This is a genomic window from Frankia sp. R43 (genome assembly GCF_001306465.1).
Lineage (GTDB): Bacteria > Actinomycetota > Actinomycetes > Frankiales > Frankiaceae > Parafrankia > Parafrankia irregularis.
Map to the genome: position 1 here is coordinate 1 of NZ_LFCW01000010.1, position 56876 is coordinate 56876.

Annotated in this window: 50 protein-coding genes and 1 tRNA gene; 41 read left to right on the forward strand and 10 right to left on the reverse strand. The window is 71.0% G+C overall.

Annotated elements, in window-relative coordinates:
* Positions 1-382: 382 nt before the first annotated feature.
* The gene (locus ACG83_RS33940; RefSeq protein ID WP_054570383.1) at positions 383-802 is read right to left on the reverse strand and encodes a PLD nuclease N-terminal domain-containing protein; all 420 of its coding nucleotides are present in this window, start codon (positions 800-802) and stop codon (positions 383-385) included.
* Positions 803-1195: 393 nt separating this feature from the next.
* Here ACG83_RS33940 and ACG83_RS33945 point away from each other — a divergent pair, with 393 nt between their 5' ends.
* From ACG83_RS33945 to ACG83_RS33980, 8 genes are all read left to right on the forward strand, one after another.
* Positions 1196-2647 (forward strand): menaquinone biosynthesis decarboxylase, encoded by a 1452-nt coding sequence (locus ACG83_RS33945; RefSeq protein WP_054570648.1) that lies wholly within the window; start codon positions 1196-1198, stop codon positions 2645-2647.
* Positions 2644-3609: a menaquinone biosynthesis prenyltransferase MqnP gene (mqnP, locus tag ACG83_RS33950; protein ID WP_054570384.1), complete on the forward strand. Its 966-nt coding sequence runs from the start codon at positions 2644-2646 to the stop codon at positions 3607-3609. The genes ACG83_RS33945 and mqnP overlap by 4 nt, the downstream gene beginning before the upstream one ends.
* 17 nt (positions 3610-3626) lie before the next feature.
* Positions 3627-4415: a UbiX family flavin prenyltransferase gene (locus ACG83_RS33955; protein ID WP_083473849.1), complete on the forward strand. Its 789-nt coding sequence runs from the start codon at positions 3627-3629 to the stop codon at positions 4413-4415.
* A 179-nt stretch (positions 4416-4594) separates the two neighbouring features.
* Positions 4595-4951 (forward strand): hypothetical protein, encoded by a 357-nt coding sequence (locus ACG83_RS47195; RefSeq protein WP_235498362.1) that lies wholly within the window; start codon positions 4595-4597, stop codon positions 4949-4951.
* Positions 4952-5057: 106 nt separating this feature from the next.
* A complete protein-coding gene (mqnE, locus tag ACG83_RS33965; protein ID WP_054570385.1) occupies positions 5058-6206 on the forward strand; it encodes an aminofutalosine synthase MqnE in 1149 nt (382 codons plus the stop codon).
* A 6-nt stretch (positions 6207-6212) separates the two neighbouring features.
* Positions 6213-6593, forward strand: a complete 381-nt coding sequence (locus ACG83_RS33970; protein ID WP_235498363.1) for a hypothetical protein — start codon at positions 6213-6215, stop codon at positions 6591-6593.
* On the forward strand, positions 6593-6898 hold the full coding sequence (locus ACG83_RS33975; protein ID WP_054570386.1) for a DUF4229 domain-containing protein: 306 nt from the start codon (positions 6593-6595) through the stop codon (positions 6896-6898). The genes ACG83_RS33970 and ACG83_RS33975 overlap by 1 nt, the downstream gene beginning before the upstream one ends.
* The gene (locus ACG83_RS33980; protein ID WP_235498364.1) at positions 6895-7953 is read left to right on the forward strand and encodes a menaquinone biosynthetic enzyme MqnA/MqnD family protein; all 1059 of its coding nucleotides are present in this window, start codon (positions 6895-6897) and stop codon (positions 7951-7953) included. Before ACG83_RS33975 ends, ACG83_RS33980 begins: the two co-directional genes overlap by 4 nt.
* A 71-nt stretch (positions 7954-8024) precedes the next feature.
* Here ACG83_RS33980 and ACG83_RS33985 read toward each other — a convergent pair whose 3' ends face one another.
* Positions 8025-9200 (reverse strand): helix-turn-helix transcriptional regulator, encoded by a 1176-nt coding sequence (locus ACG83_RS33985; protein ID WP_054570387.1) that lies wholly within the window; start codon positions 9198-9200, stop codon positions 8025-8027.
* 798 nt (positions 9201-9998) lie between these two features.
* Between ACG83_RS33985 and ACG83_RS33990 the strand changes: the two genes are divergently transcribed.
* The 6 genes from ACG83_RS33990 to cobA all read left to right on the forward strand — a co-directional run bounded on the left by ACG83_RS33990 (position 9999) and on the right by cobA (position 15699).
* Positions 9999-10544 (forward strand): response regulator transcription factor, encoded by a 546-nt coding sequence (locus ACG83_RS33990; protein ID WP_054570388.1) that lies wholly within the window; start codon positions 9999-10001, stop codon positions 10542-10544.
* Positions 10545-10803: 259 nt separating this feature from the next.
* Entirely contained in the window at positions 10804-10908 is a 105-nt protein-coding gene (locus tag ACG83_RS48165) for a putative leader peptide (RefSeq protein WP_341271968.1), read from the forward strand.
* A gap of 55 nt (positions 10909-10963) precedes the next feature.
* Entirely contained in the window at positions 10964-12691 is a 1728-nt protein-coding gene (locus tag ACG83_RS33995; protein WP_054570389.1) for a nitrite/sulfite reductase, read from the forward strand.
* Complete coding sequence (locus ACG83_RS34000) at positions 12688-12999, forward strand: hypothetical protein (protein ID WP_054570390.1); 312 nt, start codon at positions 12688-12690, stop codon at positions 12997-12999. Before ACG83_RS33995 ends, ACG83_RS34000 begins: the two co-directional genes overlap by 4 nt.
* Positions 12999-13670, forward strand: a complete 672-nt coding sequence (locus ACG83_RS34005; RefSeq protein ID WP_054570391.1) for a phosphoadenylyl-sulfate reductase — start codon at positions 12999-13001, stop codon at positions 13668-13670. Before ACG83_RS34000 ends, ACG83_RS34005 begins: the two co-directional genes overlap by 1 nt.
* Positions 13671-14070: 400 nt before the next feature.
* Positions 14071-15699 (forward strand): uroporphyrinogen-III C-methyltransferase, encoded by a 1629-nt coding sequence (gene cobA / locus ACG83_RS34010; protein WP_235498365.1) that lies wholly within the window; start codon positions 14071-14073, stop codon positions 15697-15699.
* Here the strand turns inward: cobA and ACG83_RS34015 are convergent.
* The gene (locus ACG83_RS34015; protein ID WP_054570653.1) at positions 15639-16223 is read right to left on the reverse strand and encodes a sirohydrochlorin chelatase; all 585 of its coding nucleotides are present in this window, start codon (positions 16221-16223) and stop codon (positions 15639-15641) included. The genes cobA and ACG83_RS34015 overlap by 61 nt on opposite strands.
* Positions 16224-16913: 690 nt before the next feature.
* Between ACG83_RS34015 and ACG83_RS34020 the strand changes: the two genes are divergently transcribed.
* From ACG83_RS34020 to ACG83_RS34040, 5 genes are all read left to right on the forward strand, one after another.
* The gene (locus tag ACG83_RS34020; protein ID WP_054570392.1) at positions 16914-18698 is read left to right on the forward strand and encodes a serine/threonine-protein kinase; all 1785 of its coding nucleotides are present in this window, start codon (positions 16914-16916) and stop codon (positions 18696-18698) included.
* Between the two features lie 74 nt (positions 18699-18772).
* Positions 18773-19057: a hypothetical protein gene (locus ACG83_RS34025; RefSeq protein WP_054570393.1), complete on the forward strand. Its 285-nt coding sequence runs from the start codon at positions 18773-18775 to the stop codon at positions 19055-19057.
* Between the two features lie 341 nt (positions 19058-19398).
* Positions 19399-20604: a cyclic dehypoxanthinyl futalosine synthase gene (mqnC, locus tag ACG83_RS34030; RefSeq protein WP_054570394.1), complete on the forward strand. Its 1206-nt coding sequence runs from the start codon at positions 19399-19401 to the stop codon at positions 20602-20604.
* Positions 20605-20720: 116 nt separating this feature from the next.
* Positions 20721-21893: an adenosine deaminase gene (add, locus tag ACG83_RS34035; protein WP_054570654.1), complete on the forward strand. Its 1173-nt coding sequence runs from the start codon at positions 20721-20723 to the stop codon at positions 21891-21893.
* Between the two features lie 4 nt (positions 21894-21897).
* Complete coding sequence (locus ACG83_RS34040) at positions 21898-22689, forward strand: demethylmenaquinone methyltransferase (RefSeq protein ID WP_054570395.1); 792 nt, start codon at positions 21898-21900, stop codon at positions 22687-22689.
* Positions 22690-23070: 381 nt separating this feature from the next.
* Here ACG83_RS34040 and ACG83_RS34045 read toward each other — a convergent pair whose 3' ends face one another.
* Entirely contained in the window at positions 23071-23787 is a 717-nt protein-coding gene (locus ACG83_RS34045; RefSeq protein WP_054570396.1) for a dienelactone hydrolase family protein, read from the reverse strand.
* Positions 23788-24302: 515 nt separating this feature from the next.
* Between ACG83_RS34045 and ACG83_RS34050 the strand changes: the two genes are divergently transcribed.
* The 16 genes from ACG83_RS34050 (at position 24303) to ACG83_RS34125 (ending at position 43340) form a co-directional block, all read left to right on the forward strand.
* On the forward strand, positions 24303-25601 hold the full coding sequence (locus ACG83_RS34050; RefSeq protein ID WP_054570397.1) for a geranylgeranyl reductase family protein: 1299 nt from the start codon (positions 24303-24305) through the stop codon (positions 25599-25601).
* A 329-nt stretch (positions 25602-25930) separates the two neighbouring features.
* Positions 25931-26293 carry an NADH-quinone oxidoreductase subunit A gene (locus ACG83_RS34055; RefSeq protein WP_006539085.1) on the forward strand — a complete coding sequence of 121 codons (363 nt, stop codon included), beginning with the start codon at positions 25931-25933 and terminating at the stop codon, positions 26291-26293.
* The gene (locus tag ACG83_RS48170; RefSeq protein WP_054570398.1) at positions 26284-27078 is read left to right on the forward strand and encodes an NADH-quinone oxidoreductase subunit B family protein; all 795 of its coding nucleotides are present in this window, start codon (positions 26284-26286) and stop codon (positions 27076-27078) included. The genes ACG83_RS34055 and ACG83_RS48170 overlap by 10 nt, the downstream gene beginning before the upstream one ends.
* Positions 27071-27760 (forward strand): NADH-quinone oxidoreductase subunit C, encoded by a 690-nt coding sequence (locus tag ACG83_RS34065; protein WP_054570399.1) that lies wholly within the window; start codon positions 27071-27073, stop codon positions 27758-27760. Before ACG83_RS48170 ends, ACG83_RS34065 begins: the two co-directional genes overlap by 8 nt.
* Before the next feature lie 124 nt (positions 27761-27884).
* Positions 27885-29291, forward strand: coding sequence for an NADH-quinone oxidoreductase subunit D (locus ACG83_RS34070; protein WP_054570400.1), 1407 nt, complete (start codon positions 27885-27887; stop codon positions 29289-29291).
* Positions 29291-30019 (forward strand): NADH-quinone oxidoreductase subunit NuoE, encoded by a 729-nt coding sequence (gene nuoE / locus ACG83_RS34075; protein WP_054570401.1) that lies wholly within the window; start codon positions 29291-29293, stop codon positions 30017-30019. The genes ACG83_RS34070 and nuoE overlap by 1 nt, the downstream gene beginning before the upstream one ends.
* Positions 30020-30021: 2 nt before the next feature.
* Positions 30022-31359 carry an NADH-quinone oxidoreductase subunit NuoF gene (nuoF, locus tag ACG83_RS34080; protein WP_054570402.1) on the forward strand — a complete coding sequence of 446 codons (1338 nt, stop codon included), beginning with the start codon at positions 30022-30024 and terminating at the stop codon, positions 31357-31359.
* A gap of 4 nt (positions 31360-31363) precedes the next feature.
* Positions 31364-33796: an NADH-quinone oxidoreductase subunit G gene (locus ACG83_RS34085; RefSeq protein WP_054570403.1), complete on the forward strand. Its 2433-nt coding sequence runs from the start codon at positions 31364-31366 to the stop codon at positions 33794-33796.
* On the forward strand, positions 33793-35127 hold the full coding sequence (nuoH, locus tag ACG83_RS34090; RefSeq protein WP_054570404.1) for an NADH-quinone oxidoreductase subunit NuoH: 1335 nt from the start codon (positions 33793-33795) through the stop codon (positions 35125-35127). Before ACG83_RS34085 ends, nuoH begins: the two co-directional genes overlap by 4 nt.
* Before the next feature lie 3 nt (positions 35128-35130).
* Entirely contained in the window at positions 35131-35730 is a 600-nt protein-coding gene (gene nuoI / locus ACG83_RS34095) for an NADH-quinone oxidoreductase subunit NuoI (protein WP_054570405.1), read from the forward strand.
* Positions 35727-36686, forward strand: coding sequence for an NADH-quinone oxidoreductase subunit J (locus ACG83_RS34100; RefSeq protein ID WP_054570406.1), 960 nt, complete (start codon positions 35727-35729; stop codon positions 36684-36686). The genes nuoI and ACG83_RS34100 overlap by 4 nt, the downstream gene beginning before the upstream one ends.
* Complete coding sequence (gene nuoK / locus ACG83_RS34105; RefSeq protein WP_006539095.1) at positions 36683-36982, forward strand: NADH-quinone oxidoreductase subunit NuoK; 300 nt, start codon at positions 36683-36685, stop codon at positions 36980-36982. The genes ACG83_RS34100 and nuoK overlap by 4 nt, the downstream gene beginning before the upstream one ends.
* Positions 36983-37189: 207 nt before the next feature.
* On the forward strand, positions 37190-39175 hold the full coding sequence (nuoL, locus tag ACG83_RS34110; protein WP_054570407.1) for an NADH-quinone oxidoreductase subunit L: 1986 nt from the start codon (positions 37190-37192) through the stop codon (positions 39173-39175).
* 1 nt (position 39176) lies between these two features.
* Positions 39177-40742 (forward strand): NADH-quinone oxidoreductase subunit M, encoded by a 1566-nt coding sequence (locus ACG83_RS34115; protein WP_006539097.1) that lies wholly within the window; start codon positions 39177-39179, stop codon positions 40740-40742.
* Positions 40739-42316 carry an NADH-quinone oxidoreductase subunit NuoN gene (gene nuoN / locus ACG83_RS34120; protein WP_054570408.1) on the forward strand — a complete coding sequence of 526 codons (1578 nt, stop codon included), beginning with the start codon at positions 40739-40741 and terminating at the stop codon, positions 42314-42316. Before ACG83_RS34115 ends, nuoN begins: the two co-directional genes overlap by 4 nt.
* A 7-nt stretch (positions 42317-42323) precedes the next feature.
* The gene (locus tag ACG83_RS34125) at positions 42324-43340 is read left to right on the forward strand and encodes a polyprenyl synthetase family protein (RefSeq protein WP_054570409.1); all 1017 of its coding nucleotides are present in this window, start codon (positions 42324-42326) and stop codon (positions 43338-43340) included.
* A 380-nt stretch (positions 43341-43720) separates the two neighbouring features.
* On the opposite strand, the gene ACG83_RS34130 is transcribed toward ACG83_RS34125, so the two are convergent.
* Positions 43721-44602: a hypothetical protein gene (locus ACG83_RS34130; RefSeq protein WP_152991603.1), complete on the reverse strand. Its 882-nt coding sequence runs from the start codon at positions 44600-44602 to the stop codon at positions 43721-43723.
* A 148-nt stretch (positions 44603-44750) separates the two neighbouring features.
* Between ACG83_RS34130 and ACG83_RS34135 the strand changes: the two genes are divergently transcribed.
* Positions 44751-45152 (forward strand): hypothetical protein, encoded by a 402-nt coding sequence (locus ACG83_RS34135; RefSeq protein WP_054570411.1) that lies wholly within the window; start codon positions 44751-44753, stop codon positions 45150-45152.
* Between the two features lie 328 nt (positions 45153-45480).
* On the opposite strand, the gene ACG83_RS34140 is transcribed toward ACG83_RS34135, so the two are convergent.
* Both ACG83_RS34140 and ACG83_RS34145 read right to left on the reverse strand, forming a co-directional pair.
* Positions 45481-46542: a 2-oxoacid:ferredoxin oxidoreductase subunit beta gene (locus ACG83_RS34140; protein WP_054570412.1), complete on the reverse strand. Its 1062-nt coding sequence runs from the start codon at positions 46540-46542 to the stop codon at positions 45481-45483.
* Positions 46539-48425, reverse strand: coding sequence for a 2-oxoacid:acceptor oxidoreductase subunit alpha (locus tag ACG83_RS34145; RefSeq protein WP_054570413.1), 1887 nt, complete (start codon positions 48423-48425; stop codon positions 46539-46541). Before ACG83_RS34145 ends, ACG83_RS34140 begins: the two co-directional genes overlap by 4 nt.
* Positions 48426-49652: 1227 nt before the next feature.
* Between ACG83_RS34145 and ACG83_RS34150 the strand changes: the two genes are divergently transcribed.
* Both ACG83_RS34150 and htpX read left to right on the forward strand, forming a co-directional pair.
* Complete coding sequence (locus ACG83_RS34150) at positions 49653-50609, forward strand: Rossmann-like and DUF2520 domain-containing protein (RefSeq protein WP_083473831.1); 957 nt, start codon at positions 49653-49655, stop codon at positions 50607-50609.
* A gap of 126 nt (positions 50610-50735) precedes the next feature.
* Positions 50736-51608 (forward strand): zinc metalloprotease HtpX, encoded by an 873-nt coding sequence (htpX, locus tag ACG83_RS34155; RefSeq protein ID WP_006539105.1) that lies wholly within the window; start codon positions 50736-50738, stop codon positions 51606-51608.
* A 529-nt stretch (positions 51609-52137) separates the two neighbouring features.
* Here the strand turns inward: htpX and ACG83_RS34160 are convergent.
* Complete coding sequence (locus ACG83_RS34160) at positions 52138-52626, reverse strand: YajQ family cyclic di-GMP-binding protein (protein WP_054570414.1); 489 nt, start codon at positions 52624-52626, stop codon at positions 52138-52140.
* Between the two features lie 144 nt (positions 52627-52770).
* On the opposite strand from ACG83_RS34160, the gene ACG83_RS34165 reads away from it, so the two are divergent.
* The 3 genes from ACG83_RS34165 (at position 52771) to ACG83_RS34175 (ending at position 54019) form a co-directional block, all read left to right on the forward strand.
* Positions 52771-52855: transfer RNA gene (locus tag ACG83_RS34165), tRNA-Tyr, on the forward strand.
* A gap of 148 nt (positions 52856-53003) precedes the next feature.
* Positions 53004-53540: an orotate phosphoribosyltransferase gene (gene pyrE, locus ACG83_RS34170; RefSeq protein ID WP_054570415.1), complete on the forward strand. Its 537-nt coding sequence runs from the start codon at positions 53004-53006 to the stop codon at positions 53538-53540.
* On the forward strand, positions 53537-54019 hold the full coding sequence (locus ACG83_RS34175; protein WP_054570416.1) for a gamma-glutamylcyclotransferase family protein: 483 nt from the start codon (positions 53537-53539) through the stop codon (positions 54017-54019). Before pyrE ends, ACG83_RS34175 begins: the two co-directional genes overlap by 4 nt.
* Positions 54020-54107: 88 nt before the next feature.
* On the opposite strand, the gene ACG83_RS34180 is transcribed toward ACG83_RS34175, so the two are convergent.
* Both ACG83_RS34180 and ACG83_RS41730 read right to left on the reverse strand, forming a co-directional pair.
* Entirely contained in the window at positions 54108-54884 is a 777-nt protein-coding gene (locus ACG83_RS34180) for a hypothetical protein (RefSeq protein ID WP_054570417.1), read from the reverse strand.
* 162 nt (positions 54885-55046) lie between these two features.
* Positions 55047-56804: a GH25 family lysozyme gene (locus ACG83_RS41730; protein WP_369812939.1), complete on the reverse strand. Its 1758-nt coding sequence runs from the start codon at positions 56802-56804 to the stop codon at positions 55047-55049.
* Positions 56805-56876: the final 72 nt, after the last annotated feature.

Here is a 56876-nt window from a genome sequence, read left to right on the forward strand (position 1 = left end):
GTCATGTCCGGCGGGAGCAGGAACAACTGATCCCGCCGGACCGGCCGGTACCCACGCGCCATAAACCCGATCATCCCGGACAAAACATGATCACCCGGGTAGTGACACCTCAATTTGCGACAGGCTCCGGAACAACCAAAATCCTTCACTCCTGCGACTCGTCAAACCGGGATGTCGGGCTACCGAAGGTCCGGTCACGTTCATGGAGTGCGAACCTTCCCGCACACCGACCAGCGATCTTGACCGGCGCCAGTCTGTGCCGGGCTCCAGAACGACCGCGATCCTCAATTCCTGCCCGGCAGCAGGGCGTCAGGGCAGCAGCAGAACATCAGGGCAGCGGGGCGGCGGCCAAGGGGGGTCGCCGCCCGCCTGCCGAGCGGGTTCAGCCCCGTGCGTTGGGGGGCTCGGCGTCCCCGCCACGAATGCGGTCGGAGAGCTCGCGCAGGAACTCGGGGTCGTCGTCTGGCCCGACGGGGCGGATCGACTGGCGACGCATCTGGGCCCGGGAGAGCCCGGAGCGGCTGTAGCCGGCGGTTCGCCGCTCGGTTCCCCACGGCCCGCGGCCCCCGAACGCCGGGTGGTCCGACGCGCGGTGGCGTTCGTAGCCGGGAACGCCATAGGCGGCCCTCGGCCGCCCGAACAGGAACCAGCAGACCGAGCCGAAGAAGAAGAAGACGATCAGCGCGATCAACCAGATCGGCTTGGGCACGACCCGCACGGCCTGGGCGGGTGTGCCGATCACGTCGATGACCGAGAACGCCCAGACACCGATGACCAGGAATGTCAGCGCGAGACCAAGCACAGGTCGACCGCTCCTCTCCCTCACGCCGTGACCGCGTACGCGGTTCGGCTCCCGTGGCATCGCCGCGCGGCGTGCCCATGGTCGAAGATCTGCCGGTTTCACCCGGCCGCCGCAGGCAGCGCGTGGCCCCGGCCCGGTGACGGCTCCGAGCCCCGGTCACTGACTGTGGCTCCCCAACCGCGCACCGAGGTTCGGCCGGTTCTGTCCCGGATCCATGCCGCCTGAGATGGACGCCTGGTGTGCCCCTAGTGTGCCTCCCGGCCGGATGCCGTGTCCCAGCGGTCGGCGAAGGCGATGTTCACTCGCCGCGAAGGGGGGCGCGTCAGGCGCTTGAAGCGTCCCCAGACAGGGTACGTCCGGCGGCTGCCGGTCGACGCTGCAAAGATGGACGTCATGGCCTGGGCGGATCTCCGCGCGTTTCTCACGCATCTCGACCGCGGCGGCGATCTGCGCCGAGTGCGGGTTCCCGTCGACCCCCGCCTGGAGGTGACGGAGATCGTCACCAGGGTCGTCCGCGCCGGCGGTCCCGCGCTGCTGTTCGAGAAGCCCAAGGGCGCCGACATGCCGCTGGCCATCAACCTCTTCGGCACCGAGGCACGGATGGCGGCGGCGCTCGGCGTCGAGCGCCTGGACGACATCGGCACCCGCATCGGCGAGCTGCTGCGGCCCGAGCTGCCGGTGGGGCTCGGTGGCCTGCGCTCGGCGCTGGGCAAGGCGGCCCAGCTCACCTCGCTGCCGCCCCGCAAGGTCCGGACGGCTCCCTGCCAGGAGGTCGTCCTCAAGGGGTCGGACGTCGATCTGGACCTGCTGCCGGGCGTGCACGCCTGGCCGCGTGACGGCGGGCCGTTCCTGAACCTGGGGCTGACCCACACGAAGCATCCGGAGACCGGCGCGCGCAACCTCGGGATGTACCGGTTGCAGCAGCATGACTCCCGCACGGTGGGGATGCACTGGCAGATCCACAAGGACTCCAACGCGCACCACGCGGTCGCCGAGCGGCGCGGCGAGCGGCTGCCGGTCGCCATCGCGTTCGGCTGTGATCCGGCTGTGACCTACGCTTCCTCGGCGCCGCTGCCGGCCGACATCGACGAGTACCTTTTCGCCGGGTTCCTGCGCCGCGAGCGGGTCGAGATGGTCGACTGCCTGACCGTTCCGCTCCAGGTCCCGGCGAACGCCCAGGTCGTGCTCGAGGGCTGGCTGGAGCCGGGGGAGCGGATCCCCGAGGGCCCGTTCGGCGACCACACCGGCTTCTACACCCCGATCGAGCCGTTCCCCGCGCTGCACATCGACGTGATGACGATGCAGCGCGACCCCGTCTTCCAGAGCATCGTGGTCGGGCGTCCCCCGCAGGAGGACGGGCCGATGGGCAAGGCCACCGAACGGATCTTCCTGCCGCTGATCCGGATGATGATCCCCGAGATCGTCGACTACGACCTGCCCGAGGCCGGCGTCTTCCACAACTGCGCGATCGTGTCGATCGAGAAGCGCTTCCCCAAGCACGCGCAGAAGGTCATGAACGCGGTCTGGGGGGCCGGCCTGCTGTCGCTGTCGAAGCTGATCGTCGTCGTCGACGACGACTGTGACGTGCACGACTACCACGAGGTGGCCTGGCGGGCCTTCGGCAATGTGGACTACGCGCATGACCTGGTCACCACGGTGGGGCCGGTGGACCACCTCGATCACGCCTCCTACGAGCAGTTCTACGGCGGCAAGATCGGGGTCGACGCCACCCGCAAGCTGCCGACCGAGGGATACCGGCGTGACGGCGGCTGGCCCGAGGAGATCGTGATGGATGACGCCGTCCGGGAGACCGTGACCCGACGGTGGAAGGAGTACGGCCTGTGAGCGACGCCGCGTTCGCGCCCAGCGCCTCCGGAACGTCCGGCGCGTCCGGTACGTCCGGTCTGCCGGGACGTGCCTCCGGTGGCCCGGCCCACAGCCGGGTGCGGGCCTTCCTGCGGCTGGTCGTCATCGAGCACTCGGTCTTCGCGTTGCCGTTCGCCTACGTGGCCGCGTTCGCGGCGTGCTTCGACATGTCCCGGTCCGTCCACTGGCGTGATCTCGCGCTGGTGACGGTCGCGATGGTGGCGGCTCGCACGTTCGCGATGGCGACCAACCGCATCATCGACCGGGCGATCGACGCCCGGAACCCGCGGACGGCGGGCCGGGAGCTCGTCACCGGTGTGGTGTCGGTGCGCACCGCGGTGGTCGGCTCGATCGTCGCGCTGGCGGTGTTCCTCGGCTCGGCCGCGATGCTGTCGTGGCTGTGCCTCGCGCTCGCTCCGGTCGCGGTCGCACCGCTGATCGTCTACTCGTACGCGAAGCGCTTCACGGACTTCCCGCACGCGGTGCTGGCGATCGCGCAGGCGGTGGCCCCGGTCGGCGCGTGGATCGCGATCACCGACACCTGGTCCTGGCCGGCGGTGCTGCTCGGGCTGGCCGTGGGCACCTGGATCGGCGGCTTCGACCTGATCTACTCCTGCCAGGACGCCGAGGTCGACCGGCGGATCGGCGTTCGCTCCGTGCCCGCCCGCTTCGGGATCCGGGCCGCGTTGGCAGGCTCGGTCGTGACCCATGTCGTGACTTTCGCCCTGTTCGTCTGGTTCGGTCTGGTCGAGGACTTCGGTGTCTGGTGGTGGGCGGGCCTGGCACTGACCGCCGCCGCGTTCTGTTACGAACACGCCATCGTGTCGCCGACCGACCTCTCCCGGGTGAACCGTGCCTTCCTCACCGCCAACGGGTTCGTCGGGATCACCCTGTTCGCCTTCGCCCTGGTGGACCTGATCGACCGCGGCCTCGGCGCCTGAGCTTGACGGGCGGCAAAGTGCCAACCGGCGGGACGAACGCCACGGCCCCGGTCGCGGTCGCCACGGTCGCGCCGGCGGCTGGCACGGTCACGGCGGCGGCCGGCGAGGCGGTCAGGGTGCCGTGGATCGTCGGGGTCAGCGGCGCCAGCGGAACCCCGTACGCGGCCTCCGTGCTGCGGGGTCTGCTCGCCGCCCAGCTGCCGGTCGATCTCGTGCTCTCCCGTGCCGCCCGACTCACACTGCTGGACGAGACGGGCATCGGCTGGCGCGACGCGGCCTGGCTCGACCCGCTGTCGACCTGGCTGGGCAGGCGCGCCGACGGGACACGCCGCCCGGACGCCGACGAGGTAAGCGCCCGGGTCGACCGTCTGGTCGAGGTGCATCCGCCGGCCGATCTCGGTGCGCGCCCCAGCAGCGGGTCGTACCCGACCCGGGGCATGATCGTCGTTCCGGCCAGCACGGCGTCGCTCGCCGGGGTCGCGCTCGGCCTGTCCAAGGACCTGCTGCAACGCGCGGCCGACGTCACCCTCAAGGAGGGGCGGCGCCTCGTCGTGGTGCCCCGGGAGATGCCCTACACCCGGGCGACGCTGCGCCACATGCTCGATCTCGATGCCGCCGGCGCGGTCGTGGCGGCGGCGAGCCCCGGTTTCTACGCGGGCGCCCGCGATGTCGACGACCTCGCCGACTTCGTCGCGGGCCGGGTCCTCGACGCCGCCGGGGTTCCCAACGAGCTGTTCCGCCGCTGGACGGGCACCCTGGGCGAGGCCCGCTCCGCCGCGGCCGGGCCCGGGCCCGATCCGACCTGACCCGGGTGGGCCCGATCCGGGTACAACAGACCGCATGAACAGACCGCATGAACAGGCCGCTCACCGCGGCCACCCGAGGCGATGAGGAGCGGACAGGGGCCATGGCAGGGAGGCGGACGGAGCGGCCGGGGAGCACCGGGAAGTCGGCAGCCCGGAAGGGGCCGGCCGCGGGACGTTCCATGAAGGGGCAGCTGGAGCCGGGGCGCGGGCCGGCGGCACAGTCCGGTAAGGCGGCGCAGTCCGGGGAGGTGGCGCAGGCCGGTAAGGAAGTTCAGGCCGGCAAGACGGCGCAGTCCGGGAAGCCGGCCGAGGTCGCCCCCGACCTGCGTGTTCAGCTGCCGTACTTTCTGGGCCGGCTGGCCGTTCTGGTGGTCCTTGCCGTGGTCCTCATCGTCGCGGGCGTCAACCTGGTGCTGGCGCTGCTCATCGCCTTCGCGGTCGCGGGACTGCTCACCTGGCCGTTGGGGCGCATGCAGCGCCGGGCCGCCGCGCGTTCCCGCGACGAGGGCCCCCAGGGACCCCCGTCGGGCGGTTGACGTCCACTTTCGGGGGCAGGCGGGAACGAACTGCGTCCTGCGTCACGGCTCCGATGGCGGATGCGGCCGCCATGGCCCGACGGTCCGCGGCGCTAGTCTGGGATCCATGGATGCCGGGCTCAAGCGAGAGATCGAAGCCAAGGTCCACGATGGAGCCCGGCTCAGCCGGGCCGACGGCGAGGCGCTGTATGCCAGCGACGACCTCGCCTGGCTCGGTGGGCTTGCTCACGAGGTGCGGACCCGGAAGAACGGTGACCGGACCTTCTTCAACGTCAACCGGCATCTCAACCTGACGAACGTCTGCTCCGCGTCCTGCGCCTACTGCTCGTTCCAGCGCAAGCCCGGCGAGTCGGACGCCTACACGATGCGGATCGAGGAGGCGGTGCGGCTCGCGAAGGAGATGGAGCCGGCCGGTATCACCGAGCTGCACATCGTCAACGGCCTGCACCCGACCCTGCCGTGGCGCTACTACCCGCGCTCGCTGCGCGAGCTGGGGAAGGCACTGCCCGGCGTCGCGCTCAAGGCCTTCACCGCGACCGAGATCCACTGGTTCGAGAAGATCAGCGGCCTGCCGGCCGACGAGATCCTCGACGAGCTCATCGACGCCGGCCTCGAGTCCCTGACGGGTGGCGGCGCGGAGATCTTCGACTGGGAGGTCCGGCAGCACATCGTCGGGCACGAGACCCACTGGGAGGACTGGTCGCGGATCCACCGGCTCGCTCACGCCAAGGGCCTGCGGACACCGTGCACCATGCTCTACGGGCACGTCGAGGAGCCGCGGCACCGGGTCGACCACGTGCTTCGCCTGCGTGAGCTGCAGGACGAGACCGGTGGCTTCGCGGTGTTCATCCCGCTGCGGTTCCAGCACGACTCGGTGGGGGATCCGCGTAACCGGCTGATGGGGCAGCCGATGGCGACGGGCGCCGAGGCGCTGAAGACCTTCGCCGTCTCCAGGCTGTTGTTCGACAACGTCGACCACATCAAGTGCTTCTGGGTGATGCACGGGCTGACCACGGCCCAGCTCGCGCTCAACTTCGGCGCGGACGACCTCGACGGGTCGGTGGTCGAATACAAGATCACACATGATGCGGACGGGTTCGGCACGCCCACCACGATGACCCGCGACGACCTGCTCGGCGTGATCCGCGACGCCGGGTTCCGCCCGGTCGAGCGGGACACCCGCTACCGGGTCGTTCGCACCTATGACGGTCCGGACTCCACCAGGCGGGACAAGCCCGTCGCGATCGACGCCTGACCGGTCATGACCAGCGACGAGAGATCCCCGGCCGGGCCTGCCGGGGGCGAGGCCGGGCCCGTGCGGGCCGAGGCGGTGGCTGTGTCCGGGTCTGATGGCCCCTCGGGCGGCGCGGCGGGCCCCGTGCGGGCCGGTCAGGCTCGTCCGGCCCGGCCGGCGGGTGCGCCCGGCATGGGCTCGATCTTCGTGCTGGCGTTCCTGGTGATCCTCGTCCCGGGGCTGGTCGCCTACAGCCTGCTGCGCTGGGCCGGCCTCGCGATCGGCCCGGCCGGTCTGCTCGGGCTGCTGATCATCTTTCTCGGGTTGGGCTTCTATCCGGCGTTGCTGCAGCGCCTTGGCTGGGTACGCCGCCGAGCACGCCGTACCTCCAGAAACCGGAGCGCATGATGTCCGCTGACGACGTACCGCCGGCCGGTCCGGTGTCCCGCCTGCCGCGTCGCGGTGGATCGCGAGGGAGCCAGCGGCCGGCTGGCGAGGTCGGCATGTGGGGCCTCAACCTGCGGTATTTCGCGATCCGCGCCGCGCTCTTCGCGGCGGTTCTCGCGGTGCTGTTGCTCGTCGGTGTGGGTGGCCTGCTCGGTTTCGCCCTTGCGCTGGTTGTCAGCGGGCTGCTTAGCTATCCACTCGCGCTGCGGCAGCGCCGGGCAGTGCTGGACAGCGTTGCCGCGCGGCGCGGCGGCGAGTCCGGATGACGGCGGCGGACCCGGCGCCGTGGGCACGGTCGCCGGAGACAGCGGGCCGGGCCGGGGCGCGTGAGCACGTCGGGGTGCCCGAGCAGATCGGGGTGCCGGAGCAGGTAGGGGTGCCCGAGCAGGTCGGGGCCCAGACACGGCCGGCGGCGCCGACCCGCGCGGGGGTGCCCGAGCAGGTCGCGGGAGTGCCGACGGAGGCCGGGCTCCTGGCGCGGGCCGCGCGGCCCAGGGTCGGCCACATCCAGTTCCTCAACTGTCTTCCGCTGTACTGGGGTCTGGTCCATTCCGACGCGCTGCTCGACCTGGATCTGACCAAGGACTCCCCGGACCGGCTCAACGAAGCCCTGGTCGCCGGCGATCTCGATATCGGCCCGATCAGCCTGGTCGAGTATCTGAGGCATGCGGACGAGCTCGTCCTCCTGCCTGACCTGGCGGTGGGTTCGGACGGCCCGGTGCTGTCCGTCGTCGTCAGCAGCGCTGTCCCGTTCGAGCAGATCCGCACCGTCGCGCTGGGGTCGACGTCCCGGACGAGCGTGCTGCTGGCCCGGATGCTGTTCGAGCAGCGATGGGGGCTGCGGCCGGAGTACGTCACGATGCCGCCGGAGATTCCGCTGATGCTGCGTGAGGCCGATGCGGCCGTGACCATCGGTGACGTGGCGCTGCGGGCGACCTACGACGCGGAGCGGGCCGGTGAGGGCCACCCCCTCCAGGTCGTCGACCTCGGAAACGAATGGCGCGAATGGACTGGCCTGCCGATGGTCTTCGCGGTCTGGGCCGCGCGGCGTTCCTTCGCCACCGACCATCCCGGAGTGGTCAAGGAGGTGCACGCCGCGTTCCGGTCGAGCCTCGATGTGGCGCTGCGTGAGGTGGACGAGGTGGCCCGGCGGGCGGCGAGGTTCGAGGTTTTCGACCCCGCGACCCTCGCGCGCTACTTCACGACCCTGGATTTTCGCCTGGGAGCCAGGCAGCAGGCGGGGATTCTCGAATTCGCCCGCCGGGCGGCGGCGCGCGGTGACGCACCCCCACTCGACGAGATCATCTTCGCCGCGGTGTGACGCACCGTCGCCGATAGTCGGCGCGGCGGGATCTCGTTTCCTCGATTGCTTCGATCAATCGGTCTATAGATTCAGACCGGCGGGCGGAAAGCCTGGGAGATGCCCACCGGTGGAGTAGCTCGCTGGGCCGACGCCGTGGCGAAGCGAGCGATCCGCCTTTTGACGAGAGCGATCAGCCGGGGCGGAGTCGCGCGCCCGCCCGGAGCAATCAACATCTCGTCGACGCTCGGCGGCGGGCCGAACGGCGAATCGCCGAAACTGGATGCGGACAGTGACGAGAGGTCCTCCGCCCGCCGGTGGGGGAGCACCGGACGGGCGTCGGACGGGCCACCCGCTTGCGGAGTCTCCCCACGGTTCTGCTGCTCGTCGGTGTACCCGGAGTTACGGGGAGGACTTTCCAGTGCCAGGTCGGCGCCGTCGGGGTCGCGGCTGACCGGCGGCCGAGAAGCGCGACCCCCCGAGCCGATGTCGGGATTCCTGACGGTTCGCGCCGTTACCAGCCTCGGCTCCGAGCGTTCGGCCGTTGCCTCCGCGCCCGCCACCGCCGAGGCTCCGGGCTCGTCCGCATGCCGGGCCGCGGCGTCGATGAGACTGTTGATCGCCAGCGTCCACGCTCGTAGCCCTTCGTGCCCGGTCAGCTCGGTGAAGACCGCGGCCTCCAGGCAGCAGGTGCTCGCCTTCGCCAGCTCGTCCATGTCGAGCAGGGAGATCGCCAGCAGGCCTGCGAGGTGACCGGCGATCATGAAGAGCCGGAACTGCTGATGCGGCAGCATCGGGGTCGCCAGGAGCTGGTCGACGAAGGTCTGCTGGTCGAGCACCCGGGCGGTGACGTCGGCCGGTTCCAGTGCGTCCGCGGCGGCGATGAGATCAGCGGCAAGCCGGTCGAGGTAGTCCAGCTCGCGATCGGAGCGGCGGTGGTCGAGCAGGTCACCGATCCGACGGCGGGATTCGACCTCGGCGTCCGGCTGCTGCCCGCGCCGTTCGGCGCGTTCGGCGACGGCGGCCTCGCGCAGGTCGACGAGTGCGCCGCCGGCTTCCAGTGCCGCGTCCACCGCGGCCAGGACCGGCCGGGCGGGGATGCCGCGGCTGGGCTGCTCCAACTGGCTGATGTACTGGCGGCTGTAACCAGTCCGGCCGGCAAGCTCCTCCCGGGTCAGGCCACGTTCGCAACGGCGCCGTCGAATCTCCGTCGGGAGCATGTCCTCCGCGGTACTCAAACCCTGCCGGCCCCGGCTTCGTTGCCGCATGTGCGCCGATCCTTCCGCTGCCCGGGGCTCCGAGACGCGACCACTCCGGCGTGCCTCATCCAGTGGGCGGGGCGGATGAAACGCCGGTCGTGCGCCGCTGTCGGCTGCCCGCTCACTGTCGTGGGGGCGTGGCGACACCGTTGACGACGGGGTGGATGCTCCCTGGCTGAGGTCGCGCCCACGCTCCGGACAATCCGATGCCTGCCACCGTGTGCGTACGGGTTATCTGTGTCTGCTTGGGCTGTCTCTGACGCTGCTGCGCCTGCGGCTAGCTGTACCTGTGCGTAGAGGTGACCGGGTGGAGCATCACCTGGAGTGATGACAATACTCCTCCCGGCACAAGGAGTGCCTTGGGTCAAAGGTCCTGGACACGGACAGTTACCTCTCTCGTGTGGGCCTGTGGTAGCGGTGTTGCCTTCGTGATGGCTACTCTTCGTAGTCGGACGGCCGTTCACGGCTTAGGGTGTGAGGTGCTCCCGCGGTCCATGTAGTTGTGCCGCGAGCTGGATCGGCGTCCCGCCCTGCGTCTCGCGTCCGTACCGGTGGGCGCCGTTCTATTGTGAATTGGTTGTGTGCTGGGCGTTTTTATTGACGCGCCGGAAATGGGACTGAAAAAGCGTTGGTCGCCGTCGCGTCGCCACAATTCGTCGCAGTGTCACGGGTATCCGGTGTGGATGGCCCGAGAGGTGCTTCAAGCCGGAGCGAACGGGTGGGTGTCCAGCGCGTTTGGGTCATACCGTGGAACCATCCCGAATGACGATGGGCGCGGCGCCGGGTAGCGCGTACAAAAGACGAGTGATGGACTCCTGGCCGTCGACGGATGAGGAGATCGACCTCGCTGGGGTTGATGTCCCCGGGGTTGATGTCCCTGAGGCTGGTGTCTCGGTGGCCGGCCTTCCCGAGGCCGGTATCGCCGGGGCTGCGCACCGGGTTTCGGTGGCCCGCGGACGCGGCGGCCGGCGGGGTCCCTACCGTGTGGTCGTCGCGGACGACGCCGACGGGCTCCGCGAGCTTCTGTGCCTCCTGTTCGACACCGAGCCGGACTTCACCGTGGTCGGCCGGGCGGCCAACGGTGCCGAAGCGGTCGAGGTCGTCGCCCGGACGGAGCCGGACCTGGTGCTGCTGGACGTGGCGATGCCCGTCCTCGACGGGCTCGGTGCGCTGCCACGCGTCCGCCGGGCCGTGCCCGAGGCGCGAGTGGTGATCTTCACGGGCTTCTCGGAGCGAAGCCTGCGTGAGGAGGCCATGGCGCTCGGTGCCGACGAGCTCATGGAGAAGGACCTGTCCACCGGGGCCCTGCTGGACCGGATTCGCCAGATGTGTCGCAGGCCCCGTCTGGTCTGAGCCCTGCCCGGGGATCGGAACCCGCCCCGCCCGAACGCGGGCTTGGTCGCCGGTTGTGGCTGGCCTGTGACCCAGATGAGGTGTGACGACGTATCCACGACGTCTGCGCCTCATCTGTGGGAACATGGCCAGCGTGACTGCCCGGGTCCACGCGCTGGAGCCGTCGGGCGAGCGGCGGATGGCCGCTCGGCGCCGGCGTGCTGGCGCGTTCCCTGTGGCCGGGCTGTCAGGCCTCGGGGCCTCCTCGCGGGTCGGGCTCATGCCGCGGCCGACTGATGTCGGTCCCATCGACCCTCGCCTGGTCGCGCGTCTCCACGTCGACCTGTTGCGCGTCTCCAGCGCCGGCTGTCGCCGCTCCCGCTGACTCCGCCCACCTCGGCGTGTCACGCCTGGGTGGACCCTGCTCACCGAGAGATACCATGACTTCTCCTGCTCCGAACCCGCGTGCCGCGCGCTCGAACGCTCCGTCCCGACCGAAGGGGCAGGGCCAGTGGGCGTTGGGCTACACCGAGCCGCTGAACGCCAACGAGCGGATGAAGAAGGACCAGAACGGTCTCGATGTCCGTGACCGCATTCTGAACCTCTACCCGCAGACGGGCTTCGACGGGATCGACCCGCAGGACCTGCGCGGCCGGTTCCGCTGGTGGGGGCTCTACACGCAGCGCCGGCCGGGGATCAGTGGCGGGCGTACCGCCGTGCTGGAGCCCGAGGAGCTCGACGACCGCTACTTCATGCAGCGCATCCGCCTCGACGGCGGCCGGCTGACGTCCGACCAGCTTCGGGTCATCGGGGACATCTCCACCCGGTACGGGCGCGACGTCGCCGACGTGACCGACCGCCAGAACATCCAGCTGCACTGGATCCGCATCGAGGACGTGCCGGCCATCTGGGGCGCGCTCGAAGCCGCCGGGATGACGGTCGAGGAGTCCTGCGGCGACACGCCCCGGGTCATCCTGGGCTGCCCGCTGGCGGGCGTGGACGAGGACGAGGTCATCGACGCCACCGGCGTCATCGACGAGGTCGTCGAGCGGTTCGTGGGTGACCGGTCACTGTCCAACCTGCCGCGCAAGTTCAAGAGCGCGATGTCGGGCTGCGCGGACCAGTGCACCCTGCACGAGATCAACGACATCGCGTTCGTCGGCGTGGTGCACCCCGAGCTCGGCGCCGGCTACGACCTGTGGGTCGGCGGCGGCCTGTCGACGAACCCGAAGCTCGGCGTGCGCCTCGGCACGTTCGTCACCCCCGACCGGGTGGCCGAGGTGTGGCACGGCGTCATCCAGCTGTTCCGCGACTACGGGTACCGGCGGATGCGGACCCGGGCCCGGCTGAAGTTCCTCGTCGCCGACATGGGTGTCGAGTGGGTGCGGTCGACCCTGGAGAAGGAGTACCTCGCCTCGCCGCTGCCGGACGGCCCGCCGCCGCCCCCGCCGCGCAACGAGGGCCGCGACCACATCGGGATCCACCGCCAGCGCGACGGGCGCTTCGCCGTCGGTTTCGCCCCCCGGGCCGGCCGGGTGAGCGGCACCATCCTCACCGCGGTCGCGAACCTGGCGGACCGTTTCGGCCAGGGCCGGATCCGGGCGACCACCATGCAGAAGCTGGTGATCCTCGACGTGCCGGAGAGCGACCTCGACGCGCTCGAGGCCGAGCTCGCCGAGCTCGACCTGGTCGTGAAGCCGAGCGTGTTCCGCCGCAGCACGATGGCCTGCACCGGCATCGAGTTCTGCAAGCTGGCGATCGTCGAGACCAAGGGCAACGCCCGCGACCTCATCCTCGAGCTCGAGCGCCGGCTGCCGGACTTCGACGAGCCGATCGGCATCAACATCAACGGGTGCCCGAACGCCTGCGCCCGCTTCCAGGTGGCGGACATCGGCCTCAAGGGCTCCCTCGTCCCCGACGACAACGGCGAGATGGTTGAGGGCTTCCAGGTCCACCTCGGTGGGCACCTCGGCACCCGTTCCCGGCTGGGCCGCAAGTCCCGTGGGCTCAAGGTGACCGCGGACGGCCTCGTCGACTACGTCGTCGGGCTGCTGGAGACCTACCAGGCGAACCGGGCCGAGGGCGACACGTTCGCCGACTGGGCGGAGCACGCCGACGAGGCGCTGCTGACCGCGCCCAGCCACGGCGGCTCGGGAGGTGCGACGTGAGCGCCCGCGCCGTCCCCTTCTACTGCCCGTACTGCGGCGAGGAGGAGCTCGTGCCCGAGCCCGCCCCGGGCGGTACGGGCGAGGGGCACGGGCACTGGGCCTGCCGGGCCTGCCGGCGGGCCTTCCGGCTCAGCCTCACGGCGCTGGTGGCGGCGACACCCGATCACAGCAGCACCGATCACAGCAGCGCCGATCAGACCAGCACCGATCAGACCAGCAGGGACGTCGCCGTCGGGACGACGGCCAGAACACCGGGTTCGGCGAACGGCACCGCCGCAGCGCCGTCGGACGTGGAGGAGACGAACTGATGGATGCCGCGCTGAAGGCCCGGGCACTGCGGGCCGGCGAGGAGCTCGAAGGCGCGCCAGCCGAGGAGATCCTCGGCTGGGCGGTGGAGGAGTTCGGCACCGGGCTGGCTGTCGCGGCCTCCATGGCCGAGGCGGTTCTCGCCGACATGCTGTCGCGGATCCGGTCGGACGTCCCGGTGATCTTCGTCGACACCGGTTACCACTTCGCCGAGACCATCGGCACCCGCGACGCCGTCGCGCAGACCTACTCCCTGCCGATCATCAGCGCGAGCCCGCAGCTCACCGTCGCCGGGCAGGACGCCGTGCACGGCCCGCGGCTCTACGAGAGCGACCCGGACCTGTGCTGCCGGATGCGCAAGGTCGTCCCGCTGGACCGTGCGCTCGCGCCGTACCGGGCCTGGGCCGCCGGATCCCGCCGCGCCGAGTCGGCGGGGCGGCGGGACCTACCGGTCATCGGCTGGGACCAGCGCCGTGGCAAGGTCAAGGTGCTCCCCCTGGCCGCATGGACGGACGAGGACGTCAGCCGGTACGTCCAGGAGCACAACGTGATCGTCAACCCGCTGCTCAGCGACGGCTACGACTCGGTGGGCTGCCGGCCGTGCACCAGGCGGGGCACCGGCCGGGAGGGCCGCTGGTCCGGCACCAGCAAGACCGAGTGCGGTATCCACTAGTACTGCAGCGCAGCGGCTTCGGCCGGCGGCCCGGTTTGGCGAGTCGCAAGAGTGACGGATTCTGGTCGTTCCAACGACCAGAATCCTCACTTCTTGCGGGTTGTCAAATGAATCTCTGACCCTTTTGCGCCTTTCGAGGTGGATCGCTGGTGCGGTGCGGTGGCGCGGGATCCTCCATGGGTGGTCGTGCGGGTGGGGTTCGCGCCCTCTGCCGACCGGGATGCTCAGATCGCCTGCATCCGTGGAGGCCAGCGCAGCGGCCTGGCGAACCTTGCTCGGCGACAGCGACAGCGACAGCGGTAGCTCGTAGCCCGTAGCTCGGGATCCTGCGAGCCTGGTGGACGGTGACCCCGGCCTGTGGTGACCTCTGGCCTGTACCGTGCACGCCGTGGTTCTCGCGATGACCGGGCCGGGTGCCCACCAACCTGGATCGGCCCTGGCCCCGGGCTCGGCCCCGGCCCTGGAGCCCACGACGACGGGGCGCCCGAGCGTCGGCCGCGGCGGCGCCGGTGAGGTCTGGCTGGTGGGTGCCGGGCCGGGTGATCCCGGGCTGCTGACGGTCCGCGGCCGCGAGCTCCTCGCCACCGCGGACGTGGTGGTCACCGACCGGTTGGCCGCGGCCGTGCTGCTCGACGCGGTCCGGTCGGACGCTCGCATCATCCATGTCGGCAAGAGCCCGACGCGGTCGCGCAGCCAGGACGAGGTCAACCAGATCCTGGTGGATGAGGCCCGAACCGGTGCGACGGTGGTGCGGCTCAAGGGCGGCGACCCGTTCCTGCTCGGCCGCGGTGGTGAGGAGGCCGAGGCCTGCGCCGCCGCAGGCATCCGCTGCACCGTGGTCCCCGGTGTGACCTCCGCGATCGCCGCGCCGGCCTACGCCGGCATTCCCGTCACCCATCGCGGGGTGGCGCAGGACCTCACCATCGTGTCGGGCCACGTCCCGCCGGGCCATCCCGACTCGACGGTGGACTGGGCGGCCCTGGCGGCCTCGCGCGCCACGGTCGTCGTGCTCATGGGGGTCGCCCGACTGATCGACATCGCCGATGCCCTGCTGCGCGGCGGACGTCCGCCGGAGACCCCGGCCGCTGTCATCGAGCGTGGGACGACGCCCGCCCAGCGGGTGCTCCGGACGACGCTGGAGGCCATCGCTGTCGACGCCGTCGCCTTTCGGCTGCGTTCACCGGCCGTGCTGGTGGTCGGTCCGGTCGCGGCCAGGCGCGACGCCGCCGTTCTGCCTGATCAGGCGGCGACGGGCGCGGCGGCCGATACCGACGGCGACCGGACCGCGGCCGCCGGGCCGCTGGCGGGCATCCGAGTGCTCGTGCCGCGGACGCGGGCTCGAGACAGCCTGCTCGCCCGAAGGCTGCGCGAGCTCGGCGCGGAGGCGGTCGAGACCGTGGTCAGCCGTCTCGTCCCGGCCACCGACGGCGCTGCCCTGCGGGAGGCGCTGCCCGGCGCGGACGGCCTGGTGCTGGCGGACGCGGACGAGGTCGCGGCGACTGTGACGCTGCTGCGTGCGGCCGGCACCGACGTACGGGCCCTCGCCGGTCTGACCCTCGTCGCCGCCTCCGACTCGGCTGCCGCCGCCCTGGACGCGCTGGGACTCGTCTCGGTGCGCTCCTCGGCCGAGGTCCAGGTCGCCAACCGGGTGGTGACCGAGGTGCCCGTGCCGGGTCTGCGGGTGGTGATCTGTGGGTCGGCGCCACCGCCGGCGGGGATTCGGACGCTGCGCCGGGTCAGGCTGCTCACGGACGTCGCGGCAAAGCCGGACCCGAGGATCGCCGAGGAACTGCGGCACGGCGACCTCGACGCCGTCGCGCTCGCCTCCTCGACCGCGGCGCGCTGCCTGTCCGAGCTGTACGGGCCGCTGCCCGACACCGTCCGGGTCGCCGCCATGGGCCGCCGGACCGTCGAGGCCTGCGAGGCGGCGGGGCTGCGGGTGGACGCCGTGCCGGCGGAGCCCGGGATCTACCCGCTCGCGGCGGTCGTCGGCGAACTCGTGACCGGTCGGCCGACACCCGGGTCGTAGTCGGCGCCGGGCCGGCCGACGGCGTCGTCGATGCGGGCCCGCACCGCCTGTACGACGCCCGGATGCAGCCCGAGCGGGCGGGTGATCGTCCAGCGGGTCGTGGGGTGCTCCGCCTGGGCGGCGGCCAGTGCCGCGGGTATGTCGCGGGTGGTGTGGTTGCCCTCGAACAGGAAGAACGGGTGCGCGATGATCTCCGAGCAGCCGGCACGGACCAGCGCGGCATAGCCCTGGGCGATGTCCGGGTGGACGACGTCGAGGAAGGCGGCTTCCACCGCCTGCCAGGCCGGTACGGTGCTCGTCGCGCCCGCGCCCGCGCCGGCTCGCGGGGCCGATTCCGTCGCGCCCCCGTCCGCGCTCGTCGTGCCCGCGTCGAACGTGCCCGCGGTGCCCGCGTCGAACGTGCCCGCGTCGAACGTGCCCGCGTGCGCACCTGCCGCGTCGCTGTCCGCCGTGCCGGCGTCGGACGTCTCCTCGCACGCGGGGTCGCCGCCGCGGCTGAGCGCGCGCGCGAGCTCGATCACCATGGCATTCGCCTCGTCTCGGCGTGAGCCGTGTCCGATCACCAGCAGGCCGCGCATGACCTCTAGTCTGCCTCCGCCCGCGACGCGCCGCCGCTGGCGGGGGACCGGGGGACGGGGCGGGGGGAGACGGGGGGCGGAGCCATGGCAGGTATCGGGCGGAGCGGGAGAATACCGGGCGAATCGCCCCAGCCACCCGGTTGGGTAACACGCCCGGGTGGTCGAAGTCGGTGCAAGCCCACGAGAACGGGCTTTCACTCCCCAATGGTGTGAACAGGCGTTCGACATGGGCAGTTCGGTGATGGTGTGCTCTTCCCGTACCTGCTGCCGCCGGCCCTGTCCCGTCGGCGGCCGCAGGTAGGCTCTCTCCTCGCCGGGTGCCCGAAGCGCCAGGGCCGCGCCGAAGCCGACCTCCTGCTCGGCTTCCCCCACTTCCTCGGCTTCTCCGCGAGAACACGACCAGCGCGACCGTGCCGATCAGGCTACCGGTCGGCGCCGCGGCGTCGGAATGCGGACAGCGCACGGCCCTGGGGCCGCGGGCGCGTTAGCGTCGCGGTCGGCGGTGCGTTACATGACCCGTGTTCGGAGGTCTGTCATGGGCGCCGCCGAAGCGTGATGATGGCTGTGTTCGCGCGACGCGCGTGAACCGGGGCGCGTCGTTCGCGGCCGCGCCGACGAGCGGAGAGCGGGCGAGACGTGGCGGACCGATCGGCCCTCCGGTCGCAGGGAGAACCTCTGCACCCGGACGATCCGACGTCGATCGGGCGGTATGAGGTGATCGGCCGGCTGGGTGCCGGTGGCATGGGCCGGGTCTACCTCGCCCTCGACCAGCAGGGCCGCAAGGTGGCCATCAAGGTGATCCGGTCGGATCTCGCGGTGGATCCCGAGTTCCGGGACCGTTTCGCCGACGAGGTCGCCGCCGCGCGCCGGGTCGCTCCTTTCTGCACCGCACAGGTCCTCGACGCGGACCCGCACGCACGCCGCCCCTACCTGGTCACCGAATTCATCGACGGCGCCCGCCTCGACCGGGTGGTGGACGAATCCGGGGCGCTCCCGCTGTCGACCCTGCAGGGTGTGGCCGTGGGCGTCGCCTCGGCGCTGACCGCGATCCACGGCGCCGGCATCGTCCACCGCGATCTCAAGCCGAGCAACGTCCTGCTGTCCTACTCCGGCCCCAGGGTGATCGACTTCGGGATCGCCCGCGCACTCGACGCGGTCAGCGGGAGGACCCAGACCGGGCTGGTCCTGGGCTCGGTCGGCTGGATGGCTCCGGAGCAGATGGAGGGTACGGCGCCGGTCGGCCCGGCCACCGACGTCTTCGCCTGGGGCCTGCTCGTCGCGTACGCCGCGGCTGGTGATCACCCCTACGGCGACGGCACCTACCTGGAGATGTCGGAGCGGGTGCTCACCACCGAACCCGATCTGCGCCAGGTTCCGCCCGCGCTGGCCGGGATCGTCGGCTCCGCCCTGCATCGTGATCCGCGGCGGCGCCCGTCCGCGGAGCAGCTGCTGCTGCGCCTGCTCGGTGACCGCAGCGGTGCCAAGGCGAACCCCCGGGTCGCGGCCACCGAGGTCATCGACAACACCTGGCCCCGCAGCCGGTCCGCCGCCGCGGCAGCCGCCGGCCTCGGGCTGGGCGCGGCCGCCGCAGGCGCGGGTGCGGGTGCCGGGTACGGCGCCGGCGCGGCCCAGCGGCCGGCGCAGACCCGGGTCGCGGGCCCCGGTGACGTCAGCGGCCGTTGGTGGGAGGCGCCCCCGGATGCCGCCCGCGGCGGCTCGGCGGGGGCTGGCCAGGCATACCAGCCCGGACAGCCCGGACAGCCCGGACAGCCCGGCAAGGCCGTGCCAGGCGCGGGTGGTCCGCAGCCGGCGCGTCGACGCAAGGGCGGATTCGTCCAGTACGGCGACGAACCCGACCTGGCCCGGTCAGGTGCGCCCTACCCGGCGGGCTCGGCCGGCCCCGGGCAGGCCGCACCGCGCGCCGCCCGCCCGGCGCCGCCACCCGCACCACCCGCGGCCCCCTACTACGAGGACGCGCCGCGCTCGGCGTACCGCGACGCCCACCGCCCGCCCTACGGCGACGCGCACCGCCCGGCGCCGCCCGCGCCTCCGCCCGCACCGGAACCAGCTCCCTACCGTGAGCCGCGCCGCCCGCGGCGGCGGTGGCGGCTGCGGATCCCGTTCAAGCGGACGATCATCTTCGTGCTGATGGTGCTGCTCCTGCTGTCCGCGGCCGACCAGATCGCGACGATGGTGGACAACAAGCGCCAGCAGATCTGGGACAGGACCGTCACCTCGGTGCACGACTGGGTGGACGATCAGATCGACTGGTTCCGCGGCAAGGGCGACGAGGCGCGGGACCAGCTCCCGGGATCGAACGACCAGATCCAGATCCCGCCCGCGGGCGACGAGAGCCTGCGCGACCGGCTTCAGGACCTGCGCGGCGGCGTCTCCGACCTGCTGCCGACCGGTTCGGGGTGACCCGGGGTGCGGCAGTGTCCCGGCCGAACAGGGTTGTCGGCATGAACCGGGCCTGACGCAGGTACACCGAGGGTATGGCGAACTTCACCAGCAAGGTCCAGGAGCTGCTCCACAGCCCCAAGGCCCAGGAGATGGTCGACAAGGCCAAGACGGTGGCGAACAAGCCGGAGAACCGGGCGAAGTTCAAGCAGCTGACCAGCAAGTTCACCGGCAAGGGCCGGGGACCGGGCGGCGGCGGCTCGGCCGGCCAGGGCCACACGTCCAGCATGTCGAGCACGCCGAGCACCGGGCCCTCCGGTCCGATCGGCGGCGCGGGGCGCGGCTCCGGCGACAACCCGTCGGACTACGGTCCCTTTTGAGTAGTCGGGTAGTTCTTTGCGTAACTCGTGACGGCGGGCGGCCAGGCCTCGCCTCCGCCCGGTCGGTGCCCCGAAGCCCGGGATCCGCCCAGGGCGAACGTCGCGCGGCGGCTGCCGCCGGCTGCGGCTGCAGCTCGCTCGCGTTGCCACCGGACATGGGTGAAGGATTTTGGTCGTCCTGACGACCAAAATCCTTCACCCTTCACGAAACGATCCCGAGTCGGTCCGTGGCAGGTTTGTTACCGGTCGCAATCCTCGGGTTCTGCGCCGGTGGTGGGCCGCGGGGCCGACGTGCTCGCGATTCGATCGGTTCAAGCGGTACAGGTCGTACGATCTGACGGGTGAGCCTTGTTGATGCCGACGGTGAGTCCCCGGCGGGCCCGGCCCGCGTGGCTGACGGCGAGATCCGCGCCCTGCTGGATCGCGCGGCCGACGGTGGGCGGATCTCACCGGAAGAGGCGTTGCTGCTCTACACGTCCGCGCCGCTGCACGCGCTCGGCCTGGCCGCAGACACCGTGCGCCGCCGCCGGTTCCCCGACGGGATCGCCACCTACATCATCGACCGGAACATCAACTACACGAACGTCTGCGTGACCGCCTGCCGGTTCTGCGCCTTCTACCGGGCGCCGAAGCACGCCGAGGGCTGGGTGCGCGAGCTGGACGACATCGTGGCCAGGTGCGGTGAGGCCGTCGAGCTCGGGGCGACCCAGATCATGCTCCAGGGCGGCCACCATCCCGAGTTCGGGATCGAGTGGTACGAGCGGACGTTCGCCGGCATCAAGGCGGCGTACCCGCAGCTGGCACTGCACTCGCTCGGGGCCAGCGAGGTCGTCCACATCGCCCGGACGTCCGGGCTGGAGCACGCGGAGGTCATCACCAGGCTGCGCGACGCTGGGCTGGACAGTTTCGCCGGTGCCGGTGCCGAGATCCTCACCGAGCGGCCGCGGCACGCGATCGCCCCGCTCAAGGAGCCGGGCCATGTCTGGCTGTCGGTGATGGAGACGGCACACGGCCTCGGCCTGGAGTCGACGGCGACGTTCATGATGGGCACCGGCGAGACGAACGCCGAGCGCATCGAGCACATGCGGATGATCCGGGACGTCCAGGACCGCACCGGCGGGTTCCGGTCGTTCATCCCGTGGACGTACCAGCCGGAGAACAACCACCTGGGTGGCCGGACGCAGGCGACCACACTGGAGTACCTGCGGCTGGTGGCCGTCGCGCGGCTGTTCTTCGACAACGTCGCGCACCTGCAGGGCTCGTGGCTGACGACCGGCAAGGAGGTCGGGCAGCTCACCCTGCACATGGGCGCCGACGATCTCGGCTCGGTCATGCTGGAGGAGAACGTCGTCTCCTCCGCCGGTGCCCGGCACCGGACCAACCGCGCCGAGCTGATCCACCTGATCCGCTCGGCCGGGCGGATTCCGGCCCAGCGAGACACCCTCTACCGGCACCTGGTCGTGCACAGGGACCCGGCGTTGGACCCGGTCGACGACCGGGTGGCCTCCCACTTCTCGTCGACGGCCCTGCCGCTGGTGGCGAGCTGACCCCCGAGCGGGGCACCGCGGCGGAATCCGGGCCGGCGGTGTCCGCGCACCGGTCGGTGTCCGCGTCCGCGCACCGGTCGGTGTCCGAGATCGGTTCGGTGTCCGAAGTCGGGTCGGTGTCCGAGACCGGGCCGAAGATCGAGCTGCACGTCCACCTGGAGGGGACGGTGCGGCCCGAGACACTGCTCGCGATGGGCCGCCGCAACAACGAGGCGCTGCCGGCCCGCACCGTCGAGGGCATCGCCGAGCTCTACCGGTACCGGGACTTCGACCACTTCATCAAGGTCTGGGTCCTCACCACCCACGTCATGCGGACGGCCGACGACTTCCGGGAGGTCGTCGTCGACTACGCCCGCCGCGCGGCCGAGCAGGGCGCCGTGTACCTGGAGGGAATCTTCTCCCCCTGGTACCGGGTGCACCGGGGCGTGCCGTGGGAGGAGATCTTCACCGGCTACGCGGACGGCGCGTGCGAGGCACGCGAGCGGTTCGGGGTCGAGGTGCGGCTCACCCCCGACATCGACCGGGTGCTCCCCCCGGAGGCCGCGATGGACGTCGTGCGCTGGTCGTCGCGGTTCGTCGACCGCGGTGTCGTCGGGATCGGCCTCGGCGGCCCCGAGGTGGGCCATCCGCCGGAGCCGTACGCGCCGGTCTTCGCCGCCGCCGCCGACGCGGGGCTCGCCGCCGTCCCGCACGCGGGGGAGACGGCCGGGGCGGAGTCGGTGCGTGGCGCGCTGCACGCGCTGGGCGCGCGGCGGATCCGGCACGGCGTGCGCGCGCTGGAGGCCCCCGACCTGGTCGCGGAGCTCGTCGAGCGGAACATCGTGCTGGACGTCTGCCCGGTGTCGAACCTGCGTACCGGCGTTGTGCGCGACCTGGCCGACCATCCGCTGCCCGCGCTGGTCGCGGCCGGACTGCGCTGCTCGCTGGCCACGGACGACCCCGCGATGTTCGGTACCGACCTCGAACGGGAGTACGCGATCGCCGCGGGCCTCGGGGTGTCGCTGCGGGAGGTGTTCGCCGCCGGGCTGGCCGGTGCGCTCTGTGACGAGGGCACCCGGGCGAGGCTGGCGGCGGCCGCCGAGCACACCGACTGGGACCGGGCGCAGGCCGCGGCAGCCGCCGGCAGCGCCGCGGCGATCGCCGGCAGTGCCGGTAGCCCCGTGGTAGCCGGCAGCGGTGGTGACCGTGGCAGCGGTGGCGGTGGCGGCGACCGTGGCGGCACCACCGCGGCGGCGGTCGACCGCATCGGGGCACAGCAGGCACCGTCGATGGTGAGCACAGAGGGATGAACCAGTGAGCCGAGCGGGACTGGACAAGAAGCCCGACCAGGTGGCCGCGATGTTCGACCAGGTCGCACGGCGTTACGACCTGACGAACGCGGTGCTGTCGGCCGGCCTTGACCGAACCTGGCGGACGGCCACCGCGCGGGCGCTCGATCTGGCCCCCGGTCTGCGTGTCCTCGACGTCGCGGCCGGCACCGCGACGTCGTCGCGGGCGTTCGCGGACTCCGGTTCGGACGTGGTGGCCTGCGACTTCTCCCTCGGGATGCTGGCGGAGGGCCGTCGGCGCCTCGCCGACCGCGCGCGGTCGGCCGCCACGGCCACGACGGCCTCGGGCGCCGGTGCGGGTGCGGGTGCGGGTGCGGGCGGTCCGGTCGGCGGCCGGGTGCTGCTCACGGCGGGTGACGGTCTGCGGCTGCCCTTCGCCGACGAGTCCTTCGACCGGGTGACCATCTCGTTCGGGCTGCGCAACGTCGCTGCCGTCGACGTCTGCCTCGGCGAGCTGCTGCGTGTCACCCGGCCGGGCGGTGTGCTGGCGGTCTGCGAGTTCAGCCGGCCGGTGTGGCGGCCGGTGCGCACGGTGTACATGGAATACCTGATGCGCGCCCTGCCCGCGGTGGCGCGGGCGGTCAGCAGCAACCCCGACTCGTACGTGTACCTCGCTGAGTCCATCCGGGCCTGGCCCGGGCAGGCGGAGCTGGCGGAAATGGTCCGCTCGGCGGGGTGGACGAGAGTGAACTGGCGCAACCTCAGCGGCGGCATCGTCGCCGTGCACCGGGCGGTGCGGCCCGGCGGGCAGGACTGACCAGGCACCCTGACGGCCTGCCGCGGCCCTGCAGGAGCTGAGGATCGTGGTCGTTCTGTAGCCGGCCGCGGACTGACGCCGATCAGGATCGCTGGTTGGTGGACGGGGAGGTTCGCGCTCCATGGACGCGGCCGAACCTCCGAGCGCGGGATTGCCCGGTGGCCCCGTTTGGCGACCCGCAAGAGTGAATGATTTTGGTCGTTCCGGCGACCCAAATCCTCCTTTCTTGCGGGTCGCCAAACGACTCCGTACCCCTTTTATCCCTTTTGGGGCGAATTGCTGGCGCTGTGTGACGGCGTGGAACCAGCGGGATCCGGTGGGTCGCCGTGCGGCAGGTGGGCAGGGGCCGGGCGGCTGGGCTGGGCCGGCGGGGGTGCGGGGTTACCTGGGGACGTGGGCCTCCAGCCAGGCGAGGGTGCGGGCCCAGGCATCGTGGGCGGCCGCGGCGTCGTAGAAGTCCGGTCGGGCATCGTTGTGGAACGCGTGGCCGACCCCGGGGTAGCGCACGATCTCCGTGTCGACGTCGGCGAGGGAGACCGCCATTCGCAGGTGCTCCACCTGCTCGACCGGCGTCGACGGGTCGAGGTCGCCGTACAGGCCCAGCCAGGGGGTCTGCAGGCTGGTGGCGACCTCGAGCTGCGAGGGCTCCCCGAAGCGCCCGTCCTCGATCCCGCCCCCGTAGAACGTGACCGCCGCCGCGAGCGGGCGGTGGACCGCGGCGTGGAAGGCGATGCTGCCGCCCATGCAGAATCCGACGGCCGCGCTTCGGTCGATCGGCGTTCCCGACTCGGCGAGGACCATCAGCCCGGAGTCCAGGTCGTCGAGGATGTCGTCACCGGCCAGCCGCCCGCGCAGTGCGAGCGCCGCGCCGGCGTCCGAGTGGTCGAACACGGGCGATCCCTGCCGGTGGTAGAGGTCCGGGGCGACGGCCCGCCAGCCGGCGTCCGCGAACCTGCGGCAGACGTCGGTGATGTGATCGGTGAGGCCGAACACCTCGTGCACGATGAGCACTCCGCCGCGGACGGTGCGCGCGGGTTCCGCGATGAAGGCGGGGGTGGGGCCGTCCGCCGTGGTGAGGACGACTGTTTCTGATGTCATGGCCGCGTCGCTCTCCGAGGTCGGTGGGGCCGGCCGATCCGTGCCGGAGATGATCGGCGGGCTCCGGGTCAGTGGGGGCGTCGGTCCGTGAGCGCGCGGGCCAGCGCGAGGTATCCAGCTTTCGGGAACTACCCGGTTCAGATGGTCATGTCACCTCCTGGGCCGTGTCGGGCCCTGTCCGGCCGCGGTCGGGCCGTGCCGGCCCGCTCGGGTCGGGCGCCGTCGGGCGGGTCAGGCGCCGTCGGGCGGGTCGGGTCCGTCGCCGGGCTGGCCCGGACGGGCCAGAACGAAGGTGCCATCGGTTGCCGGGCTGTAGCGCTGTGTGGTCGCCCTGGGGTGTCGGTTGACTGTTCTTCCTTTCTGGAGGTCCTGGTTGGTGCCTCAGGGCCGGCCAAGGCCTACACTTCGGCGTGGCGCTCGTGAAGAATTTCACGAGCGCGCAAGCAGGGGATCTGGAACAAGGCCGGCGATCGGCCGACAGGCGTGGGAATCCGGAGCAGCGTGTGACCACAGGGATGGCGAAACGAGACGGCGCCCGAACGGACGACCGCCCCGACGCCGACGTCATCGTGGTGGGCGCGGGGCCCGGCGGGTCGGCGGCGGCCTACCACCTGGCCCGCACCGGCCTCGATGTGCTGCTGCTGGAGAAGAGCACCTTCCCGCGGGAGAAGGTCTGCGGTGACGGGCTGACCCCGCGTGCCGTGCGCAGCCTCGTCGAGATGGGGATCGACACCTCCACCGAGGCCGGCTGGCTGCGGAACAAGGGGCTGCGCATCGTCGGTGGCGGGGTGCGGCTCGAGCTGCCGTGGCCGGACCTCGCGAGCTGGCCCGACTACGGGCTCGTCCGGCCCCGCGCGGACTTCGACGAGATGCTCGCGCGACACGCCGTGAAGGCCGGGGCGCGGTTGCGGGAGGCGACGTCGGTGACCGGCCCGCTGCGCGACGAGCGCACCGGGCGGGTGATCGGGGTGACCGCCCGCTCGGGGGTGGACCGGGCGCCGGTGAACTTCCACGCGCCGGTCGTCGTCGCCGCGGACGGGAACAGCGCGCGCATCGCGCTCGCGCTCGGGATTCGCCGTCGGGAGGACCGGCCGCTCGGCGTGGCGGTGCGCCGCTACTACCGCAGCCCGCGTACCAACGACGACTTCCTGGAGTCCCACCTCGAGCTTTGGGAGGGCAGGCCGCGGGAGAGCCGGCTCCTTCCCGGATACGGCTGGATCTTCGGTATGGGTGACGGCACCAGCAATGTCGGCCTGGGCATGCTGAACACCGCGACCGCCTTCCAGAACACCGACTACCGGGACCTGCTGGAGCGGTGGCTGTCGCCGCTGCCGGAGGAGTGGGGATTCGGCGAGGAGAACGCGCTCGGGCCGGTCCGCGGTAGCGCTCTGCCGATGGCGTTCAACCGCACCCCGCACTACCAGGACGGTGTTCTGCTCGTCGGTGACGCCGGCGGGATGGTGAACCCGTTCAACGGTGAGGGCATCGCCTATGCGATGGAATCGGGCCGCATTGCGGCGGAGACGATCGTGCTCGCGCTCGCCCGGCACTCGGGGCCGGCCCGTGAGCGGGCGCTGGCCCGTTATCCGGAGATCATCCGGGAGACCTATGGGGGCTATTACACCCTGGGCCGCTTCTTTGTACAGCTCATCGGGAATCCAACCGTGATGGGCCTCGGTACCCGGTACGGACTGCCTCGGCCGACGCTGATGCGCTTCGTCCTGAAGATCATGGCTAATCTCACCGATCCGCAGGGAGGTGATGCCGCCGACCGACTGATCAACGCACTTACCCGGCTGACTCCCGCCTCCTGACTCCCGCCTCCGACGCCCGCCCACCGGCCCGCGACCCTCGACCCGGTCGAGTGAAGCGGATATTCGTCCGGGCCGCGGGCTACGGACGGAAGAGTGTTTCGGCCGCGATCCGCCCGTGCTCGGGTGGGTGCCGCGGCGTTGGTCGGGAGAACAATCCCGGTGCGACCGGGAAAAGAGAGGTCGCGTAGGCTGCACCCGCACTCACGCCGCTGGCCGGGGTGGGAGCGTGAAGTACCGGTTGGCCCGGGAGAGGCGCGTTACGGCGACCGCGCCCGGCGAACCGCCACCAAGACGTCCGCGCCAAACATTTAGAAGGAGAGGAGTTCGGCATGCTTGACAGTTATGTGCCGATCCTCGTTCTGCTCGCGATCGCGATGCTGTTCGCGGTTGGTTCCGTGGTGGTGAGCACCCTGGTCGGCCCGAAACGGTTCAACCGTGCCAAGGTCGACATCTACGAGTGCGGTATCGAACCCGAGCCGGTGCCGGCTGGGCCGCACCGGTTCCCGGTGAAGTACTACATCACCGCGATGCTCTTCATCGTCTTCGACATCGAGATCATCTTCCTGTTCCCGTGGGCCGTCGCGTTCGACAGCCTTGCGGTCTTCGGTCTCGGCGCGATGGTGTCGTTCATGGCGACGATCTTCGTCGCCTACGCCTACATGTGGCGCCGGGGGGGTCTGGAATGGGACTAGAAGAGAAGCTTCCCGGTGGGGTGCTGCTGACCACGGTCGAGATGCTGGCCAACTGGTCACGACGCTCCTCGCTGTGGCCGGCCACCTTCGGCCTGGCCTGCTGCGCCATCGAGATGATGTCGACCGGTGCCGGTCGGTACGACCTGTCCCGCTTCGGGATGGAGGTCTTCCGGGCCAGCCCCCGCCAGGCCGACCTCATGATCGTGGCCGGCCGGGTCAGCCAGAAGATGGCCCCGGTGCTGCGCCAGATCTATGACCAGATGCCCGAGCCCAAGTGGGTGCTGTCGATGGGCGTCTGCGCGAGCAGCGGCGGGATGTTCAACAACTACGCGATCGTGCAGGGCGTCGACCACATCGTGCCGGTCGACATGTACCTGCCCGGATGCCCGCCGCGTCCCGAGATGCTGATGGACGCGATCATCAAGCTGCACGAGAAGATCCTCGCCGGGTCGGTCGCGGGAAAGGTCGAGCACACGAAGATCGGCTCGGCGCCCTACGCCAAGCCCATCGAGGTCGCCACCGCCCAGGCCGGCCTGCCGGCGGGGGCGCTCGACACCCGTACGCTGTCGGTCAACGACCGCAAGCGTTTCAGCATCCCCGAGGGCGCACCGGCCCCGGCCGGCCTCGGCGCCGTCGAGCCCTCGCTGGATGCCCGCCGCCCCGCCGCGATCGCCCCGCCGTCGATCTTCGGCCGAGGCAAGCGGGTGCCGTTCGACGCGAAGCCGACCGACGAGTCCCGGGCCGGTGGTCCCGGCCCGAGCACGGAGACCCTGACCGATGACTGAGCTGGTTCCGGGCAGCGCCGGAGTGCCGGGGGGCCCGGGCGGCCGTCGCCGGGACGCCTTCGGTGCGCGCGGCAGCGGTGACACCTCCGGGTTCGGCGGGCTCGTGCCGCCGGTGCCCAGCCTGGCCTCCAGCGTCAGGCCGTTCGGGGACGACGCCGCGGACTCGGTGTACGACACCCTGGAGCGGGTCTTCCCCGAACTGGGTGACGCCGTCGAGCGCGTCGTGTTCGCGTACGGCGAGCTGACGATCCACGTGCGCCGCGAGCGGCTGCTGGATGTCGCCTGGACGCTGCGCGACGACCCGGGCCTGCGCTTCGAGCTGCTGTCGTCGCTGTCCGGGGTCGACTATCCGGACGACCTCACCGGCCGCCGCCTGCACTCGGTCGTGCACCTGACCTCGATGACCCACCGCCGCCGGCTGCGCGTCGAGGTCTCGGTGGCCGACGGCGACCCGCATGTGCCGAGCCTGACCCCGGTCTGGCCGACCGCGGACTGGCACGAGCGCGAGGCCTACGACCTGTTCGGCATCGTCTACGAGGGCCACCCGGGCCTGGCCCGGATCATGATGCCGGACGACTGGGTGGGCCACCCGCAGCGCAAGGACTATCCCCTCGGCGGCATCGCCGTCGACTACAAGGGCGCGCAGATCCCGCCCCCTGACACCCGCCGGAGCTACTCGTGACCGGGCTGCCGACCAGGCACCGCCCGGGTTGCCCGCCGGAGCGGGTGGAGGCCGAGGCCGCGACTGGTACAGCCGCCCATATCCCGGCTGGCAGGTACACCCGAGCCGACATCCGAGGTTCGCTATGAGCACGCACACCGAGACGCCCGTCGACGCCGCGGGCGGAATGGCACCCGGCGGTCCCGGCGGTCCGGCCGAGCCCGTCACCGGGGCGCAGCCCTACGAGGCAGGCTTCACCGAGTCGTCGGCCGGCCGCGTCTACACCGTCACCGGTGGTGACTGGGAGCAGGTCCTGGGCTCCGGTGAGTCCGACGGCGAGCGCATCACCGTCAACATGGGCCCGCAGCATCCGTCCACGCACGGCGTGCTGCGGCTGGTGCTGGAGATCGAGGGCGAGACGGTCACCGAGACCCGGATCGTCATCGGCTACCTGCACACCGGCATCGAGAAGAGCTGCGAGTACCGCACCTGGACTCAGGCGGTCACCTTCCTGACCCGGGCGGACTACCTCTCCCCGCTGTACAACGAGGCGGCCTACTGCCTGTCGGTGGAGAAGCTGCTCGGCATCACCGACGAGATCCCCGAGCGGGCGACCGTCATCCGGGTGCTGGTCATGGAGCTGCAGCGGATCGCCTCGCACCTGGTGTGGCTCGCGACCGGCGGTATGGAGCTCGGCGCCACCACCGGCATGATCTTCGGTTTCCGTGAGCGGGAGAAGATCCTCGACCTGCTCGAGCTGATCACCGGCCTGCGGATGAACCATGCCTACATCCGCCCCGGCGGCCTCGCGCAGGACATCCCGGACGAGGCGATCCCGCGGATCCGTGAGTTCCTCGTCGACATGCCGAAGCGGATCCGCGAGTACCACGCGCTGCTGACCGGCCAGCCCATCTGGAAGGCCCGGATGGTCGACGTCAACTTCCTCGACGCGGCCGCCTGCATCGCGCTGGGGACGACCGGCCCGGTGCTGCGCGCCGCCGGCCTGCCGTGGGACCTGCGCAAGACCATGCCGTACTGCGGCTACGAGACCTACGACTTCGACGTCCCCACCGCGCTTGAGGGCGACTCCTACGCCCGGTACCTGGTGCGGCTGGAGGAGATGGGCGAGTCCCTCAAGATCATCGAGCAGTGCCTGGACCGGCTGCGGCCCGGCCCGGTCATGGTCGCCGACAAGAAGATCGCCTGGCCGTCCCAGCTCTCGATCGGCTCCGACGGTATGGGCAACTCGCTCGACCACATCCGCAAGATCATGGGCACCTCGATGGAGGCCCTGATCCACCACTTCAAGCTCGTCACCGAGGGCTTCCGGGTGCCGGCCGGCCAGGTCTACACACAGATCGAGTCGCCGCGCGGCGAGCTCGGCTACCACGTGGTCAGCGACGGCGGCACCAGGCCGTTCCGTGTCCACGTGCGTGACCCAAGCTTCGTCAACCTGCAGGCCGTGCCCGCGATGACGGAGGGCGGGCAGGTGGCCGACGTGATCGTCGGAGTTGCCTCCGTGGACCCGGTGCTCGGGGGAGTTGACCGCTGATGCCACTGACCGAACAGACCCGGGCTGCCGCCCGCGAGATCATCGCGCGCTACCCGGAGGGGCGTTCCCGCTCCGCGCTGCTGCCCATGCTGCACCTGGTGCAGTCGGAGGAGGGGGCGGTCACCGCCCAGGGCGTGGACTTCTGCGCCGAGCAGCTCGGCCTCACCCACGCCGAGGTCGGCGCGGTCGCGACCTTCTACACGATGTACAAGCGCCGTCCGGTCGGTGACTGGCTGGTCTCGGTGTGCACGAACCTCTCCTGCCTGCTGCGCGGCGGTGAGGACGTCTACCAGCGGCTGTCGGCGAACCTCGGGGTCGGGCACGACCAGACCACCGAGGACGGCACGATCACGCTGGAGCACGCCGAGTGCCTGGCTGCCTGCGACTACGCGCCGGTCATGACGGTGAACTACGAGTTCTACGACCAGGTCACTCCGGATTCCGCCGAGGGCATCGTGGACGCGCTGCGGCGCGGTGAGCGCCCGGCGCCGACCCGCGGCGGCCCGCTGTGCACGTTCGCCGAGGCGTCCTTCCAGCTCGCCGGGTTCGCCGACCCGCGGCCCGACGGCGTCGCCGGCCCGGGCGTGGGCGACCCGTCGATCGCCGGGGTGGCGATCGCCGAGGCCGGCGGCTGGAAGCCCGAGCACGGCGTCGCCGGCGCCCCGCCGCTGACCCCGCTCCCGTCGACCGCGCCGCCGGCGGCCGCGCCGCAGACGAAGGTGAACTGACCATGCCTGTCACCCCGGTCCTCACCCGGCGCTGGAACGTGCCCGAGTCGTGGACACTGGCGACCTACGAGCGTCTCGACGGCTACCAGGGCCTGCGCCGGGCGCTGGCGCAGGCGCCCGACGACCTCATCAAGCTCGTCAAGGACTCCGGCCTGCGCGGCCGGGGCGGCGCGGGCTTCCCCACCGGCATGAAGTGGGGCTTCATCCCGCAGGGCGACGGCAAGCCGCACTACCTCGTCATCAACGCCGACGAGGGCGAGCCGGGCACCTGCAAGGACGCCCCGCTGATGAAGGCCGACCCGCACTCGCTGATCGAGGGCATCGTCATCGCCGCCTACGCGGTGCGCGCGAACCGGGCCTTCATCTACCTGCGCGGCGAGCTGATCCACGCCGCGCGCCGGCTGCGGGCGGCCGTCGCGGAGGCATACGAGGCCGGCTACCTGGGGCGGGACATCCTAGGTAGCGGTTTCGACCTCGACCTGGTGGTGCACTCCGGCGCCGGCGCGTACATCTGCGGCGAGGAGACCGCTCTGCTGGACTCGCTGGAGGGCCGGCGCGGCCAGCCGCGGCTGCGCCCGCCGTTCCCGGCGACCCACGGGCTGTACGCGTCCCCCACGGTCGTGAACAACGTCGAGACCATCGCCACGGTGCCCTTCATCGTGAACTACGGCGTCGACTGGTTCCGCTCGATGGGGCGGGAGCGGGCGCCGGGCCCGAAGATCTACAGCCTGTCCGGCCATGTGACCCGGCCCGGCCAGTACGAGGCGCCGATGGGCACCACCCTGCGTGAGCTGCTGGAGATGGCGGGCGGTGTGCTCGGCGGCCGGGAGCTGAAGGCCTGGACGCCCGGTGGCTCGTCCACCCCGCTGCTCACCGCCGACCACATCGACGTCCCACTGGACTTCGAAGGTGTGCAGGAGGCCGGGTCGCTGCTCGGCACGGCGGCGTTGATGATCATGGATGAGACCGTCGACATGCTGCCGGTGGTCCGCCGCCTGACCCAGTTCTACGCACACGAGTCGTGCGGCAAGTGCACCCCCTGCCGGGAAGGCACCACCTGGATGGTGCAGATCCTCTCCCGGATGGAGCGCGGCCACGGCGACTCCGACGACGTCGACACCCTCGTCGACGCCTGCGACAACATCTTCGGACGCGCGTTCTGCGCGCTCGCGGACGGCGCCACCTCGCCGATCGTCTCCGGGATCAAGCACTTCCGGAACGAGTTCCTCCCGATCACTCCGGTGGGGCCGTCGGGCTCCACCCCGTCCGGCTCGGCGAACGGCACGGCCGCTGCAGGCAAGGCCGCGGACACGCCGGGCGCCTACGCGGGAGCGCACTGAGATCATGACTGTCGCCCCAGAGAAGCCGGCCGCGCCGGCCGCCCCCGACCACGTCACGCTCACCGTCGACGGCCTCGAGGTGAGCGTGCCGAAGGGCACCCTGATCATCCGAGCCGCGGAACAGCTGGGAATCGAGATCCCGCGGTTCTGCGACCACCCGCTGCTGGACCCGGTCGGGGCCTGCCGGCAGTGCATCGTCGAGGTCGAGGGCCAGCGCAAGCCGGTCGCGTCCTGCACGACCACGGTCGCCGCGGACATGGTGGTGAAGACCCAGCTCACCTCGCCGGTGGCCGAGAAGGCCCAGGCGGGAACGCTGGAGTTCCTTCTCCTCAACCACCCGCTCGACTGCCCGATCTGCGACAAGGGCGGTGAGTGCCCGCTGCAGAACCAGTCGATGGCGAACGGCGCCGCCACCTCCCGGTTCAAGGAGACGAAGCGGGCCTACCCCAAGCCGCTGGCGATCTCCACCCAGATCCTGCTGGACCGCGAGCGCTGCGTGCTGTGCGCGCGGTGTACCCGGTTCTCCGCGCAGATCGCCGGTGACCCGTTCATCGAGCTGTTCGAGCGGGGCGCGGCCGAGCAGGTCGCCGTCAGCGACGGGCAGCCGTTCTCGTCCTACTTCTCCGGCAACACCGTGCAGATCTGCCCGGTCGGCGCGCTCACCAGCGCCGCCTACCGGTTCCGGGCCCGGCCGTTCGACCTGGTGTCGACGCCGACGTCCTGCGAGCACTGCGCGGCCGGCTGCTCCCTGCGCACCGACCACCGGCGCGGCAAGGTGACCCGGCGCCTCGCCGCCGAGGACCCGGCGGTGAACGAGGAGTGGAACTGCGACAAGGGCCGCTTCGCGTTCACCTATGCCCGCCAGGCCGACCGGCTCACCACCCCGCTGATCCGCGACGACAACACCGGTGAGCTGGTCGAGGCCAGCTGGTCCGAGGCGTTGGAGTACGCGGCCCGGGGGCTGGCCGAGTGCCGTGACCGCAACGGTGTCGGCGTCCTGGCCGGCGGCCGGCTGACCCGCGAGGACGCGTACGCCTACGCCAAGTTCGCCCGGCTGGCGCTGCGCACCAACGACGTGGACTTCCGTGCCCGCCCGCATTCCGCCGAGGAGGAGGCCTTCCTCGGCAGCGTCGTCGCGGGCACCGGGATCGGTGTCACCTACGCCGATCTGGAGGCCGCGCCCGCCGTCCTGCTCGTGGCGTTCGAGCCCGAGGAGGAGTCCGCCGTCGTCTTCCTGCGGCTGCGCAAGGCCGCCACCAAGCGCGGCACCGCGGTGCACGCGCTCGCGCCGCTGACCACCCGTGGGCTGCGCAAGCTGGCCGGCACGCTGATCCCGACGCTGCCCGGCGGCGAGGCCGCGGTGCTGGACGAGCTGGCAGCCGGGTCGTCGGCCACCGCCGAGGCGCTGCGCGCGCCCGGCGCGGTGATCCTGGTCGGCTCCCGGGCCGCCGAGTCGCCCGGTGCGCTGTCGGCGGCCCTGCGGCTCGCCGCGGCCACCGGTGCCGCGCTGGCCTGGGTTCCGCGCCGCGCCGGTGAGCGCGGGGCGGTCTCCGCCGGCCTGCTGCCGTCGCTGCTTCCGGGCGGGCGCCCGGTGGCGGACGTCGGCGCCCGCGCCGAGGTCGAGTCCTTCTGGGGCGCCCCGCTGCTCGGCGCGCCGGGCCGGGACACCGCCGGGATCCTGGCCGCCGCCGAGGCGGGCCGGCTCGACGCGGTCATCGTCGCCGGCGTGGACGCCGAGGACCTGCCCGACCCGGCCGGCGCGCTGGCCACCCTGGCCCGGGTGCCGTTCTGCGTGTCGCTGGAGATCCGCCGCTCGTCCATCGCGGCGGTCGCGGACGTGGTGTTCCCGGTCGCTCCGGTCGCGGAGAAGGCGGGCGCGTTCGTGAACTGGGAGGGGCGCCTGCGCCCGTTCCAGCGCGCGCTGGACACCCCCGCACTGCCCGACCTGCGGGTGCTGCACCTGCTCGCCGCCGAGATGGGCGTCGACCTGCTCCTGCCGGACGCGGGCGCGGCCGCGCGGGAGCTGAACGAGCTCGGCCGGGCCGGCGACGAGACCCACCGCGGCCAGCCGCCGACCGACATCGGGCTCGCCCCGGCGACCGCCGGGCCGGGGGAGGCGCTGCTCGCGACCTGGCACCTCAACCTCGACGACGGTGCTCTGCAGGCCGGTGAGACCTATCTCGCCGGGACCGCGCGCCCGCCGCGTCTGCTGCTGTCCGCGGCGACCGCGGCCGAGATCGGAGCGGTCGAGGGCCAGCCGGTCACCGCGAGCACGGCCCGCGGTTCGGTGACCCTGCCGCTGGAGATCACCGAGATGCCGGACCGGGTGGTCTGGGTGCCGACCCACTCGCCGGACTCCCACGTCCGCCGCTCGCTGGCGGAGCACGCCGGGGTGCTGGTCCGCCTCACCACCGACATCACCGGAGGCCGGGCATGACCGGGACCTCGACGCTCCTGCTCGCCGCGAACGTCGGCGACCCGGACACGTCCGTCCTCACCGACGACCCGTTCTGGCTCATCCTGCTCAAAGCGGTCGTGGTCTTCGGGTTCCTGCTCGTGATGACGCTGTTCTCGATCGTCTTCGAGCGCAAGGTCGTCGCGAAGATGCAGCAGCGGATCGGGCCGAACCGGCACGGCCCGCGCGGCTGGCTGCAGAGCCTCGCCGACGGCGTGAAGCTCATGCTCAAGGAAGACATCGTCCCGGCGCTGGCCGACAAGCCGATCTTCATCCTGGCGCCGATCATCTCGGCGGTGCCGGCCTTCGTGGCCTTCGCCTGCATCCCGTTCGGGCCCGAGGTGTCGATCTTCGGCGAGCGCACCCTGCTGCAGCTCGCGGACCTGCCGGTCGGCGTGCTGTACCTGCTGGCGGCCGCGTCGATCGGGGTGTACGGCCTGATCCTCTCCGGCTGGTCCAGCGGGTCGACGTACCCGCTGCTGGGCTCGCTGCGATCGGCCGCGCAGATCATCTCCTACGAGGTCGCGATGGGCCTGGCGTTCGTCGCGGTCTTCATCTACGCCGGCACGCTGAGCACTGCGGGCATCGTGCAGAGCCAGCACGACTGGTGGTACGTCGCGCTGCTCCCGTCGTTCGTCCTGTACGTCATCGCGATGGTCGGTGAGACGAACCGGACCCCCTTCGACCTGCCCGAGGCCGAGGGCGAGCTGGTCGGTGGCTTCCACACCGAGTACAGCTCGATCAAGTTCGCGTTCTTCTTCCTCGCCGAGTACATCAACATGGTCACCGTGTCGGCGATCGCGACCACGCTGTTCCTCGGCGGCTGGCAGCCTCCGCCGATCCCGGGGCTGTCCGGGCTGGACCACGGGTGGTTCCCGCTGATCTGGTTCGTCGCGAAGCTGCTGGCGTTCATCTTCTTCTTCATCTGGCTGCGGGGAACGCTGCCGCGGCTGCGCTACGACCAGTTCATGGCCTTCGGCTGGAAGGTCCTGATCCCGGTCGGACTGGTCTGGGTGTGCGCGGTCGCCACGTTCCGCGCCTACCAGCAGCACGTCACCGACCGGACGCCGTGGCTCATCGGCTTCGGGGTCGTGGTCGGCATCCTGCTCATCATCGCGATCATCGATCCGGGCGCGGCGAAGGCGGCACGGGAGCAGGAGGAGGCCGAGCGGGAACGGGCCGAATCGGCCCCGAGCCTGGAGAACATTCCCTGGCCACCGCCGTCCGGCGGCCCGGCGCGGGCGATGGCCGGGCTAGACAAGGGAAACACCACCGTCATCCCCGCGGGCGCCGGCCCGCGTCAGGAGAGCTGAACCATGGGGATCCTCGACCCCTACAAGGGTTTCGGCGTCACCTTCTCGACGATGTTCAAGAAGCCGACGACCGAGCAGTACCCGGAGTACAAGAAGGAGACGGCGCCGCGGTTCCACGGCCGTCACCAGCTCAACCGGCACCCCGACGGGCTGGAGAAGTGCGTCGGGTGCGAGCTGTGTGCCTGGGCCTGCCCGGCGGACGCGATCTACGTCGAGGGCGCGGACAACACCGACGAGGAGCGCTACTCCCCGGGTGAGCGGTACGGCCGCGTCTATCAGATCAACTACCTGCGCTGCATCCTGTGCGGGCTGTGCATCGAGGCCTGCCCGACCCGGGCGCTCACGATGTCGAACGAGTACGAGCTCGCCGACGACAGCCGCCAGGACCTGATCTTCACCAAGGAGCAGCTCCTCGCGCCGCTGCGGGAGGGGATGGCGCAGCCGCCGCATCCGATGTTCCTCGGCGAGAGCGAGACCGACTACTACACCCGCGACCCGGAGGCCCCGCTGCCCTGGCAGGTCGGCAGCGAGGCGCAGACGGGCGGCGGCACCGCGGCGGACGAGGCCTCGGCCCACGGCGCGGGTTCGGAGCGGGCGCGATGAGCCCGCAGATCCTCGCCCAGGCGGCCGAGATCACCAGCACGTCGAACGGCGAGGCCTGGACCTTCTGGCTGCTAGCGCCGGTGGCGCTGATCGCCGGGCTGGGCATGGTGCTGATGCGCAGCGCGGTGCACTCGGCGCTGCTGCTCGTGGTGAACCTGTTCTGCGTGGCGGTGTTCTACCTGCTTCAGGACGCGCCCTTCCTGGGCTTCGTCCAGATCATCGTCTACACCGGCGCGATCATGGTTCTGTTCCTGTTCGTGCTGATGCTGGTCGGGGTGGACTCCTCCGACTCGCTCGTCGAGACACTGCGCGGCCAGCGGATCGCCGCGGTGATCCTCGGCCTGGGCTTCGCCGGGCTGCTGGTCTTCCCGATCGGGCGGGCGATCGACGGCGGCAGCGCCGCGGGCCTCGACGCGGCGAACTCCGAGGGCAACGTCACGGCGATCGGGAAGCTGCTGTTCAGCGAGTACGTCTTCGTCTTCGAGGCGATCTCGGCACTGCTCGTCGTGGCCGCCATCGGGACGATGGTGCTCGGCCACCGCGAGCACACCGGCGAGAAGCTGACGCAGAAGGAGCGGATGCGCCGCCGCCTCACCGAGGGCGGCCCGATCACCCCGCGGCCCGGGCCGAAGGTCTTCGCGATCAACCCGGATCTGGAGCAGGCCGTGCGCGGCTCCGGGGAGCCGGCGGCCGTCGGCGGCCCGTCCCACGACGAGGGGCCGGACGCGAGCGGTACCGGTACCGGCGGCACCGGCTTCGGTGGTCCCGGCTCGTCCGGGCCTTCCGGTGGGCCCGGCTCCGGCGGGCCCGACGCAGGCGACTCCGGGTCGGGTGGCCCCCAGGCCGGCGGCGGCGGTCAGCATGTCAACGGCTCCGCCGTGGCGGAGGAGGCGGACGGCGCGAACGCTGTCGGCGAGGCGGCGCCGGTCGGCGCGGGCAGCGGGGGTGGCCGGTGAACCCGGCGAACTATCTGATTCTGGCGGGGCTGCTGTTCACCATCGGGGCGACGGGTGTCCTGGTCCGCCGCAACGCGATCGTCGTGTTCATGTCCATCGAGCTGATGCTCAACTCGGTGAACCTGACGCTGGTGACCTTCTCCCGGATCCACGGGACGCTGGAGGGCCAGATCATGGCCTTCTTCGTCATGGTGGTGGCCGCCGCCGAGGTGGTCGTGGGTCTCGCGATCATCCTGGCGATCTTCCGGACGCGCAGATCCGCCTCTGTCGACGACGTGAACCTGCTGAAGTACTGACGCTTTCGACGTACTCGGGACCCTTTTCGACGTATTCGGGCCTCCTCCAGGCCTGTCCCCGGCCGCCGCAGACGCGGCCGCGACCGGGACCTCCGGTCACGGAAGAACGGACGACACTGCAGTGACGCTTTGCGCAACAGGGGCGGCGCGGCCCGGACCACCTGCGGTGGCCCTGGCGCTGGCGCACGCGCCCGGAACCGGCCCACGATGAGCGCTCCCGCGGCCCTCCTCGCGGCCGAGGAGCACGGCGGTGGGGCCGTGCACTACGCCACCGCGTCCGGGGCGTTCTCGCTGACCTGGCTGCTCATCGCACTTCCGCTGGCCGGGGCGGCGATCCTCCTGCTCGGCGGGAAGCGCACCGACCGGTGGGGCCACCTGCTCGGCACGGCCACGGCGGCGGCGTCGTTCGTCGTCGGCCTGGTGCTGTTCTTCGGGCTGCTCGACCGCGGCGGCGACGACCGCGCGGTCTCCCAGCACCTGTTCAGCTGGATTCCGGTCAACGGCTTCCAGGTGGACGTCGGCCTGCTGGTCGACCAGCTCTCCGTCCTGTTCGTGCTGCTGATCACCGGTGTGGGCACGCTGATCCACATCTACTCGATCGGCTACATGTCGCACGATCCGGGCCGGCGGCGCTTCTTCGCCTACATGAACCTCTTCCTGGCGTCGATGCTGCTGCTGGTGCTGGGCAACAACTTCCTGGTCCTCTACGGCGGGTGGGAGCTGGTCGGCCTCTCCTCCTTCCTGCTCATCAAGTTCTGGGAGTACAAGCCCGCGGCGGCCACCGCCGCGAACAAGGCTTTCTACATGAACCGGGTCGGTGACGTCGGCCTGGCGCTCGCGATCATGTTCATGTTCGCCACCGTCGGCAGCACCAACTACGACGACGTCTTCGGCGCCGCCGCAGCGGACGTGATCGGGTACGGGACCATCAGCGCGATGGCGCTGCTGCTCCTGCTCGGCGCCTGCGGCAAGTCCGGCCAGTTCCCGCTGCAGGCCTGGCTCCCGGACGCCATGGAGGGCCCGACCCCGATCTCGGCGCTGATCCACGCGGCGACGATGGTCACCGCCGGCGTCTACCTGATCGTCCGCTCGGCTCCGATCTTCGACCAGACGCAGGCCGCGCGCACCGTCGTCCTGATCATCGGCGCCGTCACGATCATGATCGGGTGCATCATCGGGTGCGCCTACGACGACATCAAGAAGGTCCTGGCGTACTCGACGGTCAGCCAGATCGGCTACATGTTCCTGGCCGTCGGGCTCGGGCCCGCCGGCTACGCGCTGGGCATCATGCACCTGCTGGCGCACGGCTTCTTCAAAGCCGGCCTCTTCCTCGGTTCCGGGTCCGTCATCCACGCGATGGACGACGAGCAGGACATGCGCCGCTACGGCAACCTGCGCAGGTACATGCCGATCACCTGGATCACCTTCGGGCTCGGCTACCTGGCGATCATCGGCTTCCCGGGCCTGTCCGGCTTCTTCACCAAGGACCGGATCATCGAGACCGCGCTGGCCAAGGGCGGCACGAGCGGCTACGTCCTCGGTGGCGTGGCGCTGCTCGGCGCCGGGATCACCGCCTTCTACATGACCCGGCTGTTCCTGATGACCTTCCACGGCGAGGAGCGCTGGGCGCACGACGGGCCGGAGGCGAAGCACCCGCACGAGTCGCCGGCCAGCATGACCGGCCCGATGCTGCTGCTGGCGGTCGGCTCCGTGTTCGCCGGTGGTCTGTTCGTCCTCGGTGACTCGATGCAGAACTGGCTCGCCCCGGTGGTCGGCGAGCACGGCGAGGCCCATCACGACATCTCGCCGGCCGTGGTCACCGCGCTCACGCTGGTCGTCTCGGCCGGTGGTTTCGCCGGCGCCTTCCTGCGCTACCAGCTCCGCCCGGTCGAGGCCGTCGCCCCCACCGACGCCGAGGTCAGCGTGCTGACCGTCGCCGCGCGGCACGACCTCTACGCGAACACGATCAACGAGACCGTCGCCATGCGGCCGGGGCAGTACCTGACCCGCTTCCTGGTGTGGGCGGACAACGTCGGGATCGACGGCTTCGTGCGCGGCAGCGCGGCGGCCATCGGCGGACTGTCCGGCCGGCTGCGACGCACCCAGACCGGCTTCGTCCGGTCCTACGCACTGTCGATGTTGGGAGGTACCGTCCTCGTGGTCGGTGCTCTGCTGCTGACCAGGGCCGGCTGACATGAGTACGGCTCCCTGGCTGACGATCATGCTGATCGTCCCCGCGGTCGGTTCGCTTCTGGTCGCGCTGCTTCCGCGCCGCTCCGCGCTGCTCGCCAAGCAGCTCGCGCTGGCCGTCTCGCTGGTCGTGCTGGTGCTCGCTGTGCTGGCGACCGCCGCCTACGACCCGGACAAGGCCGGCTTCCAGTTCGGCCAGAAGCACGAATGGATCAAGCAGTTCGGCGTCTCCTACTCGGTCGGCGCCGACGGCATCTCGCTGGTTCTGATGCTGCTCGCCGCGCTGCTGGTCCCGGTGGTCGTGCTGGCCTCCTGGGACGAGGCGGACAACGTCAACCGGTCCGTCCCGGCGTTCTTCGCGCTGCTGCTGGCGCTGGAGACGGGCATGATCGGCGTCTTCGCGGCGACCGACGTGTTCCTCTTCTACGTCTTCTTCGAGGCCATGCTCATCCCGATGTACTTCCTCATCGGGAGCTACGGGCCGGTCGAGGAGAAGGCGCAGCGGTCGTACGCGGCGGTGAAGTTCCTGCTCTACAGCCTGTTCGGCGGGCTGCTGATGCTCGCCGCGGTGATCGGCCTCTACGTGCTCTCCTCGCAGCAGTTCGACACCGGCGGCACGTTCGACTTCGCCACGCTGCGCCAGCACCTGGTCATCACGCCGGACACGCAGAAGCTGCTCTTCCTCGGCTTCTTCATCGCCTTCGCGATCAAGGCGCCGTTGTTCCCGTTCCACACCTGGCTGCCCGACGCCGGTGCCCAGTCGCCGACCGGTGGCGCCGTGCTGCTCGTCGGCGTCCTGGACAAGGTCGGCACGTTCGGCCTCATCCGCTACTGCATCCCGCTGTTCCCGGACGCCTCCGAGTACTTCGCGCCGATGGTGCTGGCACTCGCGGTGATCGGCATCTTCTACGGCGCGCTGCTGGCGATCGGTCAACGGGACATGAAACGCCTGGTCGCCTACACCTCGCTGGCGCACTTCGGGTTCATCGCGCTGGGCACGTTCGCCTTCACCTCGCAGGCCGGGACCGGCGCCGTGCTCTACATGGTCAACCACGGCCTGTCGACCGGCCTGCTGTTCGTGGTGGTCGGCTTCCTGGTCTCCCGGCAGGGCAGCCGGGACGTCGGCGCCTACGGCGGCATGGCCCAGGTGACACCGATGCTCGCCGGGGTGTTCCTGATCGCCGGCCTCTCCTCGCTGGCGCTGCCGGGGACGAACAGCTTCGTGAGCGAGTTCCTCGTCCTGGTGGGGACGTTCACCGAGTACCGCGCGCTGGCGATCGTCGCGACCTGCGGGATCGTGCTGGCCGCGATCTACATCCTGTTCCTGTACCAGCGCACGATGACCGGTCCGGTGAAGGACGAGAAGCTTCGCCTCGTCAAGGACCTGAGCGTGCGGGAACGGGTCGTGGTCGCGCCGATGGTGGCGCTGATCATCGGGCTCGGGGTCTACCCGAAGCCGCTGCTTGACATCATCACGCCCGCGGTGACCAGCACGTTCGAGGACATCGGGAAGTCCGACCCGGCCCCGACGGCCCCGGTGGCCGCAACGCAGTCCGGAGGCCATTCGTGAGCGCGGTTTCGACCGTGGTGGCGCAGGGCGTCACACAGAAGATCACACCACCGTCGATCGAGTACTCGGCGCTCAGCCCGATGCTCATCCTCTTCGGCGTCGCACTGGCCGGAGTGCTCGTCGACGCCTTCGCACCGCCGAAGGCGCGGCGGCTGATCCAGCCGCTGCTCGCCGGTGCCGGGTTCATCGGGGCGTTCGTCGCCGTCGTGCTCCTGCACGCCCGCCGGCAGATCCTCGCCGCCGGTGCGGTGGCCATCGACGGCCCGACCCTGTTCATGCAGGGCACCATCCTGGTCTTCGCGGCGCTGGCCGTGCTGCTGGTGGCCGAGCGCTCGCTGGACTCCTCCGGCGGTGCGCTCGTCGCCTCCGCGGCCGTGGTGCCCGGCTCGAAGGGCTCCACGGCGCAGCGCACCTCCCCGGAGGTGCAGACCGAGGCGTACCCGCTGATGGTCTTCTCGGTCACCGGGATGCTGTTGTTCGTCGCGTCGAACAACCTGCTCGTCATGTTCGTCGCGCTGGAGATCCTCTCCCTGCCGCTGTACCTGCTGGCCGGGCTCGCCCGCCGGCGCCGGCTGCTGTCGCAGGAAGCGGCGATGAAGTACTTCCTGCTCGGCGCGTTCTCCTCCGCCTTCTTCCTGTACGGCGTCGCGTTCGCCTACGGCTACGCCAGCAGTGTCGAGCTCGGCCGGGTCGCTGACGCGGTCGGCACGGTCGGGAAGAACGACACCTACCTCTACCTGTCGCTCGCGCTGATCGGGGTCGGTCTCTTCTTCAAGATCGGCGCTGCCCCGTTCCACTCCTGGACGCCGGACGTCTACCAGGGCTCGCCGACGCCGATCACCGCCTTCATGGCAGCCGGTACCAAGGTCGCGGCCTTCGGCGCGCTGCTGCGGGTCTTCTACGTGGCCTTCGGCGGCATGCGCTGGGACTGGCGCCCGGTGATCTGGGCCGTCGCGATCCTCACCATGGTCGTGGGTGCCGTGCTCGCGCTGACCCAGCGCGACATCAAGCGGATGCTGGCCTACTCGGCCGTCGCCCACGCCGGCTTCCTGCTCGTCGGCATGGCCGGGTCGAACTCCGACGGCCTGCGCGGCGCGATGTTCTACCTGGTGACCTACGGCTTCACCACGATGGCCGCGTTCGCCGTCGTCTCGCTGGTCCGGACCGGGGACGGCGAGGCCAGCGACCTGTCCCAGTGGCAGGGCGTGGGCCGCACCTCACCGGTGCTGGCGGGCATCTTCGCCTTCCTGCTGCTCGCACTCGCCGGAATCCCGCTGACCAGCGGCTTCACCGGCAAGTTCGCGGTCTTCCAGGCCGCGATCGACGGTGACGCGACCCCGCTGGTCATCGTGGCGCTCGTGTGCAGCGCGATCGCCGCGTTCTTCTACGTCCGTGTGATCGTTGTCATGTTCTTCTCCGAACCGCTCGCCGACGGTCCTGTCGTCGTCACCCGACCGACGCTGACCTTCGCGACAGTGGGGATCGGCGCGCTCATGACGCTTCTGCTGGGTGTTATTCCACAGCCGCTTCTCGACCTGGCGAACACCGCAGCGACCTCCGGCTTCGTACGCTGATGGTGGTATGAGCGCTATCGGGTTGGACGTGATGGGGATCAGGGCTGACCCTGATCTGGAGAAGGCTGTCCGGGTGGGGCTGGCCGCGGTCGAGGAGATGCTGCGGCTTTCCGTCCACAGCGAGTTCTCCTTTGTCACCGAGGCCTCGCGGCACCTCGTTGACGCGGGTGGCAAGCGGTTCCGGCCGATGGTCGTGCTGCTGGCCGCCCAGTTCGCCGATCCTGAGGCGGCCGGCGTCGTGCCGGCCGCCGTCGCGATCGAGCTGACGCACCTTTCGACGCTTTACCACGACGACGTGATGGACGAGGCGCCGCTGCGGCGCGGAGCGGCGTCGGCGAACGCGCGCTGGACGAACACCGTCGCGATCCTCACCGGCGACTTCCTGTTCGCCCGCGCCTCCGAGATCACGGCCGACCTGGGCCCGGAGGCGACGCGCATTCTCGCCCGCACCATCGCGACGCTGTGCGAAGGGCAGATCCGGGAGACCGTCGGCCCCGGGCCCGGTCAGAACCAGATCGAGCACTACCTGCGGGTCATCACCGACAAGACCGCGTCGCTGATCGCCACCTCGGGCCGGCTCGGCGCGATGCTGGCCGGCGCCGACCGGGTCACGGCCGACGTCCTGGCGGCCTTCGGTGAGCGGTTCGGTGTCGCCTTCCAGCTCTCCGACGACATCATCGACCTCGCGTCGCCGACCGAGACCTCCGGGAAGACCCCCGGAACCGATCTGCGCGAGGGAATTCCGACGCTGCCCGTCCTTTACGCCCTGGAGGGCGACGACGCGGGTGCGCGCCGGCTGCGCGACCTGCTCGGCGCGGACCCGTGGGCGGGCTCCGGGGTGACCGAGAGCGCCGTCGTGGAGGCGCTGGAAGTGCTGCGGGAGCATCCCGCGATGGACCGGGCTCGAGCGGAGCTGGCGCGCTGGTCGGGCGAAGCCCGGGCGTGCCTCGCCCCGCTGCCCGACGGTCCCGCGAAGACGGCTCTGGAGTCGCTGGCCGACTTCGTCGTCGACCGCACCAGCTGACCACGGCACCAGCTGACCACGGCACCAGCTGACCACACGGCACCAGCTGACCACACGGCACCAGCTGAAGGCCGGACCAGCTGAGGGTCAGCTGACACAATCACCGCACCGGCCGACCCCGGCTCAACTCTCCTCGGGGTCGGCTTCGGTTGCTGGAGCCGCTATCGGCATCGGACCCCTGCGGCTGCTGTTGCTGCCGGCCGGTTCCGAGGATTCCGGCTGCCAGAACGACCGGAATCCTCCAACCTTCGGCCTTCGCCTCTTCGGATACCGAAGCGGAGCAGCGAACGCCGATCCGCTGGGATCGGCGTTCCGGACTGAACCTCTGACCGGGGAGCTCCCTTGGACACGGGGAGACACCGGTTACGCGGAGGAGGACGTCACTCGACGGTGATGGACGGGATGCTGACATCCCAGATCGGCGTGACCTCCACCGGATCCGGGTTGAACGGCAACGAGCCCTCGTCGGAGGTCTGCGTAGCCGTCGTCGTCGCGGACGGAGTCGTCGAGGTTGCCGAGGTCGTCGGCCGCCGCGTCGCGGTCGCCGTCGAACTCGGCGCCGTGGTGCTCCCCGAGGCCGCCGAAGTCGCCGTGGGAGTGGACGCCGGTGTGGTCGTGGGCTTCGGTTCCGACTGGTCCGGGCTCGCCGAAGCGCTCGGCGTCGGCGTGGGCACCCCCGGAGTGCTCGGGCCGGACGTCTCGTCGTCCGGGGTGTCAGTTCCGTTCGTCGGGGTCGCCGCCGCGGTGGTCTGCGGAGTGAGCGGCACGAACGGAAGCTCGTAGCCGGACAGGTCGTCGCTCTCGCTCTCGGCGGCGACGCTCTGCTCCGGCGACGGAGCCTGGGCGGCCGCGGGCGTCTGAGTGGTGTGGTATTGCGACGAGTAGCGCGAGACCTGCAGGTAGTCGGTCTCCGTCGGGGTGGAACCCTCGTCGGAGGCGGTGGGCCCGGTGGTCGCGGTGGGCTGGGGCGTCGGCAGCTCGGTGCGGCTGCTGCTGCGGGACGCCTGCGTGTCGGCCGAGCCGAACGCGTCGCGCGCCTGGTCCGCCTGGACGAGTGGGTTGGCGCCGGTGGTGGGCCCGGCGGAGATCACCGGCGTCTCCGCGGTGAGCGCCATACCGGTCACGATCGCCGAAAGCCCGGCGAGTGAGGCCGTGCCGGCGACGACCAGGCGGGTGCGGCCCGGCGCGCGGCGGGGCGCGGGGGCCCGGTGTGCGCCCCGGCCCGTCGCCGAGCCCGGCCGGGTGCCGTTCTGACGCGGCACCACCACCGGCCGCGGGCCGGCTCCAGCGGCTGGCGCGGACGGCGGCATCGGCTCGAACAGCGACCCGGCTGGACGCTCCGACCGGGCTGGACGCTCCGACCCGGCCGGACGCACCGGCCGGGCCGGCTCGAAGGCGGAGAACCGGGCCGTGTGCGCGGTACGGGCGGGCCTGACCGACGAGCTGGTCGAGATCGGGCCGGTGAGGGTGTCGATCTCCCCGGGCGGCAGGACCGGCGGCCGCGGCGGCGGTGAGCGCCTGGGGAGCGAAGCCGTCCCCGCCGAGGGGTTGCTGCTCCACTCACTGGTCACCCAGCCCGAGCGTGGCTCGGACCGCGTGCGCCTCGGAAGATCGTTCCACTGCGCGGACGCAGACGCGGTCGCCGGCGTGGCGGAGCCCGGAGCGGGAGCACGCTCGGCCGGTGCGGACTGGGGCGGAACCGGCCGGCGGAACTCGCCGGTGGTCTCGGCGCCCCGGCTGTGCCGGCCCGCGGAATGGCTACCCACGCTGGCCGCCCGCTGCCGCCAGGGCGCAGAACATGGCCTGGATTAACGGTGAGCCCCGGTGACGGGCTCGGTGATCTCGCACTGCGTAAGCCCGCACTGCGCCTCCGGCTGCTTTGGTGTTGTGAGCCCCCCCCGGGCCACACGGCACCCCCACCCGGGGGTCACCATACCGCATGCTGATCAGAAGGCCGCAACTAATGCATACATCCACTAATCGGGCAATCGGTGCAGATGGCACTTCTGGGCGTGCTGGGAGCAGGCGGTGCAACGGCTGACTCTCGAACGACCGGCGCTCCAGACGGCGAAGGCCGGGGCGGTAGTTCGCCACCCCGGCCTTCTAAGCACCACCGCTACCCGTCACCTGGACGGATCGGTCAGTTGATGGTCCAGGTCTCGTTGCCCGAGATGAGCCCGGCCAGATCGCCCTTGCCCAGCTTGGTGCGAGCCTGCGCCACCTGGTCGTTGAGCGCCTCGTCGTAGGTCGGCATGTCGACGTTGCGGAACACGCCGATGGGGGTGACCCCGTGCGCGTCTCCGGTCAGCCGCGACAACGCGAACGCCTGGCTCGGGTCGAGGTTCGCCGCGTCGTGCACGAGGACGTTCTCATCGGTCGCCGCGCAGACCTCCAGGCCGCCCGACGCCGCGCGCCGAATGCCCTTGTCCCGCTCCGCGCCGAAGAGCAGCGGCTCGCCGTCGACCATCTTCAGCGTCGCGTCGTCCCGGGTGTCCCGGTCCTTCAGCGCCTCGAACGCGCCGTCGTTGAAGATGTTGCAGTTCTGGAAGATCTCGACGAACGCGGTGCCCGGGTGCTCCGCCGCCGCGCGCAGCGTCGCGGTCAGGTGGGCCCGGTCCGAGTCGATCGACCGGGCGACGAAGGTCGCCTCCGCGCCCAGCGCCAGCGACGCCGGGTTGTACGGGCGGTCGAGCGAGCCGAACGGCGTCGACTTGGTGATCTTCCCGACCTCGGAGGTCGGCGAGTACTGCCCCTTGGTCAGGCCGTAGATCCTGTTGTTGAACATCAGGATCTTGAGGTTGACGTTCCGGCGCATCGCGTGGAGCAGGTGGTTTCCGCCGATGGACAGGGCGTCACCGTCTCCGGTGACCACCCACACCGACAGGTCCGGCCGCGATGTGGCCAGCCCCGTCGCGATCGCCGGCGCGCGCCCGTGGATGGAGTGCATCCCGTAGGTCTGCAGGTAGTACGGGAAGCGCGAGGAGCATCCGATGCCCGAGATGAACGCGATGTTCTCCCGGGCGATGCCCAGCTCGGGCAGGAAGCCCTGGACGGTGGCCAGGATGGCGTAGTCGCCGCATCCCGGGCACCACCGGACCTCCTGGTCGGAGGTGAAGTCCTTGCGGGTGAGCTGGTTCGGCGTGGTGGGGATCAGGTCGAGGAGCCGGTTGGAGATCCCGCTGCCGTTCGTCGTCACGGTCACTGGTTGATCACGTCCTCCAAGACGCCCGCGAGTTCCGCGGCCTTGAACGGCAGTCCGCGGACCTGGTTGTACCCGATCGCGTCCACCAGGAACTGCGACCTGATCAGCATGCGGAGCTGACCGAGGTTCATCTCGGGAATCAGCACCTTGTCGTAGGAGCGCAGCACCTCGGCCGTGTTGGCCGGGAACGGGTTGAGGTGGCGCAGGTGTGCCTGGGCCACGTGCAGGCCCTTGGCCCGCACCCGGCGGCAGCCGGCGGCGATCGGCCCGAAGGTCGACCCCCAGCCGAGCACGAGGACGTCCGCCATGCCGGACGGGTCGTCGACCTCGAGCGGGGCGATGTCGCGCGCGATGCCCTCGACCTTCGCCTGGCGCAGCCGCACCATCCGGTCGTGGTTCGCCGGGTCGTAGGAGATGTTGCCCGACCCGTCGGCCTTCTCCAGACCGCCGATCCGGTGCTCCAGCCCTGGGGTGCCGGGAACAGCCCAGGGGCGGGCGAGCGTCTCGGGGTCGCGCAGGTAGGGCCAGAACTCGGGGCCCTTGGGCCCTTCGTGGTTCGGCTCGGTGGTGAAGGTGACCGTGAGGTCCGGGAGCTCGTCGATCGTCGGCAGCAGCCACGGCTCGGAGCCGTTCGCCAGGTAGCCGTCGGAGAGCAGGAAGACCGGCGTGCGGTACTTCGTCGCGATCCGGGCGGCTTCCACCGCGGCGTCGAAGCAGTCGGCCGGCGAGCGCGGCGCGATGATCGGCACTGGGGCCTCGCCGTTGCGGCCGAACATCGCCTGCAGCAGGTCGGCCTGCTCGGTCTTCGTCGGAAGGCCGGTCGACGGGCCGCCGCGCTGGATGTCCACGATCAGCAGCGGCAGCTCGAGGCTGACCGCGAGACCGATCGTCTCGCTCTTGAGCGCGACACCCGGGCCGGAGGTCGTCGTCACGCCCAGCGACCCACCGAACGAGGCGCCCAGCGCTGCGCCGATGCCGGCGATCTCGTCCTCGGCCTGGAAGGTCCGGATGCCGAACTGCTTGTGCTTGCTCAGCTCGTGCAGGATGTCCGACGCCGGGGTGATCGGGTAGGTGCCGAGGAACAGCGGCAGCTTCGTCAGCTCACCGGCCGCGATCAGCCCATAGGACATCGCGATGTTGCCGGTGATCCGCCGGTACGTGCCCGCCCGCATCCGGGCCGGGGCGACCTCGTAGGTGACCGAGAAGGACTCGGTGGTCTCGCCGTAGTTGAAGCCGGCGCGGAAGGCGGCGATGTTGGCCGCCGCGATCTCCGGCCGCTTGGCGAACTTCTTCTTGAGGAAGCCCTCGGTGCCGTCGGTGGGGCGGTGGTACAGCCAGCTCATCAGGCCGAGCGCGAACATGTTCTTCGCCCGCTCGGCCTCCTTCTTGTTGACCGCGCCGGCGACGCCCTCGGCCGCGTTGACAGCGTTGATCGTCATCGAGGTCAGTGGGACCCGGTGGACGGTGTAGCTGTCGAGCGTCCCGTCCGTCAGCGGGTCGTCCGCGTAGCCGGCCTTCTTGAGGTTGCCGCCGGTGAACGCGTCGGTGTTGACGATCAGGTCGGCCCCGGGCGGCAGATCCTTGAGATTCGCCTTCAGCGCGGCCGGGTTCATCGCGACGAGGACGTCCGGGGCGTCGCCCGGGGTGAGAATATCGTGATCGGAGAAATGGAGCTGGAAGCCAGAAACTCCGGCCGGCGTGCCGGCTGGCGCCCGGATTTCCGCAGGAAAGTCCGGAAGCGTGGACAAATCGTTGCCGAATGCCGCTGTCTCGCTCGTGAACTGTTCTCCGGTGAGCTGCATACCGTCGCCGGAGTCGCCGGCGAACCGCACGACGACCCGGTCGAGCCGGCGGGTCTCCCTCTCCCTGACCTGCTCAGACACCTTAAGTAACCTCCTCAGGTACTACCCCAGCGTACCGGGCGGCTCAATACGGCACGAGGATCGTGCCGCCTGGTGGCACTGGCAAGGGTGTTGCGTCGTGGCTTGCGGTCGGATTATCCCGGCCACCCCCCCTTGCTGGCCGTGCGCGACTGGTTGCGGTATGCGATTTCTGGTAACGGTGCCGAGTCCGGCTGAAGTGGAGTTGCCGGGTAGCTCGGCGGAGCTGGTCGATCATGCTCCGACAGGCCGGGACCTTACGCTCCCAACACGCCGGACATGAGTCATGTGATCAGTCTGGCCCGCTGGGCGTGATCGCCGCTGTGGCCGCCAGTAGGCCCACCACGTGCGGCATCACCGACCTGCACGCACCCTGACGGGTGTCCGCAGGCGGACACCCGGGTCGGTGGTCCGTCCGGCCGTCCGGTAGGCCCCCCGGTCGTGCCTGACCCGCCGGCGGGCGGCACGCCGCCGGCGCCGGCGGACGACCGTGACGATGCCTGGCCGGGTGTGTCCGAAGGGGGGATCTATTCAGCGTCTCTCGCTTCCTGGGGTGTGTCCCGAGGCGTGGCGGCCGAGTTGTCGGTGAAACGACCATCTGGCCTGGTGGTGGTATCACCGACTGGTCTGACGGTGATATCACGGCGCCGCCGTCAGCGGGTCGTCAGTGGCGGGCCGACTCTCTTCCGGACGTTCGTCGGTATAGCAGTGACTGCCTGGAAGCAGCACTGCGACCCGGAGTCGTCAACGATGAGCATTGCACGCCAACGGCTCGCGGCGGGTCCTCAGTCATTCGGATGGAGCGACGGTGGAGCACGTCACCTGGGGTGGTATCCGCTCGAAACCGGACGTGTACGGAACGCCATAGTGGGATCGCGGAGGCGGCAGACCTGGCCACGTTGGACGGACGGTCGCGGCCGAGTAAGTTTCCGCTCAGTAGGTTTCACCCTGAATGGCGGCGGAGAAGGCCGTCCGCACCTGGTCTGGCGAACAACCGATCGATCCATTGGAAGTCAGGTGGGTCCGGATGCCGGGCCGCCGGGCCGGAGCGGATTTGCTGACATATCGTGATCTTCGGTCGGCCTGGAAGACCTTCGCCGTCCCGGCGACCACAATCCTCAGGCCCTGCCCAGTCCGACAGCCACGCTCGCGGGTGGCCTCGTGGTCGGGTACGTCGCCTGGCCCCGGCCGCACCGCCCGGACGGCACCCGGAAGGTATTCGGGAGAGTGATGGAGAGCATGCGTCCGGGGCTACCGGTCACCGGCCAGCCGGTCACCGGCCAGCCGATCACCGGGCTGTCGATCGCCATCGTCGGGCCGGGTCGGGCCGGCGCGGCGGTGGGCAGGGCGCTCGTGACCGCGGGTCATCAGGTGCGCGCGATCCACAGCCGGACCCAGGCCGGGCGGGAGCGGGCTGCGGCCCTGTTCCCCGCTGCTGAGATCTGCGTCACACCGGCCCAGGCGGCCGCCCTCGCCGACGTGGTCCTACTCGGGGTTCCGGACGACAGCATCGAACAGACGGCCGCGCGGATCGCGCCCGGCGTCGCCCGCACCCCCGCCGTGCTCGTCGCCCATCTGAGCGGGCGCCATGGGATCGCGCCGCTCGCACCGGCGGCCGAGGTGGGCGCCCGGCCGGCCGCGATCCATCCGATCATGACGCTGACCGGTGCGGCGACCGACCCCGACCGGCTCGTCGGCGCGACCTTCGGGGTCACCACCGCGCCCGGGGACGAGGACACGGCCGGGCTCGTCCGCCGCCTGGTGGAAGGCATCGGAGGCCGGGTCGCGGTCATTCCCGAGGAGCGACGCGCGAGCTACCACGCGGCGCTGGTGCTGGGGGGCAACTTTCTGGCCACGCTGGTCACGGCTGCGGGGCAGCTGCTCGCCGCCGCGGGCGTCCCCGATCCGGCGCAGGCGCTCGGACCGCTCCTGCGGATGTCGCTCGACAACGCCCTGGCACACGGGGAGGACGCGATGACCGGTCCGGTCCGACGCGGGGATGTCGGCACCGTCACCGCGCAGTGGTCGGAACTGACGCGCCGGGACCCCCACCTCGCGGACGCGTACGGCGCGCTGGCGGTGTTGACGGCCGACCGCCTCGAGCGGTCCGGCCTGCTGCCCGCCCGGACCGCCGCCGCGCTACGGGCCGGCGTGGCCCGCCCGGACGACAGTCCGCATGGCCCGTGAGAGCGGGGACAGCGGGGACAGCGGGGGTGGCGGCTCGGCGTGGACGCCCGAGCGTTGGGAACGAGGAGTGTCAGGTCCTTCGTTGATGTAGTCGCAACAGGTCGACAGGACGGATGCGCGACAGCCATGCCTCATCGCAGTCTCAACGGGCTGAAGACGGCCCTTCTCCTTGGCGTGCTCTCCGCAGTGATCGTGTGGTTCGGCTCGCTGTTCGGCCAGCACGGGCTCGTCATCGCGGTCGTTCTCGCCGTCGTGATGAACGCCGTCTCCTACTTCTACTCGGACCGGATCGCATTGCGGGCGATGCGGGCCTATCCGGTCAGCCAGGTCCAGCAGCCTCGGCTCTACGCGATCGTGCAGGAACTCGCGACCAGGGCCCGCATGCCGATGCCACGGCTGTACCTGAGCCCAACCGCCTCACCGAACGCCTTCGCCACCGGTCGCAACCCTCGCAACGCCGCGGTGTGCTGCACCGAGGGAATTCTCGAGATCATGGACGATCGTGAGCTTCGCGGCGTGCTCGGCCATGAGCTCAGCCACGTGTACAACCGCGACATCCTGATCGCCTCGGTCGCCGGCACCCTGGCGGCGATCATCGTCTACATCGCGAACATGATGCAGGTCTTCGCCTTCTTCGGTGGCGGTCGGGACGAGGACGGCCCAGGCGTGGCCGAGATGCTCGCGATCATCATTGTCGGGCCGATTGCCGCGTCAATCATTCAGCTGGCGATCAGCCGTGCCCGTGAATACCAGGCAGACGAATCCGGGGCGACGCTGACGGGCGACCCGCTCGGGCTGGCCAGCGCCCTGCGCAAGCTGGAAGCGGGGACGGCGGCGCGTCCGATGCCCGCGAACTCCCGGCTGGGCCCGGCCTCCGCCATGATGATCGCGAACCCGTTCCGCGGAGGCGGTGTGGCCAAGCTGTTCTCGACCCATCCGCCGCTAACCGAGCGAATCGCCCGGTTGGAGCAGCGCGCCCGGATGAATCCGTACCGGTAGGGCGGCCCGGTCGGGTCCGTTCGGTCCGCTCCCGGCCCCGACCGCGGACCGGATGGGCGCGCCCGGCATGGAACGGGTACGGCGGGCGGGTGTGAGAAGCCACATGTCGGGCACATCAAGTTCACTGTGGTGAAATAGAGAGACCCGCGGAAGGCACGCTGCGCCGCGCGAATGAGAGTAGTCTCAAAGTTCCCAGGACAGCGGCGGAGCGTACCCCCCAGGTTCCGCCGCCTGCACCCCGCCCGAAACCCCCCATCGGGCGGGGTGCACTTTTTCTGGGGAACATCGCCGGGAGCGCCCGAAGCGCTCCCGGCCCGGTCAGCCGCCGGAATCCTCGCACACGCTTCTTCCCGTGCATATGCGCGTGAATTTGCCCGGTACGGGCTGTCGCGTGCGCGACTGTTGCTGACGAAACGGTGAGCCTTTTCCGTCTCCCGGGCCAGGACCAGGGGCGCCACAGGTCCGAGTCGATGACGGTAAAGGCTCAATCTCACATTCGTCGGCTGCCACCAGATGTGCGGGCCACGGTTCAGCGGTAGTTGACAAACTGCAACGGGACCTCGAAGTCCTCCTCCTTGAGGAGCTGGATGACCCGCTGCAGGTCATCCCGCTTCTTCCCGGTGACGCGCAGCTGGTCACCCTGGATCTGCGCCTGCACGCCCTTCGGCCCGTCCGCACGGATCTTCTTCGCGATCGCCTTGGCCTTGTCGTCCGCGATGCCCTGCTGCACGGTGACCGTCAGCCGGAACTCCTTGCCGGACTGTCGGGGCTCGCCGTACTCCAGGGACTTGAGCGAGATGCCGCGCTTCACGCACTTCTCCTGGAGCACGTCCAGGACGGCCTTGACCCGCTCCTCGCTGTTGGCCTGCAGCTGGATCGCCTCGCCGGAGAGCTCCGCGGACGCGCCGGTGTCGCGGAAGTCGAACCGGGTCCTGATCTCCTTCGCCGTCTGGTTGACCGCGTTGTCGATCTCCTGGGTGTCGACCTTGCTGACGATGTCGAAGGACGGATCTGCCACGGGCACGGACCTCCTGGGTCGAGTCGTTCGGTGCGGGCGACGGGCCCCGCGACCCGCGGGCACGCGTCGCGGGGCCCGCCGGGGGATGTACTTGGGGACCCTCCCGTCAGCATGCTCGGAGCAACCGGTATGCTTGCCGAGTACGGCAGGTTGCCCGAGTGGCCAAAGGGAGCGGTCTGTAAAACCGTCGGCTCAGCCTACGATGGTTCGAATCCATCACCTGCCACCACCCCGGGCTACCCGGGGGACACTCTTTGACTCAGGCCCGGAGGAAACCCTCCGGGCCTGAGTCGTTCCCAGCGCCGTTCCCGCCATCAGCGAGCGGGACGAGAACGAGCGGGATCAGGGCGGGCCGGCGAGCCGTAGAGTCGCCAGGTGTGGCCGACATCGACGCGCTGGCTGCCCGAGTCCGGGCGGCATCCCATCTGACCGGCACCTTCGTCCTACGGTCGGGGCGCACCAGTACGGAGTACTTCGACAAGTACCTGTTCGAGGCTGAGCCCGCGCTGCTGGCGGAGATTGCTGCCGCGATGGCGGAGCACCTCCCGGCCGGGACGGAACTTCTCGGTGGGCTCGAGCTCGGCGGCATCCCGCTGGTGACACTGCTTTCGGCGCGGACCGGCCTGCCGGCCAGGTTCGTGCGCAAGAAGGCCAAGGAGTACGGCACCCGGCAGATCGCCGAGGGCGGCGAGATCGCGGGCCGGCGGGTCGTTCTGGTCGAGGATGTCGTGACCAGCGGCGGTGCCGTGCTGGACGCCACCCGGGTGCTGCGGGAGCAGGGCGCGATCGTGGAGGACGTCCTGTGCGTCATCGACCGGCAGGAGGGCGGTCGCGAGCGGCTCGCCGAGATCGGTCTCACGCTGCGCCCCGCACTCACCCGGGCCGACCTTGAAGCGGCGGAGCCTCGGGGGTGACCGGGGGCGTTCCGGGCAGCGGCGTCGGCAGCGCGGGCGGTCCGGGCCGGGCACCGACGCTGTTCGTCTACGGAACGCTGCGGTTTCCCGAGGTCGTCGAGGCACTGCTCGCGCGGCGTCCGGTCATGAGCCCGGCCTCGGCCGCGGGGTGGCGGGCCGCGGAACTGCGGAGCCAGACCTATCCGGGGCTGGTTCCCGCCGGTCCCACCGAGATCTGCGCCGGCGCCTGCCTGCACGGCCTCACCTGGGCGGAACGTGAACTGCTCGACCTGTTCGAGGGCGACTACTACGAGGCACGCGAGGTTTCGCTGGTAGGTGGCGAAGTCGCTGTCGCGTACCTGTGGCGGGGACCCGTGGCGCAGGTACCGGTGTTGGCCTCGAACTGGGACGCAGGCCGGTTCGCGGCGAGGCATCTCGCCGAGTTCGTCCGGCGCTGCCAGCAGTGGCGGGCCCAGGTCGTGCCGAGGCCGCCGCGGTGACAGGTGCCGCGGCGGCCCCGGCGGTCAGGACGTCGATGACCTGGCCAGGACGTCATGGACTACCAGGACGTCAGGGACGGTCAGGACGTCATCGGTCGAGGTCATCGGTCCGGGTCGGCGGTTCCTCGCCGCCTCGGTGACCGACGTCGCCCTGGACGTTCCGGTAGCCGGTGTCCGGGCGTTCGGCTCCGAGGTGTTCGGAGGTTCCGGCGCCGGAGCGGGTGCCCGGGCCGGCGGTGGTCGGCTGGAAGAAGTCGCCGCCGGAGCCACTGTTGCGCGCCGCGCCACCGCTGTCACCTGCCGCGCGGTCTCCGTCGCCGGTCGCGACGGCGCCACCTCGGGTTCGCGGACCGGCACCGCTGGAGCTACCCGCGTAGGCGCCGCTGCGGACCTGCTCCGCGGAGCCCCGCGCCAGGCCGGGACGGTCTCCTGGGTAGGGCTGCACCGCTCCGCCTGTGCTGACCCGGCTCGGGTAGGTCGCCAGCGCGTAGATCACCAGGATGTCGAGCGCGATGATGACCACCGACCAGACCGGGAACGCGGCGAGGAAGGCCAGCTGACCGATGGCGTTCAGCGCGGCGATGATGATTCCGACCCAGCGGGCGAGCTCGTTGCCGGCCGCGATGGCGAACGCGATGCACATCTCGACGATGCCGACCGCGATCCAGAGCCAGCCCCAGAACGTGGTGCCGGCGTAGATCACTCCGTTGCCGTTCGAGCTGGAGCTCAGGTTGTCCACCACCACGACGTAGTCGCGCAGGGACGCGATGCCGTAGATGAGGTTGTGGAAACCGACGATGAACATGACGACGGCGGCGAAGATCAGCCAACCGTCCGTGCTGCGTGCCTGCCGCAGGTCTACCATCTGGTCCTCCCGGCTGCGCGGCAACGCTTTCTGTAGCCAGGCGGCCACCCTGCGCCGCACGCGAGTCAGATACCCCCGCTGGCCTACGTCACTCCCCGCGCCCGGCCGACTCCCACGATCCGCGCGCACCGGCGCGATCCGTGGCACCGCGCCGACCCGTGCTCAGGGCGCCAGCGCGGTACCCGCGGCCCCGGCGGCTCCCGCTCCCGCGGCTGCGGCTCCGGCGGCTGCGGCTCCGGCGGCTGCGGCTCCGGCGGCAGGGGCTCCGGCGGCAGGGGCCGCACCTGTGGCGCCAACTGTGGCCGGCAGCAGCGCGACCGAGTTCGTCGCCGCCATCCAACGCAGCCGGCCGAACTGGAACGCGCTCTCCCGGCCGCCGGGCACCGAGTACTCGTCCGTGACCGGCAGCCCCAGGCTCGACACGGAACCGCCGAGATCCAGGTAGTGCCGCAGGATCTGGCCGTGCACCTCGTGCGCGCCGGTGGCCAGGCTCCAGTAGATCCAGCCGCCTTCGAACATCGCCTGATGCGCGCCGGGTGCCGCGGCCCACTCGACGTCGCTCAGCGGGCGCTTCAGGAAGCTGTCGGAGCCGCCGAGGGCCAGGTACTTCCGGGCCACCTCGCCGTGCAGCGCCCGTGCTCCGGACCGGACCGACCAGAAGAGCAGTCCGTTCGTGAACGGCCGCCAGCGTCCGCCGCCGCCGGCCGCGAGCTCCGTGTTGGTCGGGGCGCCCAGGGCTATCCGCATGAGACCGCCCGAGGCGTACCTCTTGTCGAGCTCGGACTGGGTCCCGTCGGCGAGCGCGGCCAGAGAGGCGGGCGAGCAGCAGGCGGCGTTCATGTCGACGTTCCCGATGATGCCCGGGACGTCGCCGGACGAGCTGTACTGCCAGATCGCCCAGTTGGACCAGCCGCCGGGGAGCCATCCCGGAGTGTCCTCGTTGTTGTAGATCGCGAACCAGAACGGATAGAGGGCGAAGTCGTCCGTGTCGGCCATGTGGTCCGTCCAGAACGAGCGGTAGGTGTAGATGATGGGTGCGCGGCCGGTCTGGGTCTCGATCTCCTCGAGGAAGGCCCGGGTCCACGCGGCGAGCGCGACCGGGTCCAGGCCGCCGGTCGTCTCGAGGTCGAGGACGGGGGCCAGATGCCCGGCCGAGCGAGTGAGACCTGTCACAGCCAGGAAGTGCCGTGCCTGGTCGACCGCGGTGGAGATCGGGGCCGCCGGGCGGGCGTAGTGGTAGGCGCCCACGGTGAGCCCCGCCAGCCCGGCCGCGTCGCGGTCCGCGGCGAAGTACGGGTTGGTGTACTCGGTGCCTTCGGTGGCCTTCACGATCGCGAAGCTCACCCCGGAGGCCTTGACCGCGTTCCAGTCGATCGGTGCCGAGCCGGGGTGCTGCCACGAGGCGATGTCGACGCCCTTGGGCCAGGTGGGAGACGGTGCCGCGGAGGCAGTCGGTGCGGACAACGCGACCGCGGTGACGGCGACCGTCGCCGCGCTGAGAACGCGCACGGAGAACCGGCGGGCGTTGCGCAGCCGCCAGGCGGCGACCGAGCGATGGATCACAGCCGGATCGTCGTCATCCTGGCCACCGGGCCGGCCGGTCGCCTCCGCGCCGGTCGCCTCCGCGCCGGTCGCCTCGGCGCCGGTCGCCTCGCGGCCGATCTCCTCCCGGCCGACCGTCATCCTCGCGCGGGCCCTGTCCGTGGCCGGCTTCCGGTCGGCGGGCCTCGGCTGAGCCTGGAACGCGGCGTGCAGCGTCGCGTAGGACGTCCCGGGCGGCAGGGACGCTCCTGCCGGGACGTGCAGCCCACCCCACGGAACCGGCCGGCTGGCCATCGCTCGCGGGTGCGGCCCAGCTGGGACGTCGGGTGCCGCATCCGGTGTTCGGGAGTCTCGGGGCGGACGGTGCGTGGGCGGCATGGGCAAACCTCGATGCTCGGCGGCGCGGCAGCGGCTGCGGGAGCTCCCGGAAGGGCGCGTATCCGGGGGCAT

Excerpts from the sequence above, each read along its gene's own strand:
- ACG83_RS33970 (WP_235498363.1), top strand. The coding sequence starts at position 6,213 with ATGACCAGCGACGAGAGATCCCCGGCCGGGCCTGCCGGGGGCGAGGCC.
- ACG83_RS34150 (WP_083473831.1), top strand. The coding sequence starts at position 49,653 with ATGGAGAGCATGCGTCCGGGGCTACCGGTCACCGGCCAGCCGGTCACC.
- ACG83_RS34065 (WP_054570399.1), top strand. The coding sequence starts at position 27,071 with ATGACTGAGCTGGTTCCGGGCAGCGCCGGAGTGCCGGGGGGCCCGGGC.
- nuoH (WP_054570404.1), top strand. The coding sequence starts at position 33,793 with ATGACCGGGACCTCGACGCTCCTGCTCGCCGCGAACGTCGGCGACCCG.
- ACG83_RS33995 (WP_054570389.1), top strand. The coding sequence starts at position 10,964 with ATGACTTCTCCTGCTCCGAACCCGCGTGCCGCGCGCTCGAACGCTCCG.
- ACG83_RS34180 (WP_054570417.1), bottom strand. The coding sequence starts at position 54,884 with ATGGTAGACCTGCGGCAGGCACGCAGCACGGACGGTTGGCTGATCTTC.
- ACG83_RS34050 (WP_054570397.1), top strand. The coding sequence starts at position 24,303 with ATGGCGAAACGAGACGGCGCCCGAACGGACGACCGCCCCGACGCCGAC.
- ACG83_RS34070 (WP_054570400.1), top strand. The coding sequence starts at position 27,885 with ATGAGCACGCACACCGAGACGCCCGTCGACGCCGCGGGCGGAATGGCA.
- ACG83_RS47195 (WP_235498362.1), top strand. The coding sequence starts at position 4,595 with ATGAAGGGGCAGCTGGAGCCGGGGCGCGGGCCGGCGGCACAGTCCGGT.
- ACG83_RS48170 (WP_054570398.1), top strand. The coding sequence starts at position 26,284 with ATGGGACTAGAAGAGAAGCTTCCCGGTGGGGTGCTGCTGACCACGGTC.
- htpX (WP_006539105.1), top strand. The coding sequence starts at position 50,736 with ATGCCTCATCGCAGTCTCAACGGGCTGAAGACGGCCCTTCTCCTTGGC.
- ACG83_RS48165 (WP_341271968.1), top strand. The coding sequence starts at position 10,804 with ATGCCGCGGCCGACTGATGTCGGTCCCATCGACCCTCGCCTGGTCGCG.
- ACG83_RS33945 (WP_054570648.1), top strand. The coding sequence starts at position 1,196 with ATGGCCTGGGCGGATCTCCGCGCGTTTCTCACGCATCTCGACCGCGGC.
- ACG83_RS34085 (WP_054570403.1), top strand. The coding sequence starts at position 31,364 with ATGACTGTCGCCCCAGAGAAGCCGGCCGCGCCGGCCGCCCCCGACCAC.
- ACG83_RS34125 (WP_054570409.1), top strand. The coding sequence starts at position 42,324 with ATGAGCGCTATCGGGTTGGACGTGATGGGGATCAGGGCTGACCCTGAT.
- nuoI (WP_054570405.1), top strand. The coding sequence starts at position 35,131 with ATGGGGATCCTCGACCCCTACAAGGGTTTCGGCGTCACCTTCTCGACG.
- ACG83_RS33990 (WP_054570388.1), top strand. The coding sequence starts at position 9,999 with ATGGACTCCTGGCCGTCGACGGATGAGGAGATCGACCTCGCTGGGGTT.
- ACG83_RS34055 (WP_006539085.1), top strand. The coding sequence starts at position 25,931 with ATGCTTGACAGTTATGTGCCGATCCTCGTTCTGCTCGCGATCGCGATG.
- nuoE (WP_054570401.1), top strand. The coding sequence starts at position 29,291 with ATGCCACTGACCGAACAGACCCGGGCTGCCGCCCGCGAGATCATCGCG.
- ACG83_RS33975 (WP_054570386.1), top strand. The coding sequence starts at position 6,593 with ATGTCCGCTGACGACGTACCGCCGGCCGGTCCGGTGTCCCGCCTGCCG.
- ACG83_RS33985 (WP_054570387.1), bottom strand. The coding sequence starts at position 9,200 with ATGCGGCAACGAAGCCGGGGCCGGCAGGGTTTGAGTACCGCGGAGGAC.
- ACG83_RS34015 (WP_054570653.1), bottom strand. The coding sequence starts at position 16,223 with ATGGTGATCGAGCTCGCGCGCGCGCTCAGCCGCGGCGGCGACCCCGCG.
- ACG83_RS41730 (WP_369812939.1), bottom strand. The coding sequence starts at position 56,804 with ATGCCGCCCACGCACCGTCCGCCCCGAGACTCCCGAACACCGGATGCG.
- cobA (WP_235498365.1), top strand. The coding sequence starts at position 14,071 with ATGACCGGGCCGGGTGCCCACCAACCTGGATCGGCCCTGGCCCCGGGC.
- nuoF (WP_054570402.1), top strand. The coding sequence starts at position 30,022 with ATGCCTGTCACCCCGGTCCTCACCCGGCGCTGGAACGTGCCCGAGTCG.
- ACG83_RS34115 (WP_006539097.1), top strand. The coding sequence starts at position 39,177 with ATGAGTACGGCTCCCTGGCTGACGATCATGCTGATCGTCCCCGCGGTC.
- ACG83_RS34045 (WP_054570396.1), bottom strand. The coding sequence starts at position 23,787 with ATGACATCAGAAACAGTCGTCCTCACCACGGCGGACGGCCCCACCCCC.
- mqnE (WP_054570385.1), top strand. The coding sequence starts at position 5,058 with ATGGATGCCGGGCTCAAGCGAGAGATCGAAGCCAAGGTCCACGATGGA.
- ACG83_RS33980 (WP_235498364.1), top strand. The coding sequence starts at position 6,895 with ATGACGGCGGCGGACCCGGCGCCGTGGGCACGGTCGCCGGAGACAGCG.
- ACG83_RS34005 (WP_054570391.1), top strand. The coding sequence starts at position 12,999 with ATGGATGCCGCGCTGAAGGCCCGGGCACTGCGGGCCGGCGAGGAGCTC.
- ACG83_RS34025 (WP_054570393.1), top strand. The coding sequence starts at position 18,773 with ATGGCGAACTTCACCAGCAAGGTCCAGGAGCTGCTCCACAGCCCCAAG.
- nuoL (WP_054570407.1), top strand. The coding sequence starts at position 37,190 with ATGAGCGCTCCCGCGGCCCTCCTCGCGGCCGAGGAGCACGGCGGTGGG.
- ACG83_RS34100 (WP_054570406.1), top strand. The coding sequence starts at position 35,727 with ATGAGCCCGCAGATCCTCGCCCAGGCGGCCGAGATCACCAGCACGTCG.